53 protein-coding genes, 1 tRNA gene and 1 pseudogene (1 of these 55 cut by a window edge) are annotated in these 56,032 nt (G+C 60.1%); 31 read left to right on the forward strand and 24 right to left on the reverse strand.

What is annotated here, in order from left to right:
* Positions 1-73 precede the first annotated feature (73 nt).
* Positions 74-592: a hypothetical protein gene (locus tag QRN46_RS12940; protein WP_011335526.1), complete on the reverse strand. Its 519-nt coding sequence runs from the start codon at positions 590-592 to the stop codon at positions 74-76.
* Positions 593-912: 320 nt separating this feature from the next.
* On the opposite strand from QRN46_RS12940, the gene mgtE reads away from it, so the two are divergent.
* Positions 913-2,355, forward strand: a complete 1,443-nt coding sequence (gene mgtE / locus QRN46_RS12945) for a magnesium transporter (protein WP_011335525.1) — start codon at positions 913-915, stop codon at positions 2,353-2,355.
* 114 nt (positions 2,356-2,469) lie between these two features.
* Here the strand turns inward: mgtE and QRN46_RS12950 are convergent, their stop codons facing one another.
* Complete coding sequence (locus tag QRN46_RS12950) at positions 2,470-2,796, reverse strand: Arc family DNA-binding protein (RefSeq protein ID WP_003178899.1); 327 nt, start codon at positions 2,794-2,796, stop codon at positions 2,470-2,472.
* A gap of 389 nt (positions 2,797-3,185) precedes the next feature.
* Between QRN46_RS12950 and phnN the strand changes: the two genes are divergently transcribed.
* A complete protein-coding gene (gene phnN / locus QRN46_RS12955; RefSeq protein ID WP_011335524.1) occupies positions 3,186-3,755 on the forward strand; it encodes a phosphonate metabolism protein/1,5-bisphosphokinase (PRPP-forming) PhnN in 570 nt (189 codons plus the stop codon).
* Here phnN and QRN46_RS12960 read toward each other — a convergent pair.
* Both QRN46_RS12960 and QRN46_RS12965 read right to left on the reverse strand, forming a co-directional pair.
* On the reverse strand, positions 3,730-3,909 hold the full coding sequence (locus QRN46_RS12960) for a PA3371 family protein (RefSeq protein ID WP_221615372.1): 180 nt from the start codon (positions 3,907-3,909) through the stop codon (positions 3,730-3,732). The two genes, phnN and QRN46_RS12960, sit on opposite strands and share 26 nt — an antisense overlap.
* A gap of 20 nt (positions 3,910-3,929) precedes the next feature.
* Positions 3,930-4,157 (reverse strand): hypothetical protein, encoded by a 228-nt coding sequence (locus QRN46_RS12965; RefSeq protein ID WP_221615373.1) that lies wholly within the window; start codon positions 4,155-4,157, stop codon positions 3,930-3,932.
* Positions 4,158-4,442: 285 nt separating this feature from the next.
* On the opposite strand from QRN46_RS12965, the gene QRN46_RS12970 reads away from it, so the two are divergent.
* Positions 4,443-4,519: transfer RNA gene (locus QRN46_RS12970), tRNA-Arg, on the forward strand.
* Positions 4,520-4,573: 54 nt separating this feature from the next.
* Here QRN46_RS12970 and QRN46_RS29120 read toward each other — a convergent pair.
* Together QRN46_RS29120 and QRN46_RS29125 are read right to left on the reverse strand one after the other, a co-directional pair.
* Positions 4,574-5,437: a methyl-accepting chemotaxis protein gene (locus QRN46_RS29120; protein ID WP_409438513.1), complete on the reverse strand. Its 864-nt coding sequence runs from the start codon at positions 5,435-5,437 to the stop codon at positions 4,574-4,576.
* Positions 5,432-6,400, reverse strand: a pseudogene (locus QRN46_RS29125) (MCP four helix bundle domain-containing protein); the annotation flags it as partial. The pseudogene QRN46_RS29125 and the gene QRN46_RS29120, both read right to left, overlap by 6 nt.
* A 176-nt stretch (positions 6,401-6,576) precedes the next feature.
* Here QRN46_RS29125 and QRN46_RS12980 point away from each other — a divergent pair.
* From QRN46_RS12980 to QRN46_RS12990, 3 genes are read left to right on the forward strand one after another with little or no spacing between them, the layout of a single operon-like run.
* Positions 6,577-7,977 (forward strand): cytochrome c, encoded by a 1,401-nt coding sequence (locus tag QRN46_RS12980; RefSeq protein WP_221615374.1) that lies wholly within the window; start codon positions 6,577-6,579, stop codon positions 7,975-7,977.
* Positions 7,978-7,980: 3 nt separating this feature from the next.
* Positions 7,981-8,535, forward strand: coding sequence for a sugar dehydrogenase complex small subunit (locus QRN46_RS12985; RefSeq protein WP_221615375.1), 555 nt, complete (start codon positions 7,981-7,983; stop codon positions 8,533-8,535).
* Positions 8,532-10,166 carry a GMC family oxidoreductase gene (locus tag QRN46_RS12990; protein WP_221615376.1) on the forward strand — a complete coding sequence of 545 codons (1,635 nt, stop codon included), beginning with the start codon at positions 8,532-8,534 and terminating at the stop codon, positions 10,164-10,166. The genes QRN46_RS12985 and QRN46_RS12990 overlap by 4 nt, the downstream gene beginning before the upstream one ends.
* Before the next feature lie 81 nt (positions 10,167-10,247).
* On the opposite strand, the gene QRN46_RS12995 is transcribed toward QRN46_RS12990, so the two are convergent.
* A complete protein-coding gene (locus QRN46_RS12995) occupies positions 10,248-11,630 on the reverse strand; it encodes a lysozyme inhibitor LprI family protein (protein ID WP_285355055.1) in 1,383 nt (460 codons plus the stop codon).
* Positions 11,631-11,845: 215 nt separating this feature from the next.
* Here QRN46_RS12995 and QRN46_RS13000 point away from each other — a divergent pair, with 215 nt between their 5' ends.
* From QRN46_RS13000 to QRN46_RS13015, 4 genes are all read left to right on the forward strand, one after another.
* The gene (locus QRN46_RS13000; RefSeq protein WP_011335516.1) at positions 11,846-13,450 is read left to right on the forward strand and encodes a tetratricopeptide repeat-containing response regulator; all 1,605 of its coding nucleotides are present in this window, start codon (positions 11,846-11,848) and stop codon (positions 13,448-13,450) included.
* A complete protein-coding gene (locus QRN46_RS13005) occupies positions 13,447-14,139 on the forward strand; it encodes a sensor histidine kinase (RefSeq protein ID WP_039772101.1) in 693 nt (230 codons plus the stop codon). The genes QRN46_RS13000 and QRN46_RS13005 overlap by 4 nt, the downstream gene beginning before the upstream one ends.
* 219 nt (positions 14,140-14,358) lie before the next feature.
* Entirely contained in the window at positions 14,359-15,600 is a 1,242-nt protein-coding gene (locus tag QRN46_RS13010; protein ID WP_221615439.1) for a glutamine synthetase family protein, read from the forward strand.
* A gap of 68 nt (positions 15,601-15,668) precedes the next feature.
* A complete protein-coding gene (locus QRN46_RS13015; protein ID WP_221615378.1) occupies positions 15,669-17,027 on the forward strand; it encodes an MFS transporter in 1,359 nt (452 codons plus the stop codon).
* 59 nt (positions 17,028-17,086) lie between these two features.
* On the opposite strand, the gene QRN46_RS13020 is transcribed toward QRN46_RS13015, so the two are convergent.
* The 4 genes from QRN46_RS13020 to flgA form a co-directional block, all read right to left on the reverse strand.
* Positions 17,087-17,821: a flagellar brake protein gene (locus QRN46_RS13020; protein WP_011335512.1), complete on the reverse strand. Its 735-nt coding sequence runs from the start codon at positions 17,819-17,821 to the stop codon at positions 17,087-17,089.
* A gap of 95 nt (positions 17,822-17,916) precedes the next feature.
* A complete protein-coding gene (locus tag QRN46_RS13025; RefSeq protein ID WP_221615379.1) occupies positions 17,917-18,384 on the reverse strand; it encodes a flagella synthesis protein FlgN in 468 nt (155 codons plus the stop codon).
* Between the two features lie 48 nt (positions 18,385-18,432).
* Positions 18,433-18,759: a flagellar biosynthesis anti-sigma factor FlgM gene (flgM, locus tag QRN46_RS13030; protein ID WP_007960324.1), complete on the reverse strand. Its 327-nt coding sequence runs from the start codon at positions 18,757-18,759 to the stop codon at positions 18,433-18,435.
* 206 nt (positions 18,760-18,965) lie between these two features.
* Positions 18,966-19,727 (reverse strand): flagellar basal body P-ring formation chaperone FlgA, encoded by a 762-nt coding sequence (gene flgA / locus QRN46_RS13035; RefSeq protein WP_080511025.1) that lies wholly within the window; start codon positions 19,725-19,727, stop codon positions 18,966-18,968.
* An 82-nt stretch (positions 19,728-19,809) separates the two neighbouring features.
* Between flgA and QRN46_RS13040 the strand changes: the two genes are divergently transcribed.
* The 7 genes from QRN46_RS13040 (at position 19,810) to QRN46_RS13070 (ending at position 27,529) form a co-directional block, all read left to right on the forward strand.
* On the forward strand, positions 19,810-20,742 hold the full coding sequence (locus tag QRN46_RS13040; protein ID WP_011335509.1) for a chemotaxis protein CheV: 933 nt from the start codon (positions 19,810-19,812) through the stop codon (positions 20,740-20,742).
* Between the two features lie 47 nt (positions 20,743-20,789).
* Entirely contained in the window at positions 20,790-21,617 is an 828-nt protein-coding gene (gene cheR, locus QRN46_RS13045; RefSeq protein WP_007960327.1) for a protein-glutamate O-methyltransferase CheR, read from the forward strand.
* 238 nt (positions 21,618-21,855) lie between these two features.
* Positions 21,856-22,263 carry a flagellar basal body rod protein FlgB gene (flgB, locus tag QRN46_RS13050; RefSeq protein ID WP_007960328.1) on the forward strand — a complete coding sequence of 136 codons (408 nt, stop codon included), beginning with the start codon at positions 21,856-21,858 and terminating at the stop codon, positions 22,261-22,263.
* A 3-nt stretch (positions 22,264-22,266) separates the two neighbouring features.
* The gene (gene flgC, locus QRN46_RS13055) at positions 22,267-22,710 is read left to right on the forward strand and encodes a flagellar basal body rod protein FlgC (RefSeq protein WP_007960329.1); all 444 of its coding nucleotides are present in this window, start codon (positions 22,267-22,269) and stop codon (positions 22,708-22,710) included.
* Between the two features lie 15 nt (positions 22,711-22,725).
* Positions 22,726-23,454, forward strand: a complete 729-nt coding sequence (flgD, locus tag QRN46_RS13060; protein WP_011335508.1) for a flagellar hook assembly protein FlgD — start codon at positions 22,726-22,728, stop codon at positions 23,452-23,454.
* A gap of 30 nt (positions 23,455-23,484) precedes the next feature.
* Complete coding sequence (gene flgE / locus QRN46_RS13065) at positions 23,485-24,816, forward strand: flagellar hook protein FlgE (protein ID WP_011335507.1); 1,332 nt, start codon at positions 23,485-23,487, stop codon at positions 24,814-24,816.
* A 295-nt stretch (positions 24,817-25,111) separates the two neighbouring features.
* The gene (locus tag QRN46_RS13070; RefSeq protein ID WP_285355072.1) at positions 25,112-27,529 is read left to right on the forward strand and encodes a beta strand repeat-containing protein; all 2,418 of its coding nucleotides are present in this window, start codon (positions 25,112-25,114) and stop codon (positions 27,527-27,529) included.
* 159 nt (positions 27,530-27,688) lie between these two features.
* Here the strand turns inward: QRN46_RS13070 and QRN46_RS13075 are convergent, their stop codons facing one another.
* Positions 27,689-30,583 (reverse strand): ribonucleoside-diphosphate reductase subunit alpha, encoded by a 2,895-nt coding sequence (locus QRN46_RS13075; protein ID WP_011335505.1) that lies wholly within the window; start codon positions 30,581-30,583, stop codon positions 27,689-27,691.
* 736 nt (positions 30,584-31,319) lie between these two features.
* On the opposite strand from QRN46_RS13075, the gene QRN46_RS13080 reads away from it, so the two are divergent.
* Both QRN46_RS13080 and QRN46_RS13085 read left to right on the forward strand, forming a co-directional pair.
* Positions 31,320-32,042: a response regulator gene (locus QRN46_RS13080; protein WP_201816000.1), complete on the forward strand. Its 723-nt coding sequence runs from the start codon at positions 31,320-31,322 to the stop codon at positions 32,040-32,042.
* Entirely contained in the window at positions 32,039-33,649 is a 1,611-nt protein-coding gene (locus tag QRN46_RS13085) for an ATP-binding protein (RefSeq protein WP_285355075.1), read from the forward strand. Before QRN46_RS13080 ends, QRN46_RS13085 begins: the two co-directional genes overlap by 4 nt.
* Before the next feature lie 6 nt (positions 33,650-33,655).
* Here QRN46_RS13085 and QRN46_RS13090 read toward each other — a convergent pair whose 3' ends face one another.
* Both QRN46_RS13090 and QRN46_RS13095 read right to left on the reverse strand, forming a co-directional pair.
* Positions 33,656-34,381, reverse strand: coding sequence for a 4'-phosphopantetheinyl transferase family protein (locus QRN46_RS13090; protein WP_285355077.1), 726 nt, complete (start codon positions 34,379-34,381; stop codon positions 33,656-33,658).
* A 92-nt stretch (positions 34,382-34,473) separates the two neighbouring features.
* Positions 34,474-35,265, reverse strand: coding sequence for a dienelactone hydrolase family protein (locus tag QRN46_RS13095; protein WP_285355079.1), 792 nt, complete (start codon positions 35,263-35,265; stop codon positions 34,474-34,476).
* Positions 35,266-35,405: 140 nt separating this feature from the next.
* Here QRN46_RS13095 and QRN46_RS13100 point away from each other — a divergent pair, with 140 nt between their 5' ends.
* From QRN46_RS13100 to QRN46_RS13115, 4 genes are all read left to right on the forward strand, one after another.
* Complete coding sequence (locus QRN46_RS13100; protein ID WP_285355081.1) at positions 35,406-36,011, forward strand: hypothetical protein; 606 nt, start codon at positions 35,406-35,408, stop codon at positions 36,009-36,011.
* Positions 36,012-36,115: 104 nt separating this feature from the next.
* Complete coding sequence (locus tag QRN46_RS13105) at positions 36,116-36,793, forward strand: response regulator transcription factor (protein ID WP_011335499.1); 678 nt, start codon at positions 36,116-36,118, stop codon at positions 36,791-36,793.
* Positions 36,790-38,136 carry an ATP-binding protein gene (locus QRN46_RS13110; RefSeq protein ID WP_221615381.1) on the forward strand — a complete coding sequence of 449 codons (1,347 nt, stop codon included), beginning with the start codon at positions 36,790-36,792 and terminating at the stop codon, positions 38,134-38,136. Before QRN46_RS13105 ends, QRN46_RS13110 begins: the two co-directional genes overlap by 4 nt.
* 148 nt (positions 38,137-38,284) lie before the next feature.
* Complete coding sequence (locus tag QRN46_RS13115) at positions 38,285-39,340, forward strand: hypothetical protein (RefSeq protein ID WP_201815973.1); 1,056 nt, start codon at positions 38,285-38,287, stop codon at positions 39,338-39,340.
* A 40-nt stretch (positions 39,341-39,380) separates the two neighbouring features.
* Here the strand turns inward: QRN46_RS13115 and QRN46_RS13120 are convergent, their stop codons facing one another.
* Positions 39,381-40,376, reverse strand: coding sequence for an AraC family transcriptional regulator (locus tag QRN46_RS13120; RefSeq protein WP_201815969.1), 996 nt, complete (start codon positions 40,374-40,376; stop codon positions 39,381-39,383).
* 353 nt (positions 40,377-40,729) lie between these two features.
* Between QRN46_RS13120 and QRN46_RS13125 the strand changes: the two genes are divergently transcribed.
* Positions 40,730-42,064: a dicarboxylate/amino acid:cation symporter gene (locus QRN46_RS13125; RefSeq protein WP_007957758.1), complete on the forward strand. Its 1,335-nt coding sequence runs from the start codon at positions 40,730-40,732 to the stop codon at positions 42,062-42,064.
* Positions 42,065-42,209: 145 nt separating this feature from the next.
* On the forward strand, positions 42,210-43,391 hold the full coding sequence (locus tag QRN46_RS13130) for a CaiB/BaiF CoA transferase family protein (protein WP_011335495.1): 1,182 nt from the start codon (positions 42,210-42,212) through the stop codon (positions 43,389-43,391).
* A gap of 1 nt (position 43,392) precedes the next feature.
* Here QRN46_RS13130 and QRN46_RS13135 read toward each other — a convergent pair whose 3' ends face one another.
* On the reverse strand, positions 43,393-43,887 hold the full coding sequence (locus QRN46_RS13135) for a SprT family zinc-dependent metalloprotease (protein WP_007957760.1): 495 nt from the start codon (positions 43,885-43,887) through the stop codon (positions 43,393-43,395).
* Positions 43,888-44,045: 158 nt separating this feature from the next.
* Positions 44,046-44,648: a Yip1 family protein gene (locus QRN46_RS13140; protein WP_007957761.1), complete on the reverse strand. Its 603-nt coding sequence runs from the start codon at positions 44,646-44,648 to the stop codon at positions 44,046-44,048.
* A gap of 289 nt (positions 44,649-44,937) precedes the next feature.
* Between QRN46_RS13140 and ttcA the strand changes: the two genes are divergently transcribed.
* Both ttcA and QRN46_RS13150 read left to right on the forward strand, forming a co-directional pair.
* Positions 44,938-45,762, forward strand: a complete 825-nt coding sequence (gene ttcA, locus QRN46_RS13145) for a tRNA 2-thiocytidine(32) synthetase TtcA (protein WP_011335493.1) — start codon at positions 44,938-44,940, stop codon at positions 45,760-45,762.
* 68 nt (positions 45,763-45,830) lie between these two features.
* On the forward strand, positions 45,831-46,505 hold the full coding sequence (locus tag QRN46_RS13150) for a DNA-3-methyladenine glycosylase I (protein WP_085683575.1): 675 nt from the start codon (positions 45,831-45,833) through the stop codon (positions 46,503-46,505).
* 129 nt (positions 46,506-46,634) lie between these two features.
* On the opposite strand, the gene QRN46_RS13155 is transcribed toward QRN46_RS13150, so the two are convergent.
* From QRN46_RS13155 to arsC, 3 genes are read right to left on the reverse strand one after another with little or no spacing between them, the layout of a single operon-like run.
* Positions 46,635-47,060 (reverse strand): DUF2069 domain-containing protein, encoded by a 426-nt coding sequence (locus tag QRN46_RS13155; protein WP_039772886.1) that lies wholly within the window; start codon positions 47,058-47,060, stop codon positions 46,635-46,637.
* 1 nt (position 47,061) lies between these two features.
* Positions 47,062-47,658 (reverse strand): NAD(P)H:quinone oxidoreductase, encoded by a 597-nt coding sequence (gene wrbA / locus QRN46_RS13160; protein WP_011335490.1) that lies wholly within the window; start codon positions 47,656-47,658, stop codon positions 47,062-47,064.
* On the reverse strand, positions 47,655-48,008 hold the full coding sequence (gene arsC / locus QRN46_RS13165) for an arsenate reductase (glutaredoxin) (RefSeq protein WP_011335489.1): 354 nt from the start codon (positions 48,006-48,008) through the stop codon (positions 47,655-47,657). Before arsC ends, wrbA begins: the two co-directional genes overlap by 4 nt.
* 114 nt (positions 48,009-48,122) lie before the next feature.
* On the opposite strand from arsC, the gene QRN46_RS13170 reads away from it, so the two are divergent.
* Positions 48,123-48,590 (forward strand): TlpA disulfide reductase family protein, encoded by a 468-nt coding sequence (locus QRN46_RS13170; protein WP_285355093.1) that lies wholly within the window; start codon positions 48,123-48,125, stop codon positions 48,588-48,590.
* A gap of 62 nt (positions 48,591-48,652) precedes the next feature.
* Here the strand turns inward: QRN46_RS13170 and QRN46_RS13175 are convergent, their stop codons facing one another.
* The gene (locus QRN46_RS13175; RefSeq protein ID WP_007957769.1) at positions 48,653-49,057 is read right to left on the reverse strand and encodes an META domain-containing protein; all 405 of its coding nucleotides are present in this window, start codon (positions 49,055-49,057) and stop codon (positions 48,653-48,655) included.
* Positions 49,057-49,491: a hypothetical protein gene (locus QRN46_RS13180; RefSeq protein ID WP_007957770.1), complete on the reverse strand. Its 435-nt coding sequence runs from the start codon at positions 49,489-49,491 to the stop codon at positions 49,057-49,059. Before QRN46_RS13180 ends, QRN46_RS13175 begins: the two co-directional genes overlap by 1 nt.
* A 133-nt stretch (positions 49,492-49,624) precedes the next feature.
* Between QRN46_RS13180 and QRN46_RS13185 the strand changes: the two genes are divergently transcribed.
* Positions 49,625-50,065 (forward strand): hypothetical protein, encoded by a 441-nt coding sequence (locus QRN46_RS13185; protein ID WP_285355096.1) that lies wholly within the window; start codon positions 49,625-49,627, stop codon positions 50,063-50,065.
* A 10-nt stretch (positions 50,066-50,075) separates the two neighbouring features.
* On the opposite strand, the gene QRN46_RS13190 is transcribed toward QRN46_RS13185, so the two are convergent.
* Positions 50,076-51,065 (reverse strand): 2-hydroxyacid dehydrogenase, encoded by a 990-nt coding sequence (locus tag QRN46_RS13190; RefSeq protein ID WP_285355098.1) that lies wholly within the window; start codon positions 51,063-51,065, stop codon positions 50,076-50,078.
* 83 nt (positions 51,066-51,148) lie between these two features.
* Entirely contained in the window at positions 51,149-53,902 is a 2,754-nt protein-coding gene (locus tag QRN46_RS13195) for a response regulator (protein WP_285355100.1), read from the reverse strand.
* Positions 53,903-54,118: 216 nt separating this feature from the next.
* Here QRN46_RS13195 and QRN46_RS13200 point away from each other — a divergent pair, with 216 nt between their 5' ends.
* Both QRN46_RS13200 and QRN46_RS13205 read left to right on the forward strand, forming a co-directional pair.
* A complete protein-coding gene (locus QRN46_RS13200; RefSeq protein WP_221615385.1) occupies positions 54,119-54,841 on the forward strand; it encodes a response regulator transcription factor in 723 nt (240 codons plus the stop codon).
* On the forward strand, positions 54,828-56,032 hold the 5' portion of the coding sequence (locus tag QRN46_RS13205) for a sensor histidine kinase (protein WP_201815946.1). Its footprint extends 220 nt past the window's final position; 1,205 of the gene's 1,425 nt are visible here — the first part of the coding sequence; its start codon is at positions 54,828-54,830; the stop codon falls past the right edge of the window. Before QRN46_RS13200 ends, QRN46_RS13205 begins: the two co-directional genes overlap by 14 nt.

Genomic DNA, 56,032 nt, shown 5'->3' on the forward strand with positions numbered 1-56,032 from the left:
AGTACTCGGCTACGAACCGAGCGGTCACAGGTTCGAATCCTGTCGAGTGCACCATATACCGAAAAGCCCGCGTTTAACGCGGGCTTTTTGCTGTCCGGGATTTGGCTTTTCCCGTCACACATCCTTTCTCATCAAAATCGATTTGAGCACTGCGGCCTCGCTTGAGGTCGTAACGATAACTCGTTGCCGAATTACGGATGCTCACTTTGTCGGGTTTGCCCAAGGCGCTTTCAACATCCTGTTGGCTCATGCCGGCGATGATTCGTTGATTGATGATCGCCTCGCGTTTCTGTCGCGCGTCGATCAAGTCTCCGCATTTGTCCTGGGTGCGCCCGACGACGGCCATTTCTCGCTTTCTGATATTCATGCCGGATATTTCTTCGTGCCGGGCTTCAGGTATCAGTGTCACGGTCGAGCCAGGCGAGTAGGGGCGAACTTCCTGCAATGAAAGGTGCTCATCGTTCGCGCAGCTCAATGTGGTGAACGTGACGCTACCATCAGAGGCTTCGCAGCGATGAAGTGTCGTTGCGCTGCCGATGGTGGGCAGGCAGAGCAGGGTGGTCAGCATGAATCGGGATGTTTTCGATGGCATTCGGCGTCCTCCATGACGATCCTGATCAAGCCTAGCTGGCAGTTTTTTTACCGTCGGTGTGTTTTCTTTTCAGGATGAGTCGTCGCAGTGTGAAGGATCAGGACAGCGCTCAGCTTTGTCTCGCAAGCGCTTGTTTCAGCCACGATTTTTTAACGTTTAAAACCGTCAGGCGGTGTATCATTGCGCCCGTCAGCCCCGCCGGGGCTTATGGAAAACCTCCATGGACTTACCCAGTAGTTATTCAGTAACCCGTTTCACCAATCATGAATTGACTGATTGATCCTTCCGGCGTGCCCCGCTGCTGGGAGTGGAGTTCGCCTATGTCCGAAATCGAAGTAAAGAAAACACAGGAAAGCCTGCAGGATCGCCTGGCTCAGGTCGTCGAGCTGCTGCAGCGCCAGCGGGTCGTCGAAGACCTGACTCATCGCCAGGAAGGCCCGCATCATGACCGGGTCGAGAACCTGGTCCACCGGCAAAACCTCGTCGAGCTGCAACGCAAGCTCGATGATCTGCACTCCGCCGACGTCGCCTACATTCTTGAAGCCCTGCCGCTGGACGATCGTCTGACGCTCTGGCAGCTGGTCAAGGCCGATCGCGACGGCGACATTCTTCTCGAAGTATCCGATTCCGTCCGTGAAACGCTGATCGCCGACATGGACGATCATGAGCTCCTGGCTGCGGCCAAGGACATGGATGCCGACGAACTTGCTGACCTGGCCTCCGAGCTGCCGCGAGACGTCGTCCATGAGCTGATGGAGACTCTGGATCAGCAGCAACGTGAGCGTGTGCGTTCGGCTCTCTCCTACGATGAGGAGCAGGTCGGTGCGCTGATGGACTTCGAGATGGTGACCATCCGTGAGGACGTCAGTCTTGAAGTGGTTCTGCGTTACCTGCGCCGCCTGAAAGAGCTGCCGGGTCATACCGACAAACTGTTCGTCGTCGACTACGACGGCGTGCTCAAGGGCGTGCTGCCAATCAAGCGTTTGCTGGTCAATGATCCGGAAAAACAGGTTTCCGAAGTCATGGCCAGTGATCCGGTGAGTTTTCATCCGGATGAAGATGCCTACGACGCCGCTCAGGCGTTCGAACGTTACGACTTGATCTCGGCCCCGGTGGTCGACAAGAACGGCAAGCTGATCGGCCGTCTGACCATCGACGAAATGGTCGATCTGATTCGTGAGGAGAGCGAAAGCGAAGTCCTCAACATGGCGGGTCTGCGCGAGGAGGAAGATATCTTCGCCTCGGTCTGGAAATCCCTGCGTAACCGTTGGGCGTGGCTGGCGATCAACCTGATCACGGCATTCGTCGCATCGCGGGTGATCGGTCTGTTCGAAGGTTCAATCGAGAAGCTGGTGGCGCTGGCGGCGCTGATGCCGATTGTGGCGGGCATTGGCGGCAACTCGGGCAACCAGACGATCACCATGATCGTTCGCGCCATGGCGCTCGACCAGGTCAGCACCGGCAACACCTCGCGCCTGATGCGCAAGGAACTGGCCGTGGCGTTGATCAACGGCCTGGTCTGGGGCGGTGTGATCGGTGTGGTGGCTTACATGCTCTACGGTAGTTGGTCGCTGGGCGTGGTGATGACGGCCGCCATGACGCTCAATCTGCTGCTGGCAGCGTTGATGGGGGTGTTGATCCCGATGACGCTGGCCAAGATGGGTCGCGATCCGGCGATGGGCGCCAGTGTGATGATCACGGCCATGACCGACAGTGGTGGCTTCTTCATCTTCCTGGGGCTGGCGACGATTTTCCTGCTCTGATTGCCTGTATCGAAACAGCCCGCCGATTGGCGGGCTTTTTTTCGCCCCTGAAAAACCCGAATTGCGGGCAAAAAAAAGCCAGCATTCATGCTGGCTTGAGATATTCGGTTTGACTCAGGATGCGTCTGCGGCCATTTCGGCGTCGTGGGCGATCAGAGAAACCAGCGCGTTCTGCTGGCGATGGGAAAGTTGACGGAAGCGTTGCAGCAGCTCGCGTTCGTGCAGCGAGAGCTCCGGGCTGTCCAGGCGCATGCTCAACTCTTCGCCCAGTGCACCTTCCTGAATAAGACTCTGCTCAAGGCGCGCAATGATCTCGGAGTTCATGCTGCGATGATGATTGCGAGCCACCTCGGCAATGCGTTCACGCATTCCGTCTGGCAGACGTACGACGAACTTGTCAGCCGTACGGCTGGAATAAATTGCCTGTTTCAATGGGCGCATATATTTAACCGGTTAGTTCAGGGGAGCGGTTCTCGGGATTGGCCGCAGGATGTGTGGTAGGACAAGCATCCGCGCCAAATGGTTCAACCTGAATTGTTAAGAGGCGCGCATCATGCCTCAAAATTGCCAGATCATTGGCGTCAATTCTGTGACAAATATTGATCCGGGTAAAGGCGTAATGCCAGCACCAATTATCAGAAATGCGGACTGGTTTGAAAAGAAAGCATCGGCCCGTATCACTGACCGCGTCCTGAAGCATATCGACTGATGCCCGAAGGCGTCAGAACGTGCATGCTATGCGGGTTGAATCCTTGTTCCTTACCTTGTACAGGATAGTGGCAAATGGCCGATTTACTAGGGGCAAATGCCCGCCGGAGGGCGTTTTCAGGATGGATGGCAGGCTGATTTACCTCATGGGCCCTTCCGGCTCCGGCAAGGACAGTCTGATCGAGGCTGCGCGCGAACCCTTACGAGCGTTGAACTGCGAAATCATTAGACGAGTGATCACCCGTTCAGCCGAATCCGTGGGCGAGGATGCGATCGGTGTGACGCCGCAGGCGTTCGAGCAGCGTCTGCGGGCTGGCGAGTTTTCGCTGGCGTGGGAGGCCAATGGTCTCGCCTACGGGATTCCGGTGGAAATGGACCAATGGTTGAAAACCGGTAAGCACGTCCTGGTCAACGGCTCTCGGGCGAACCTTCGGCAAGCGCTGGAAAGCTACCCGACACTGGTGCCTGTGTTGTTGACGGTTCGGGATGATGTCCTGCGTGAGCGCCTGCTCCGGCGTGGCCGGGAGACGCTTGAGCAGATCGATGCGCGGCTGGCCCGCAACACGCTGTTCAAGGACAGGCGTTCAACTGACAGCCCTGTGCACCTGATCGATAACTCAGGCGATCTGGCCGATGCCGTCAATCATCTGCTGGAGCTGGTCAGGTTCAGCGCAATACCGGATCAAACTTGATCTTGCGCCCGGCCACCAGCGCCAATACAAACAGCGCCGAAAAGATGCCGCACCCGATCAGGGGCAGGGATATTTCGGTTTCCTCGAACAGCGAAAAATGCCCGAGGCCACTCAATAAGGCGAGGATCAGAAATCCTGCAGCTGACTTGGACATGCTGTACTCCTGAAGAAATTTCAAAACACCAGACGTTCAGTCGAATGCGCCGGCAGCGCCTGTTCAGACTGGCTGACCGCTTGCGGGGCGAAGCTCTCATCGCTCAACACCGCCCATTGCGGCGCCTTCTGCACTTGCAGGTAATGCGGCATGCGCCCGGCCACTTTCTCATTGTCCTCGGGGACGAAGTGAAAGCCCATCAGGACGGCCAGTGCGATTGCATTTGCGAACACGAGGGCGCTGTTCATGAGACGAGTCTCCGATTGTTCTTGTATAAGAACCGGTAAAGCAGCCGTCGTGCCAATAGTCTAACCGCTGTTAAGTCCTTTAAAAACAAGCATTTAAGAGGGTTTTTCGAAGAGGAAGCATTGCATTCTGCAATGATGGCTTTTTGGGAGGGATGCAAAATGCACGGTAAAACGTCCGGCACCCTTGCAAGGCGCCTGCCTACACTTAAAAAGCCCTGCGGACGACATGACAAATCAGGGCCCGGCCGTTAACATGCACGCCGTCTGTCGCACCGACAGTCCTGTGTCCCAGTAGCTCAATTGGATAGAGCATCCCCCTCCTAAGGGGAAGGTTGGCAGTTCGAACCTGCCCTGGGACACCATCCATTGAAAAGCCCCGCGCAGGTAATCTGGCGGGGCTTTTTGTTGTCGCCATTTTATAAGCGGAAGCGACTGACCATGGTGTTGAAGGACGCCGCCAGGTTGGACAGTTCCTGGGTCGAGGCGCTGGTCTGATGCGCACCTGCCGCCGTTTGGGTGGACAGATCCTGGATGTTGACCAGATTACGATCCACTTCGCGAGCGACGTGTGCCTGTTCTTCCGAAGCAGTGGCGATGACGAGGTTGCGATCGTTGATCTGCGAGATGCCGTCGGCAATCAGCTCCAATGCCTGGCCGGTCGCTTGCGCCAGTGACTGGGTTTCGCTGACCAGCGCCTGGCTTTTCCCCATGGCGCCAACGGCTTCGTCTGCACTGTTGCGAACGTCGTTGATCATGCCTTCGATTTCCCCTGTCGAGGCTTGGGTTCTTGCCGCCAGGGCTCGTACCTCGTCGGCGACCACGGCAAAACCTCGACCTTGCTCACCCGCGCGTGCGGCCTCGATGGCGGCGTTAAGTGCCAGCAGATTGGTTTGCTCGGCAATCCCCCGGATCACATCCAGCACCTTGCCGATGTCTCGAACCTTCTCCGCCAGGTCTTTGACCATTGTGGTGGAGGTGGCGATTTCCGTGGTTGCATGGTTGATCGCAGCGACGGCGCTTCGCGCTTGATCGCGTCCATTGCCGGCTTCCCGGCTGGTGGCTTGGGAGGCCTCGGAGGTGGACACGGCGTTGCGCGCGACTTCCTCCACGGCGGAGGTCATTTCCGTGACAGCGGTCGCTGCCTGCTGGATCTCGTCGTTCTGACGGATCAGACCACGGCTTCCGTTGTCGGTGACGGCGGTGAGTTCTTCGGCAGCTGAAGCCAGTTGATCTGCCGCGTTGGCGATCTGCTGAATAGTGCCTTTCAGACTGCCCTGCATCTCGGCCAGGGCCGTGAGCAACTGACCGGCCTCGTCGCGGCCGGTGCTGACGATGTTTTGAGTCAGGTCTCCCCCAGCGATGCTTCGGGCGCTTTCAACGGCTTTGGAGATGGGGCGGCTGATCAGTCGGCTGATGAACAGGCCGAGCAAAATCGCAGCGACGAAGGCCAGCACGATGCCGATGTACAGCGACGTCTTGGCGGACGACTCCGTCAGAACCGAACGCTTTGCGGCTTCGCTGACTTGCATATCGTTGGAGTTGGTCATGATGGTCAATTCGTCCATGACGACGCGGTAGTTCTTTTGCAGGTCGCCGAGCAGCAGTTCGCGGCCGTTTTCCAGGTCGCCGGCCTTCATCAGGGCCAGATACTTTTGCACGATCGCCTGGTAAACGGGCCAGGCTTTTTCCATTCGGTCGCCTGCTGCACGTTCGTCGTCGGCAAGCTTGGTTTTTCGATATTCGGCAAAGGCTTTTTCACTCGCCAACTGGTTCGCGCTCATCGAGGCGAGGAATTCGTCTTTGGTGCTCTGTGGCAGGTTGGCGGCAGTGGCGACGTAAAGCCGATACATGTCACGGGTCTGTCCGACAGCCTTGATTTTGGTCTGCGCGATGTTGGCGACGGCGACGAGGTTGTTGCCGAACACCGATCTGAGGCTTGTCGAGAGCTCGGTCACTCCCCGGCTTCCCAGCAGGCCCACCCCCAGGGTGATGAAGGCGCACGCCGCGAAGGCGGTGATCAATTTCGTGGAAAGTCTTGCGTCATTCAACCAACTCATAAGGGGCATCCTGCTGAAATGTGGGGTTGGGACAATATCGAGTGCAGCTCGTAAGAAAATGGTGTGTCGTCGTACATCTTTCGGCTGCTGAGTCCACAACTGTAGGGTTACCAGTTGTTTCTCACGTAAATATATTCTGCATGAAATCCCTTGTAGCCATCGTTTTAGAGCGCTCAGCACATACATACAAAAGATGGCACTTGGCCTTTTCTATTTATTGCCAAGTGTTACATTGTGTGGAATATTCCAAAAATACGTACGACATCGTACCTCTTCGCCCTTGGCTTCCGAGATGGCGAGGATGCCGTGTTCGTGATTTCCAGAACCGTGAAAAAAGAACGAAGCAGCCTAGGGTAGGACTCATGTCGCGTCGCATTGATAAAGGGAAAAGCAGGGGGTACACCTTTGCCGGATGGGTCACGCTGTTGATCGCCACCGTCGGAACAGCGAATGGCGAGGCACTCGAAAGCACTGCATCGGTGGGCAAGCGTCTGGCGGTAGCGGCTGACTGTGTGGCTTGCCACACGGCGCCAGGCGGCAAGGCTTTTGCGGGCGGCTATCCGCTCAGTTCGCCGATGGGCACCATTTACTCGACCAACATCACACCTTCGAAAGCGGCGGGTATTGGCCATTACACCTCAGAGCAATTCGCCCGCGCGGTGCGTGACGGGGTGACGGCCGATGGCACTCGGCTGTACCCGGCGATGCCCTACACCTCCTATTCGAAGATGACCGACAGCGACATTGCTGCGCTCTACGACTACTTCATGCATGAAGTGGCGCCGGTCGATACGCCGAACCAGAAAACCGCTCTGGATTTCCCGTTCAATATCCGTGCATCGATGATTGGCTGGAACGCGCTGTTCCACAGCAAAACACGCTTCACGCCGGATCCGGCCAAGTCCGCCGAGGTCAATCGCGGCGACTATCTGGTCAACGGCCTGGCTCACTGCGACACCTGCCACACACCGCGCAATGTCCTGATGGCGGCCGACAGCGCAAAACCGCTGGCCGGCGGATTACTGGGCAGTTGGTATGCCCCCAATATCACCTCCGACAAAGTCAGCGGAATCGGGGCCTGGTCAAGCGACGAGATCGTGGCCTATCTGCGTACCGGTCACGTCGAGGGCAAGGCCCAGGCGGCGGGGCCGATGGCCGAGGCGGTGGAGAACAGTCTGCAGCATCTGAGCGATGTGGATCTCAAAGCCATCGCGGCCTTTCTGTTGCAGACCACGCCGATCAAGACCGGGGAGAGCACGGCCCGGCACGAGTTTGGTCAGGCTTCGGCTGATGAGCTGACGCTGCGCGGAGGCAAGCCGGGCGACAACCCGGGCTGGCACATATTCAGTGGCACTTGCGCCAACTGCCATCAGCCGAACGGTCAGGGCACCCGGGAATACCCATCACTGTTTCATAACACTGCCACCAGTCGCAGCGACAACCTGATCGCGGCCATCGTGTACGGCGTGCATCGTGAAGTCGACGGTGTGGCCATCGACATGCCGGGTTTCGGCCCCGACGCGCTATTCACCGACCGCCTGAACGACCAGCAGATTGCCGACGTCAGCAACTACGTGCTGTCGCGCTACGGCAATGCCGACACGGTTGTCACCGCCGCCGATGTGGCACAGGTACGCAACGGTGGGCCCCAGGCGCCACTGGCAGTGATGGCGAAGTTTACGATCCCGGTCATCATTCTCGTGTGCTTGTTGATCGGCCTGGGCGCATGGGCCTTGATGGCACGTCGGCGCAAGGAGGCCTGAGCAATGGACACTTCAATGACGCACAAACAAGTAACGGTTCAACCCGAAGCCTCGGCGGGGCTCACTCGCCGCAATCTGTTGCGCGGTTCCGTGACGCTGGGCCTGGCGGCGATGATCGGCAGTGCGCTGCCCTGGCAGTCGGTGCTGGCAGCCCAGGTATCGAGCGACGATTTCATTGCGCTGTCGCAGTTTCTGGTCAGCCGTGCGGTCAATCCGGTCCTGGCCGGTCGTTACTACGCTGCGCTGGACAAGCGCGCGCCGAATTTCTCGACCAACGTGATTGCCCTGAAGCAATTGATCGGCGCACAGGGGTACCGGCATGTCGATGAATACCTGGCGCAGCCGAACCCGGATCCGTCGCTGCGGGCCACGGCCACCAGCATCATTTCCGCCTGGTATCTGGGCATTGTCGGTGAGCCGGCGGATGCGGAGCTGATCAGCTATTCCCTCGCCATGATGTATCAGCCCACTCACGGCATTCTCATCATTCCAACCTACGGTGGCGGCCCGGATTCATGGGGTCCCAAACCATCAGTCATTCAGGACTCGACAGTATGAGCAGCGATCAATTCGATGCCGATGTGGTGATCATCGGTTCCGGTGTCATGGGCGGTCTGATCGCCACGGGGCTGGCCAAAGCGAACAAGTCGGTGATCGTGCTCGAGGCCGGGCCTCGGGTGAATCGTCGTGATGTGGTGGAAACGTTCCGCAATGCGCCGGTGAAACTCTCGCTGGCCAATGCCAAGCTGCAGGGCGCCGGGTCGCCTTATCCGAGCCTGCCCCACGCGCCGTCGACCTACGGCGACTATTTGCAGCAGGTAGGGCCGGTGAAATACAACACCTCGTATCTGCGTGTAGTGGGTGGGACCACCTGGCATTTCGGTTCCTCGCTGTGGCGCATGCTGCCCAATGATTTTCGTCTCAAGTCGCTGTATGGCCGTGGTCGCGACTGGCCGATCAGTTATGACGAACTCGAACCGTACTACGCTCGGGCTGAAATCGAACTGGGCGTTTCCGGCGTCGACGGCCAGGACGAAAGCGGGCAGGGCGGGGACGCCTATCCGCCGCGCTCGATTCCCTATCCGATGGAGGGCCTGAAACCGAGCTACATGTTCAAGCGCCTTTCCGAATTGCTCAGCAAGGGTGGGTATAACCCGATCCTCGAGCCGAATGGCCGGGCGACCCGCCCCTATGGCAAGCGGCCTCCCTGCGCTGGCAACAACAACTGCAACCCGGTGTGTCCGATTGCCGCCAAGTACGACGGTTCGATGCACATCGATGAGGCCGAGCGCCATGGCGCCAAGGTGCTGGACAACTCTGTCGTCTACAAGATCGAGGCGGGCGACGACGGCAAGATCACCGCGATCTGGTACATGCGCCCCGACAAGACCAAACACAAACTGACCGCCCGGGCCTTTGTACTGGCGGCGTACGGTATCGAGTCGCCGAAGCTGCTGTTGATGTCGACCTCGGAAAAGTACCCGAACGGGATTGCCAACTCCTCGGATCAGGTCGGGCGCAACCTGATGGACCACACCGGCATCAGCATGAACGTCATGACCAAGGAAGACATGTGGCCGGGCGAAGGGCCGACGCAATTGCTGGTTTATCTGAACAGCCGCGATGGCGCGTTTCGCAACGATTATCCGAGCTACAAGATCAAGGTGCGCAACACCGTGCCGACGTCGCAAATCACCTCGAACCTGATCGCCAAAGGTGTCCTGGGCTCGAAGCTCGATGAGCAGATCCGCCTGCAATCGGCGCGCTCCCTGAACTGGGCTGTCGACTTCGAAACCCTGCCACTGCCGGAAAACCGGGTCACCCCGAGCAAGACCAAGTTCGACGCCATCGGTCTGCCGGTTCCCGAGATCTACTACAGCGTTCCCGACTACTGGCACGCCGGTAAAGAGAAGGCGCTGGAAGACTTCAAACAGTTTGCGAAATTGCTCGACGCCGACATCGTCAGTACGGACACGGGCTTCCAGAACCGTCAGCACATCATGGGCACCACCATCATGGGCGATGACCCGAAAGACTCGGTGGTGGACCGCGATTGCCGCAGTCACGACCATTCCAACCTGTTCATCGCTGGCACGAGCGTCATGCCATCGTCCTCCTGCGTGAACCCGACGCTGACGGGTGCGGCGTTAAGTATTCGGATTGCCGATGTGTTGGTGGCGGAGGTCTGAGAAGCGCCCTGAAGTACAAAGCCCCACGCAGAGGTGTCTGGTGGGGCTTTTTTGTGTCTTTCAATCTTGCAGGAGGAAGGGCTAGAAAATTTCAGCTCCACCCTCTGCCTTTCCAATCGAGGTTGTGACGTTCGTGAAATGTCGGCGGCCGTTGACTGAGAAGCCCCGTTCGGGATCCTGAGACCCAGGCTTGCGCAAAGTCAGCAAGGCGGGCAATCCGTCTTTCTCGCTGTAACTACCAAACCAATTGTTCAGCCTTGCGATGAAGCACTCGTTGTCGATGAAAACTGGCAAGTCCATGACGGTTTCTACTGCGTAGTAACCTGCGCCGTAACTGTAATAATCATCGTCACCCGAGCCCGATGCAGGAATGGGGCAGAGGGGGCCTTTGTGTTGGCTGGGTTGTTGAGGTTTACCCGCACCCGATTGGGTCAGGGCTTTTATGAGAGTCTTTCGCAAGACTGGGTCCAGTACGTAGCTGGTACTGCTTTCCTCGGAGTATTGATTGCTCGGCACGATCAACTTGTAGTCATACCGAACCGTCACTGTTGGTATTTGGCTGTTGATCTTCAGGGGATTGAGCAGGTAGATCTGATCGACACCGTATGACCCGTTGCGATAGGCGAGATACATCCTTCCATGAGATTTGATCCAGGCTGCCGATTGGTTGGCGCCTCGATCACTGGTGGAGAACAACGAGCTGCCGGCGCTGGCGTCCGGATCATAGGGAGCCAGCCTTCTGGTGAACCGTTCTCCATCGCGACGGAAGGTTTCATAGAAGCTGAAGAGGCCTGTACCACCGGTGTAGGTTGAAACGATCAGATCCCGTTGACCGTCGCCGTTCAGGTCTATCAATGAGTAATTCGCCTGGCCCTGCTCGGCATCAGCGTCAAGACCGGAAGCTTTAAGCGCCTTCCATTCATTCGGGGTTACACCCTTGGGAATGCTTTTGGGAAACAAGGTCTGATCGTAAGTGTTGTCGTCGCTGGGATCACCGGAGAACGAAGTTTCGCCGTCGTCGGTTGAGAGAGAATCCAGCGCTCGCTCCAGCGCAAACTCCGGGTTCTCCTTGCTCATCTCCCGAATCCGTTGCTGCAGATCCTCCATGACCTGTTTATCAATGTCGTCCGGCTTGTAGGCCACCGCGTCGATCCACTGAGCGTGCAAGACCTGCAAACGATCCTGATAACGCTGGTTCAGGCAACTGACCTCCTCGCCACATCGATCACGCTCCTTCAGCCACTGGCGCTGGGCGTTTTTCACTTCGGCCTGCGCCGGGGCAGCTTTCATAAGCTTCCGATAAGCCGCCCCCATCTGCGCATCCAGCTCATACAAAGGCTTGTCCGCGCAAATCGCCTTCTCCACAGCACTCGCCGCCTTTGTGCAGTCCATTCCGCTCGCCACTGCCTGCTGAAAAAACAGCAGCGCACAGACCGACACGATGTAGCGTCCCTTGATGTACACGATGAATCCTTTGCCGTTGGAAGGTGTGAACCGCCGCGCAGGGTAATCCTTGCGCAACGAATCTTGAACCCCCGCTTCAAGAGAATCGCTGATCCGGCCGATAACCCGTTCGGTGACTACAGAGTCGCGCGAAATCGCTTGATAGCATTTGGCCGGCAGCTATCATCTGCGCGCCTGGAAATGGTCCATCCTCTTCAATTGCCTGGAAATCCTCGATGCTGTCGTATCACCAAAAGAGTTTTCTGATCGTCGATGATTTCTCGGATTTCCGCAGTTCCGTGCGTTCGATGTTGCGCGAGTTGGGCGTCAAGGATGTGGACACCGCCGACACCGGTGAGCAGGCGCTGAAAATGTGCGCGCAGAAGTCCTACGATTTTATTCTGCAGGACTTCCACCTCGGTGACGGCAAGAAGAACGGTCAGCAGGTGCTGGAAGACCTGATGATGGAGAAGCTGATCAGCCACGAAGCGGTGTTCGTGATGGTCACGGCCGAGACCAGTCAGGCGATGGTGCTCAGTGCCCTGGAGCACGAGCCGGACGCGTACCTGACCAAACCTTTCAATCGCTCCGGCCTGGCTCAGCGCCTGGAGCGGCTGGAGCAGCGCAAGACCCTGCTCAAGCCGATCCTGCAAGCCCTCGACCGGGGCAAGCCGATGGAGGTGCTCAACGCCTGCATCGCCCTGTGCAAACAGGACATCCGTTATTCGCCGCTGTGCTTGCGCTATCGCGCCGATGCGTTGCGCGACATGAACCAGAACGAAGCGCTCGAGCGCCTTTACGACAGCATCATCGCTGACCGGCCGTTGCCGTGGGCGTTTGCCGGGTTGGGCAAGTTGCTGTTCAAGCGCGGGCAAGTCAGTCAGGCCAAGGGCGTTTACGAAAAAGCCCTGAAGGTCTTCCCGATGATGCCGGCGCTGTACGACGGCATGGCCGACGTGCTGGTCGCCGAAGGCGATACCAAAGGCGCGCAGCAAGTGCTGGAAGAGGCGATTCGACTGTCGCCGCTGGCCGTGCGCCGTCAGGCGTTGCTGGGCAAGCTGGCGATGGCCAACGAAGATTTCGACACCGCCTCCCGGGCTTATCGCCAGGCGGTGAATCAGGGCGCGCAATCGCGCTTCAAGGATCCGGAAAGCAATCTCGGCCTGGCTCACGCGCTGATCAGCAAGGGCAGCGAGCGCGGGCTCGACACCCGCACGCGGCTGGAGATCAATACCACCCTCAGCGCCGTGGCCAAGGAAAACCCGACCGATCCGGGCCTGCAGATTCGCGCGCGTCTGATGAAGGCCACGAGCCTGTTGCTCAACGATGCCGAAACCGCCGAAAAACTCACCGAGCAAGCGCTGATGCGCCTCGACGGCATGGAGCAGTTCATGAGCCCCGAGGCGGCGTTGCTGGTGGCCAAGCAATTGCAGATGCTCGGCCAGGCCGAGGCGGGCACCTCGATGCTCAAGAGTTGTGCGGAAATCTACGGCGATGACCCGACGGTGATGAAAGACATCGCCAAGCTCACCGACGACCCGACTATCCTCAGCTCCAGCAACGCTGCCGCCGACCTCAACCGTCAGGGCGTGCGCGTGTACAAGACCGGCAATCTGGTCGAGGCCCGCGAGGTGTTCCGCAAGGCGCTGAAGATGCAACCGAAGAACATCAGTATCGCGCTGAACATGGCCCAGTCGCTGCTGCACGGCACCGACACCAATGTGCCGTCGGCGGAGCTGGAAGAATGTCGGGCCTGCCTGAAACTGGTGGGTCTGATGCCCGACACCGACGCGCGTTATCCGCGTTATCAGAAGCTGAAAAGCAAGGCGTTTGGCGAATGAACCAAGACGAGCAGGCACTGGATTTTTCCACGGTGATCGCCTCCACCGTGCACGACATGAAAAACTCTCTGGCGATGCTGATGCAGGCCCACAGCCAATGGCTGGCGCGTCTGCCCGAGGCGCAGCGCCAGGGGCCGGAGCAGGGCGTGATCGACTTCGAGTTCGCCCACCTCAACGGCATGCTGGTGCAGCTGCTCGGGCTGTACAAGCTCGGGGTCAATCAGATGCCGTTGCAGCCGGCTTATCACGAGCTGGACGACTTCATCGAGGCGCAACTGGCGGCGCATCAGGAAGTGTTCGCCAGTCGTGGAATCCTCGCCACATACGAAGTCGATCCGCTCAGTCCCCTGGGCTTCTTCGATCGTGAGCTGATCGCCTCGGTGCTGGGCAACTGCATCAATAACGCCATCCGCTACGCCCGCGAATCGCTGCTGATCACCGTCAGCGACGAAGCCGGGCAACTGGTGCTGAGCATCAATGACGACGGCGACGGTTACCCGGCCGAAATGCTCGAGCGTCAGGCCGATTATGTGCAGGGCATCAACCACAGCAGTGGCAGTACCGGCCTTGGTCTGTACTTCGCCGGACGCATCGCCGCGCTGCATCAGCGCAACGGTGTAGGCGGGCGTACCGAGATCCGCAATGGCGGCCCGTTGGGCGGCGGCGTGTTCAGTATTTACCTGCCCTGAATCACCGATTCATCGACCGGAATTCTTTTTGTTGGCTGCTGCTTGATATTCCGAACAGCCGAAGCCTATTTTGTCCGGGTCGCCGTTCGCGGCTCGCACAATAACAAGGATTGCGTCATGACAACCGATGGCCAGCGTTCACTCGCGCAGCGATTGACGGGCATTGATGAGATTGAATGTGTCACGCCGGATTTGAACGGCGTGCCACGGGGCAAGGTAATGACCGCCGAGGGCTTCCTCGAAGGGCGGCGTTTGCAGTTGGCCCGGGGGGTATTGCTGCAATGCATCATGGGTGGTTATCCCGCCGCAAAATTCTATGGCAGCGATGACGGTGATCTGGCGCTGGTGGCCGATCCTGCGCAGATCCATCCGTTGCCATGGAGTGATGAACCGCGGGCCTTCGCAATCTGTGATGCCGACGAACTGACCGGCGAAAGCTCCAACCTGTCGACCCGTGGTCAGCTCAAGAAAGTCATTGCCCGCTACGCAGCTCTCGGTCTGGCGCCGGTGGTGGCGACCGAACTTGAATTCTTTGTGTTCGCGCCGAACACCGACCCGACCCAGCCGTTCCAGCCGCCCGTCGGTCTCGACGGTCGTCGCGAGGACGGTCATTCGGCGTTCAGCGTCAGCTCCAACAACGGTCTGCGGCCGTTCTTCAGTGAAGTCTATAAATGCATGGCGGCCCTCGGTCTGCCGCGCGATACCTTCATGCACGAAATGGGCGTCAGCCAGTTCGAGATCAACTTGCTGCACGGTGATCCGCTGTTGCTGGCCGACCAGACCTTCCTGTTCAAGCACCTGCTCAAGGAAGTCGCGCTCAAGCACGGCCTGACCGTGGTGTGCATGGCCAAGCCGCTGGCGCACACACCGGGCAGTTCGATGCACATTCACCAGAGCATCGTCGAAATCGGCAGCGGCAAAAATGTGTTCAGCGACGCGGATGGCCAGCCGACCGCGATGTTCCGCCACTTCATCGGCGGGCAGCAGGCAGGCATGGCTGATTTCACCGCGCTGTTTGCACCAAACGTCAATTCGTACCAGCGCCTGTGCCATCCGTTCGCGTCACCGAACAATGCCTGCTGGTCCCACGACAACCGCGCCGCCGGCCTGCGCATTCCGGCCAGTTCGCCGGTCGCACGCCGTGTCGAGAACCGTTTGCCGGGGGCCGATGCCAACCCGTATCTGGCCATCGCTGCGAGCCTGGCTGCCGGCTTGTACGGCATCGAGCATGAGCTGGAACCAAGCGAAGCGATTCAGGGCGAGTTCGACGTGCCGGACCATCTTTCGCTGCCGTGTACCTTGCACGCGGCGCTCGAACGTCTGAAGCGCAGCCAGCTTGCAAAGGAACTGTTCGGCACGGAGTTCATCGAAGGTTACATCGCTTCGAAGACCATGGAGTTGACCAGCTTCTTTGATGAAATCACTCCCTGGGAACGCCGTGTTCTAGCAGCCCAGGCCTGACGAAATGTCGCCGTCGGGCTATCGTTTGATAGCCCGATACTTACTGCAAGGAGCCGCTCGGAACGCCGATGCGCCAAATCTGGAAATCCTTTCGAGCGCTGTATTTCGCCTCGCTGATGATGTTGATCGGCTCGGGCCTTCTTTCTACTTATCTGGCTTTGCGTCTGGCTGCCGACCATGTCGACGGGTTGTGGGTCGGTGCGTTGATGGCCGCCAACTATTTCGGTCTGGTGCTGGGCGGCAAGATTGGTCACCGCTTGATTGCCCGGGTCGGGCATATCCGCGCCTACTCGGCGTGTGCCGGGATCGTCGGTGCGGCGGTGCTCGGTCACGGGCTGGTGGACTGGTTGCCGGCGTGGCTGGTGCTGCGGACCATCGTCGGTCTCGGCATGATGTGCCAATACATGGTGATCGAGAGCTGGCTGAACGAGCAGGCCGACGCCAATCAGCGCGGTCTGGTGTTCAGTGGCTACATGATCGCGTCGTACCTGGGGCTGGTGCTCGGTCAGCTGATTCTGGTCATGCACCCGGGCCTTGGCCTGGAACTGCTGATGCTGGTCGCGCTGTGTTTTGCCCTGTGTCTGGTGCCGGTGGCGCTGACCCGTCGGATTCACCCGGCACCGCTGCATCCGGCGCCGATGGAGCCGCGCTTCTTTATCAAGCGTGTGCCGCAGTCGCTGAGCACGGTGCTCGGGGCCGGGCTGATCATCGGTTCGTTCTATGGTCTGGCGCCGCTGTATGCCTCCCAGCAGGGGCTGTCCACCGAGCAGGTCGGTCTGTTCATGGGTAGCTGCATTTTTGCCGGGCTGGTGGTGCAGTGGCCGCTGGGCTGGTTGTCCGACCGCTATGACCGGGCGCTGTTGATCCGCTGTTTCGCGCTGTTCCTCGCGGTTGCTTCGTTGCCACTGGCGATCCTGCCGCAAGTGCCGCTGGAGGTGCTGTTCGTGGTCGGCTTCCTCTGTTCGCTGGTGCAGTTCTGCCTGTACCCGTTGGCGGTGGCGTTCTCCAACGACCACGTCGAAGGCGAACGTCGGGTGTCGCTGACGGCGATGCTGCTGGTGACCTACGGCGTGGGCGCCAGTATCGGGCCGCTGGTGGCCGGGGTGCTGATGAAGCTGTTCGGGGCGCAGAGCCTGTACGCGTTCTTCACCTTTTTCGCGCTGGTGCTGGTGTGGCGGATCCGGCCGAAAGCCGTGACCAATCTGCACCAGGTCGACGATGCACCGCTGCATCACGTGGCGATGCCGGACAGCATGTCCAGCTCGCCGCTGGTGGCTGCGCTTGATCCGCGGGTGGATGAACAAGTGGTGCAGGAGCAGATGCAGAATACGGTCGCTCCGGAGCCTGAACCCGAGCCAGAACCTGTCGCGCCAACCGACTCGACAATCGAAGGCGAAGGGCCGGACATCAGCCCCGCCAGACCGTGATTCAGGCATAAAAAAACGGGCAGTCACCGCAGTGACTGCCCGTTTTTTATGCTTGCCGATCAGAGGTCGTCTTTATCGAACCGACGCGCTTCGCGTTGCAGTTGATAAACGAAACGCTCGACGTTGCGGGCCGCCGGGCCGCTGATGTTGTGAAAACGCAGGCCGGCGAAAGTGATGTTGAGTTTTTCTTCGAAGTGCAGGTAACGCAACTCGACCGAGGTCGGCTGGTTGCCGAACAACGGCGCGGCGATCAGACGATCATAAACCTGGCCCAATTGCAGACGGTCGGTGATGTCGCCTTCGAAACGCAGTTTGCAGCCAGTGGCGGAGATATCCAGCAGTTTGCCGTCGATCGGTGCCTTGAGCTTTTCGCCACCGAGCACAACGCTGACCAGATCGGTCAGCTTGAGGGCTGCGCGGAAGGCGTTGCGGCGCTGGTGATAAACCACTTCGGTGGGCAGGTCGCCGGTGTAGAAGCGGTCGCCACTGGATTCTTCGATGTTCAGTGTGCCGTTGCATTCCCAGGCAATGCGCACACCGTCATGAAAACCTTCGACCTTGAACGGCTCGCCGGCGAGCAGGAAGCGTTCGCCATCGCGCGGGATCATCTCGTCCAGGGCAATCGTGGCGGTTTCCCGGTCAACCTTGATCAGATAGCTCTGGAAGCGCTGGCTGCGCTCGTGGAAGGTGATGATCAGCGGATCATGGCTTTCAAGCAGCTGGCGCAGATTGCTGGAGATCTCCAGGGGCGTGGTAAGCACCTTTGGGGGCTGCGGAGCGTCATCATTGGACACGTTAAATCAATCTCCAGACAAAATTTGACTACGGCTGGCCAGTATTTTGCCAGCATGTTTCGCACGTTGATAGGGCGCAAGCATGGAAGAAAGCATCACGCCTGGCTGAGCGCGCGTGGTTTCTGCAGTTTGGAGAAGGTGCCACTGGCATCGTAGAGCGCGGGAGGCTCGCCGCCGGTGAGGATTTTCAGCTGATTGGCCGTGGCGGCCTGCTGCATGACGATCGATTGGCCATTTCTGGCATTGGCTGCCTGGCACTGGGCGATCAGATCGGTCAGGACATCGCTCTGGCTCAGCAACTGGTCGCCGATGCTCGACTGGCTGGCCAGTTGTTCCAGGCCGGCGCGGTCGATCGACAGATTGAGGCTGGCGAGGATTTCGCTGCGTTTGCGGCCATGCTGTTCGAGCAGAATGATCAATGCCTGCTTGTTCGCCAGAATTTCTTCCAGCAGAGGCATGTCGCGACCGTGCAAGGCGAGGGACTCGGTTTGCAGTAACTCCAGCAATTGTTGAGCTGGAGCAAAGTCGTCGGTGATCAGTTGCAATAGATTAGTGTCGTGCATGGCTGGCCTTGGGTTTTAAGCGTCCAAAAGCCTGGCGCAGACCGAGGCCTAGCGCTGGGCTTCGAAGTTGAGCAGTTTGCTGGCTACACGGTTGCTGTCGACTTTATAGCTGCCATCGGCAATCGCTGCTTTCAATTCGGCCACGCGGGCTTTGTCGACGGCAGGCTGATCGCGCAGCTTGTCAGTGACCTTCTGCAACTGTTGAGCCTCATTGCTGAGGTGTACCGATTCCCCGCTTTTTGCGGTACTGGCCTGTTCGGCCGGGGTATTCAGCGGCGCGGAAGTGCCGGTTTCGGCGGTTTCCTTGGCGTTGCTGGTACGTGTACTGCCCGTAAGTGACGAGGAGCTGTTCAAACGGCTGAAATCGATGACCATGTTAAAAACCTCTGGGAATTTGGACGCTTGCCATGTTCTCGGCCATCCCCTGGAAAACTTTAGGCTCATTTAGCAATGAGCTTGCATGCGCCGTTGCAGATCCTGCTGCGGCACAGTTTAGGGAACAGCTCTGGTCAGCGCCAGTTTTCTGCTTGAGTACTCAGGGGCTTTTCAAATATCCGTTCATTCTGCCGCTCACTCGCCGCTTACATCGCTACTTCCACCTGGCCGGGCGCCACAACCTGCGCCTTGATGACCCGTTGGGAGTTGAGGTTTTTCACCCGAATCTGTTCTTTCAGGCCGCCGTTGGCCAGCGCTTCGCCCGGCATCCGCACGGCGAGGGTACCGCTGCGGGCGGTGATCACCACCTGATCGCCCTTGCGAACCACTTCCGCCTGTTCCAGATGCACCAGGGTGATGACTTGATCGGCGACCGTTGGTCGGGTCAATTTCTGTCCGATGGCTTCATCCACCGACGTCAGGAAACCCTGGTTGATCGTGCTGACGTCGCGCTCGCGCAAGGTCACGTCCTGCGGCTCGATGATGCCGGCGCGTTTGAGTGGCCGCGTGGTCGTGACAATCTCGCGAAACAGGCGGACTTGAGCGGGCACGAACACCGTCCAGGGGGAGGCGCCTTCGCAGCGGACCTTCACCGTGACACGGCCCAAAGGACGTGCCGGACTCTCCAGTGTCGCTGTCAATTCCTTGTCGCACATAGGCATGCGCATGCGTGGATCGAGCTGGTTGACCTCGATTTCATAACGGCCTTCCGTTTGACTGGTAGCCAGATAGTCTTCTACGGTGAATTCAAGAAAGCCCTGAGTGACGCCGATAAGCATGTCAGGCAAGGTAACCGCATCAGCACCGGCAGGGCTGCCAGCGAAAAAAAGGCAAACGGCGGACATCGCGCAAAGCCCTCTGCGGAGGGGAGATGTCAGGCGTCGGAAAAATGTCGTTTGAGCGTTCATACGAGTTAAAAAGCAAGCGCCGTGCCGTTTAGCAATGAATGTGCGTCGCAACAACACTTGGCGTTGGTGTAGGAGTCTGGGCATGGCTGGTGTAATGGATTCGGTGAACCAGCGCACGCAACTGGTGGGGCAGAATCGCCTGGAGCTGTTGTTGTTCCGTCTTGACGGCCAGCAGCTCTACGGGATCAACGTGTTCAAGGTTCGGGAAGTGCTGCAGTGCCCGCAACTGACGCTGATGCCCAAGTCCAGTCCTGTCGTGTGCGGGGTGGCGAATATCCGGGGGGCGACCATTCCGATCCTTGATCTGGCGATGGCGACCGGCTCCGGTGCTTTGAAAGACAAGAACAGTCCGTTCGTGATCATCACGGAATACAACACCAAGACCCAGGGTTTTCTGGTGCGCTCGGTCGAACGTATCGTGAACATGAACTGGGAAGAGATTCATCCGCCGCCCAAGGGCACCGGACGCGATCATTACCTGACCGCTGTGACTCGGGTCGACAATCAGTTAGTCGAAATCATCGACGTCGAGAAGGTGCTGGCGGAAGTTGCGCCGACACCGGAAGCGATTTCGGTCGGCGTGGTGGATGTCGAGACCCAGAGCAAGGCGTTGTCGCTGCGGGTGCTGACGGTCGACGACTCGTCGGTGGCGCGCAAGCAGGTGACGCGTTGCCTGCAGACGGTCGGCGTCGAAGTGGTGGCGTTGAACGACGGCAGGCAGGCGCTCGATTACCTGCGCAAGCTGGTCGACGAGGGCAAGAAGCCGGAAGAAGAGTTCCTGATGATGATCTCCGACATCGAAATGCCGGAGATGGACGGGTACACCCTGACGGCCGAGATCCGCAGCGACCCTCGCATGCAAAAGCTTCATATCATCCTGCATACTTCGTTGTCGGGTGTGTTCAATCAGGCGATGGTCAAGAAAGTCGGTGCCGATGACTTCCTGGCCAAGTTCCGTCCTGATGACCTGGCATCCCGGGTAGTCGACCGGATCAAAGCAGCAGATATCAGCTAAGGGCCTTCTGCCCTCGGCGTTCAACACGATTTAAGAGGCGGCATCATTTGTCTACGGGTAATTTGGATTTCGAACAGTTCCGGGTCTTCCTGGAAAAAGCCTGTGGCATTTTGCTCGGTGAAAACAAGCAGTACCTGGTGTCGAGCCGTCTCAACAAACTGATGGAGCAGCAAGGCATCAAGTCCCTGGGTGAGCTGGTACAGCGCATCCAGACCCAGCCGCGCAGCGGTTTGCGTGAGCAGGTGGTCGATGCCATGACGACCAACGAAACCCTGTGGTTTCGCGACACCTATCCGTTTGAAGTCTTGAAGAACAAGGTGCTGCCCGAAGCGATCAAGGCCGCTCCCAACCAGCGTCTGCGGATCTGGTCGGCGGCCTGTTCGTCGGGTCAGGAACCGTATTCGCTGTCGATGTCGATCGATGAGTTCGAGCGGACCAACATCGGCCAGTTGAAGATGGGCGTGCAGATCGTCGCTACTGATCTGTCCGGCAGCATGCTGACCAACTGCAAGACCGGCGAGTACGACAGCCTGGCGATCGGTCGCGGTCTGTCCGCCGATCGCCTGCAGCGCTACTTCGACCCGAAAGGGCCGGGGCGCTGGGTGATCAAGGCGCCGATCAAGAACCGTGTGGAATTCCGCTCGTTCAACCTGCTCGACAGCTACGCAAGCCTGGGCAAGTTCGACATCGTGTTCTGCCGCAACGTGCTGATCTACTTCTCCGCCGAGGTGAAGAAAGACATCCTGTTGCGCATTCATAGCACGCTGAAGCCGGGCGGTTATCTGTTCCTTGGCGCTTCCGAAGCGCTGAACGGTCTGCCGGATCATTACCAGATGGTTCAGTGCAGCCCGGGGATCATCTACCAGGCGAAGTGATCAAGACCGGCAACACAGGAAACGGGAGTCCTCAGGGCTCCCGTTTTTTTATGCCCAAAGGTTTTGCCGGTGGGCAGGCGGCAGAAAAGCGGCATCCGGCGGAAACCGGTTGCCGCTTTTCTGGCATTGCCGCGTTGCCGTTTCCGCGCAAGGCCCCGTAATCCGGGGCTTTCTCAAACTGGCACGACGCTTGCTATAACCCTGTTACGAAAAATCCGGTCACCTGAAGGTTCCCGACATGAGCATCAGCTTCGATAAAGCGCTCGGCATTCACGAAAAGGCTCTGGGCTTCCGCGCCCAGCGTGCCGAAGTGCTGGCCAACAACATCGCCAACGCCGACACCCCGAATTACAAGGCGCGGGATCTGGAGTTCTCCAAAGTGCTCGAAGCACAGAGCCAGAAGAACGCCAACGGCACCATCGCCCTGAACATGACCAACAGCCGTCACATCGAAGCTGAAGGCCTGGGCAATGGCGACGAGTCGCTGATGTATCGCACGCCGATGCAGCCGTCGATCGACCAGAACACCGTGGACGCCCAGCTGGAACAGTCGAACTACGCGGAAAACGCCGTCGGCTTCCAGGCCAGCTTCACCCTGCTCAACAGCAAATTCAAAGGGCTGGTGTCAGCCCTGCGCGGAGAGTAATCCATGTCCCTGTCCAGCGTTTTCAACATTGCCGGCAGCGGCATGAGCGCCCAGACCACCCGTCTCAACACCGTGGCCTCGAACATCGCCAACGCCGAGACCGTTTCGTCGAGCATCGACCAGACTTATCGCGCCCGTCACCCGGTGTTCGCCACCATGTTCCAGGGCGGCCAGAGCGGCGGCAGCAATTCGCTGTTCCAGAACCAGGACGCAGCCGGTCAGGGCGTGCAGGTCATGGGTGTGGTCGAAGACCAGAGCAACCTCGAAGCGCGCTACGAGCCGAATCATCCGGCGGCCGACGCCAAGGGCTACGTCTACTACCCGAACGTCAATGTGGTGGAAGAAATGGCTGACATGATTTCCGCGAGCCGGTCGTTCCAGACCAACGCCGAAATGATGAACACCGCCAAAACCATGATGCAGAAAGTGCTGACCCTCGGTCAGTGATAAGGGGCGACTGCCATGAGTGTTTCCGATACCACCAGCAGCCTGACGATGAAGGACATACTGGCCAACTCTTCGAAGAAGACCAGTAGCACTACCACCGGCGGCATTGCTTCGGCCACCAATAGCGCGACCGGCGGTCAGGCGCTTGGAAAGGACGCGTTCCTGCAACTGCTGGTGACCCAGCTGAAGAACCAGAACCCGCTGGACCCGCAGGACAACAGCGCATTCGTTGCCCAGTTGGCGCAGTTCAGCAGCCTCGAGGGGATCACCACCCTCAACAGCACCGTCAGTTCGCTGGCCGGCAACTACAACTCGTCGCAAGCCCTGCAGGCTTCGTCGCTGGTGGGCCGCAACGTGATCGTGCAGACCAACACCGCGCAACTCGATGATCCGAGCAAAGGCCTGACCGGTACGGCGACTGTTCCGTCGTCCATCGCCGGCGGTACCGTGACCATTACCGACAGCAGCGGCAAAACCGTCCGTACCATCGATCTGGGCAGTCGCGCTGCCGGTCCTGCCAGCTTTACTTGGGACGGCAAGGATTCGTCCGGCACCCTGGTGCCAGTCGGTACTTACACCTTCAAGGCCAACGCGTCGATCAACGGCACCGCGACGGACCTGGCAACTTATCTGCCGGCCACCGTCAACAGCGTGACGATCAGCCAGACCGGCGGCGAGCTGATGCTCAACCTGTCCGGCAAGGGCACGGTCGCCCTGTCCAAAGTACAAACCATTGGTATATAGAGCCGATTAACCGGCACAAAGGAGTGGAATATGTCTTTCAATATCGGCCTTAGCGGTCTCTATGCAGCCAACAAACAACTGGACGTGACTGGCAACAACATCGCCAACGTCGCGACCGCCGGTTTCAAATCCTCCCGCGCGGAATTCGAAGACGTGTACTCGTCGACTCGACTGGGCAGCGGCAGCAAGGTCATCGGCAACGGTGTGCGCCTGGCCAACGTTTCCCAGCAGTTCACCCAGGGTGACATCAACAACACCGGCAACGTGCTGGACATGGGCATCAACGGTTCCGGTTTCTTCACCATGAGCAACAACGGCTCGATTTCCTACACCCGTGCCGGTACGTTCAAGGTCGACAACAACGGCTTTATCACCAACACCGACTACACTTCGCGCCTGCAAGGTTACGGTGTGGACTCCAACGGCAAGATCATCAACGGCGTGTTGACCGACCTCAAGATCGACACCTCGAACCTGGCGCCGAAGTCGACTTCGTCGGTGACGTCGACGATCAACTTGAACTCGTCGGAGAAGCCGATCGACCAGACTGCTTTCCCGTTCGATCCGTCCAAGCTCGAGTCCTACACCAAGCAGTTCAGCACCCCGATCTATGACACCCAGGGCAACTCCCACGTCATGGATCAGTACATGGTGAAAACTTCCGACAACACCTGGAAGGTTTACACCCTGGTAGACGGGCGCAACCCGGACGCAACCGGCAGCAACCCGGTCACTACGCCACCAGTCGCGTCGACCCTGACCTTCGACAGTTCTGGCAAGTTGCTGCAGGTCAGCACGCCAAGCACGTTGCCGGCTCCTGCACCGAACCCGATCATCAGCAGCGACCTGAAGCTGACTGGCTGGGTACCGGGAACCGTGACCAACGGCGTCTTCACCCCTAACGGTGCGGCAGCCAACCCGGCAGGTGTGACCATTTCCCTGGCCAAGACCACTCAGTACAACGCTGACACCGCGCGTTCGATCCCGACTCAGGATGGTTACGCCACCGGCCAGATCACCAACCTGACCATCGACGGCACCGGCACGCTGTTCGCCAACTTCAGTAACAACCAGAGCAAGGCCATCGGCCAGGTTGCACTGGCCAGCTTCACCAACGAGCAAGGCCTTCAGCCGATCGGTGGCACCGGCTGGAAAGAGACTTTCGCATCGGGTGTCCCGGGTTACGACGCGCCGAAAACCGGTACGTTGGGTGAGGTTGTGTCGAACTCGCTGGAAGAGTCGAACGTCAACCTGACCAATGAACTGGTAGACCTGATCAAGGGCCAGAGCAACTATCAGGCGAACGCCAAGACCATTTCCACCCAGAGCACCATCATGCAGACCATCATTCAGATGACTTGATTGGGGTTTAGTACGCTTCACTGAAAACCGACGCCCTTGGGCGTCGGTTTTTTTTGCCCGTTATCAGGCTTCCTTCAAATCACCTACCGTTCGTCGGCCACAGTGGTGCAGTAATTGCACACTCGCCGAATAGAGAGAGCGTGCGCGTCAAACTTTCATAGGTCATGAAGACCTCTGGTTAGCGGACGGTTAAACGTCACATAAATGATCATGCTCAAAGCGCATAGGTTCTAAAGAGGCGATTCTGCAGCGTTGCGTTGACTATCGATTCATCCCACAAGGCAAGGAAGAAACAATGGCGGTTATAAACGGAACATCGGGTACGGACACATTGGTAGGCACGTCAAGTGCGGATGAGTTATTTGGGTTTGCAGGGAACGACTCGTTGAGTGGTGGCGAGGGTAACGACCTGCTGGATGGCGGGGCTGGTGCGGACATCTTGAATGGCGGGAACGGTATCGATACCGCGTCCTATGCCAACTCGACAGCTGGGGTTACGGTCAATCTGGCTACCGGAACAGGTGTTGGCGCAGACGCCCAGGGGGATACGCTGACCTCCATTGAGGCAGTGATCGGCTCGTCCTTCAATGACGTTCTGACCGCGCAAACTTCAGGCAATACCCTGAACGGTGGTGCTGGCGATGACATCTACTACATCAACGGCACCGGGGTGAATGTCATCGAAGCCGCGGGTGGCGGTGATGACGAAGTGCGCACGATCATGCTCAACCAGACACTGGCGGCCAACGTCGAGCGCCTGACCTACGTCGGCACCGGTAGCTTCACCGGTTACGGCAACGCCTTGGACAACGTCATTACCGGTGGTGTCGGTAACGACTACTTGTTTGGCGGAGCGGGTGCTGACCAGTTCATTGGTGGTGCCGGCAACGACATCGTGAGCTATGGCGACAGCGGAGTCGGGGTGACGATCAACACCAAGACCGGTGTGAACACCGGTATCGCCGCAGGCGATACGTATGTGGGGATCGAAGCACTTCAGGGCTCAGGTAGCAACGACACCTTTATCAGTGGTGAAGCGGCGGATCAGTTCTACGGTTCGGGCGGTACCGACACCATTGATTATTCCGGCTCGTCCAGCGGCGTGACGGTGAGCCTGGTCGGCGGCGTTGCGGGTGTGGGTGGTGATGCTCAGGGCGACAAGCTGTGGGAGTTCGAAACTGTCATCGGCTCGTCTTTCAATGACGTCCTGACTGCGCAAACCTCAGGCAACATCCTGAACGGTGGCGCTGGCGATGACATCTACTACATCAACGGCACCGGGGTGAATGTCATCGAAGCCGCGGGTGGCGGTGATGACGAAGTGCGCACGATCATGCTCAACCAGACACTGGCGGCCAACGTCGAGCGCCTGACCTACGTCGGCACCGGTAGCTTCACCGGTTACGGCAACGCCTTGGACAACGTCATTACCGGTGGTGTCGGTAACGACTACTTGTTTGGCGGAGCGGGTGCTGACCAATTCTTCGGTGGCGATGGTTTTGACACGGTCAGTTACGGCGACAGTGCGGCGGGTGTGACCATCAACACCAAAACCGGCGTGAATACCGGTATCGCCGCTGGCGATACATATAACGGTATCGAACAGATCCGGGGTTCCAGTTACGGCGATATCTTTGTCGGGAGTGCCGGCGTGGATCGTTTTGATGGTGGCGATGGCAACGACATTCTCAGCTTTGCGGGCGAAAACTCTGGCGTCACGCTGGATCTCAGCGCTGCGCTGCTTACCGGTATTGCGGCGGGGGATTTCTACACGTCGATCGAGGCATTCCAAGGCTCTGCTTATGCCGATACTTTCACCGGCTCTAACGCATTAAGGGAAAGCTTTATCGGTGGCGGAGGCGCGGATACATTGATTGGGGTGGGGCGAGGAGACTCGGCCTGGTACGTCAACAGTTCCAGTGCTGTGCAGGTCAATCTTCTGACCGGCACTGGTGTCGGCGGCGATGCTCAGGGTGATGTACTCACCAATATCGATAACCTGGTGGGCTCAGCCTTCAATGACACCCTGACCGGTAATGGCTACGCCAACATGCTGGAAGGGGGTGACGGTAACGACATCCTGTATGGCGGTGATGGCAGCGACACGCTGTACGGTCATAGCTTCACCAATACGGGGGCCCTGGCTGTACCGTTCGCGACGGATAACCAGGCTGACATCATTTATGGCGGTAATGGCGATGATTACATCATTGGCTATGTGCGCGATGTCGGTTCTGTCTTCTATGGTGAGGCTGGCAATGACAACATTACGGTCATTTCAGGTGTCGCCGACGGCGGCGATGGTAACGATACGTTGATGGGCCTGGGGCACGGTTATGAACTGCGTGGCGGTGCGGGCGCGGATAAGTTGTACCTGAGTGCGTCGGGTGATGCTTACGGCGGCGAGGGCAGCGATTCGTACTTCGTGTCCTCCAAAACCATGGTCGCGATTTTCGATGAGGGCACTACGGGTATCGATATTGTGACTCTGAAAAATATCCAGAGCTTCAATGATGTCCGCATCATGTCAAACGATCAGGGCGTCTACATCTTCAATGCTGTTGACGTACAGAATGGCAACCTGGACTCGGGGCTGTTCCTGAAGGACTGGAACAAGGGGGGCAACACCATTGAAACCTTCTACACCAACAACGGCGATTCCTTCACCATTCCGGTGGTAGGACAGGCATCGGCCGAGCTGTCGATGGTCTGACGGCAAGTCGCTACTCGCAAAAACGGCGAACCTGTGATTCAGGGTTCGCCGTTTTTTTGCCTGGAGTTTTTCACCGGTCAAAAGAAAACCCCCGACAAACCAGAAGTCTGTCGGGGGTTTCTCGGATCAGGCGTTTCGCAACGCCCGATTCAGCTCAGCTTATTGGCAAGCTTCGCAATCCGGCTCGTCGATGGCGCAAGCCTTCGGTACTGGAGCAGGGCCGGCAGGGGCTGCCAGGACCGAGTCGTCGCCGTGGTTGCCGCCGCTGGATACAGCGTTCAGCTTGCCGGTGTTGATGGTCGACTTCTCGGTGCTGGTCGCGGCCAGGGCACGGAGGTAGTAGGTGGTTTTCAGACCACGGTACCAGGCCATGCGGTAGGTCACGTCCAGCTTCTTGCCCGATGCACCAGCGATGTACAGGTTCAGCGACTGGGCCTGGTCGATCCACTTCTGACGACGGCTGGCGGCGTCAACGATCCACTTGGTGTCCACTTCGAACGCGGTCGCGTAGAGCTCTTTGAGTTCTTGCGGGATGCGCTCGATCTGCTGAACCGAACCGTCGTAGTACTTCAGGTCGTTGATCATGACCGAATCCCACAGACCGCGAGCCTTCAGGTCGCGAACCAGGTACGGGTTGATCACGGTGAATTCGCCCGACAGGTTCGATTTCACATACAGGTTCTGGTAAGTCGGTTCGATCGACTGCGATACGCCGGTGATGTTGGCGATGGTCGCGGTCGGTGCGATGGCCATGATGTTCGAGTTACGGATGCCTTTCTGTACACGGGCGCGAACCGGTGCCCAGTCCAGGGACTCGGTCAGGTCGACGTCGATGTACTTCTGGCCACGTGCTTCGATCAGGATCTGTTGCGAATCCAGCGGCAGTACGCCTTTGGACCACAGCGAACCCTGGAACGTCTCGTACGAGCCGCGCTCGTCGGCCAGGTCGCAGGACGCCTGGATCGCGTAGTAGCTGACCGCTTCCATCGACTTGTCGGCGAACTCGACGGCAGCGTCGGAACCGTAAGGGATGTGCTGCAGGTACAGCGCGTCCTGGAAGCCCATGATGCCCAGACCGACCGGACGGTGACGGAAGTTGGAGTTCTTCGCCTGCGGTACCGAGTAGTAGTTGATGTCGATCACGTTGTCGAGCATGCGCACCGCAACGTCGATGGTGCGCTTGAGCTTGGCGGTGTCCAGCTTGCCGTCGACGATGTGGTTCGGCAGGTTGATCGAGCCCAGGTTGCAGACCGCGATCTCGTCCTTGTTGGTGTTCAGGGTGATCTCGGTGCACAGGTTCGAGCTGTGGACCACGCCGACGTGCTGCTGCGGGCTACGCAGGTTGCACGGGTCCTTGAAAGTCAGCCATGGGTGGCCGGTTTCGAACAGCATCGACAGCATCTTGCGCCACAGGTCTTTGGCCTGGATGGTCTTGAACAGCTTGATCTTGCCCGGGTATTCGGTCAGGGCTTCGTAGTACTCGTAGCGCTCTTCGAAGGCCTTGCCGGTCAGGTCGTGCAGGTCCGGAACTTCGGATGGCGAGAACAGGGTCCACTTGCCGTCATCGAAGACGCGCTTCATGAACAGGTCAGGAATCCAGTTGGCGGTGTTCATGTCGTGGGTACGACGACGGTCATCACCGGTGTTCTTGCGCAGCTCGATGAACTCTTCGATGTCCATGTGCCAGGTTTCCAGGTAGGCACACACAGCGCCTTTGCGCTTGCCACCCTGGTTAACGGCGACGGCGGTGTCGTTCACTACTTTCAGGAACGGAACCACGCCTTGCGACTTGCCGTTGGTGCCCTTGATGTACGAACCCAGCGCACGAACCGGGGTCCAGTCGTTGCCCAGGCCACCGGCGAATTTCGACAGCATGGCGTTGTCGTGGATCGCGTGGTAGATGCCCGACAGGTCATCCGGCACGGTGGTCAGGTAGCAGCTCGACAGTTGAGGACGCAGGGTACCGGCGTTGAACAGGGTCGGGGTCGAAGCCATGTAGTCGAACGAGGACAGCAGGTTGTAGAACTCGATCGCACGGTCTTCTTTCTGCTTCTCTTCGATCGCCAGGCCCATGGCCACGCGCATGAAGAAGATCTGCGGCAGTTCGAAACGCACGCCATCCTTGTGGATGAAGTAACGGTCGTACAGGGTCTGCAGGCCGAGGTAGGTGAATTGCTGGTCGCGCTCGTGGTTGATCGCCTTGCCCAGTTTTTCCAGGTCGAAGGAGGCCAGCACAGGGTTCAGCAGTTCGAACTCGATACCTTTGGCCACGTAGGCCGGCAGGGCCTTGGCGTACAGGTCGGCCATTTCGTGGTGAGTGGCGCTCTCGGCCACGCCCAGGAAGCCCAGGCCTTCGGCGCGCAGGGTGTCCATCAGCAGGCGGGCGGTCACGAACGAGTAGTTGGGCTCGCGCTCGACCAGGGTACGGGCGGTCATTACCAGAGCGGTGTTGACGTCGTTCAGGGCCACGCCGTCGTACAGGTTCTTCAGGGTTTCGCGCTGGATCAGGTCGCCGTCGACTTCGGCCAGGCCTTCGCAGGCTTCGGTGACGATGGTGTTCAAGCGGCCCATGTCCAGCGGCGCGAGGCTGCCGTCGGCGCGGGTGATGCGGATCGACGGGTGCGCCTGTACCGGAGCTTCGGCGGTGGTGCGGGTGGCGCGTTCCTTGGAGCGGGCATCGCGGTAGATCACGTAGTCGCGAGCCACTTTCTGCTCGCCGGCACGCATCAGGGCCAGTTCGACCTGGTCCTGGATTTCTTCGATGTGGATGGTGCCGCCCGATGGCATGCGACGCTTGAAGGTCGCGGTGACCTGTTCGGTCAGGCGGGCAACGGTGTCGTGGATTCGCGACGAAGCGGCAGCGGTGCCGCCCTCAACTGCGAGAAACGCTTTGGTGATAGCGACGGTGATCTTGTCATCGGTGTAAGGAACGACAGTGCCATTACGCTTGATCACGCGCAGTTGACCAGGCGCGGTGGCGGCCAGATCCGAATTCGAATCGGCGGCCTGCGGCAAGGTGCCCTGCGGGTTCTCGCGAGTTGTGTCGGTTTGCATGGGGGGTGATCTCCACATTCTCTATGTTTGTTTGGGCACCATCATGGTGCTCACCGTTCTGGTCCGAAGCACTACAACCGACGGGCGTCGGGCATAACAACTTCGGATCAGTAGGAAAAAGGCTAATGACGCCGCATCCTTGCCGAAGTTTTCGGCCGCGAGCCAAGGCTCGAGCCGGGTTACTTCCAGGGTGACAGTAACGACTGCAACACCCGTACCGTTCCGGTCGTTGCCAACCTGAAAAACGGTGCCATCCGCAAGTGCGGTTTGGGCTTTGAAAAACTTGCTTGGTTCAACCGGAAACCGGCAATAAAGCACTTGAGTTTCAGGTCTGAAATGTGGTTGGGCTCTAGAACGAAAAACCCTATATGTAGGGGGTCTCTTTGCGCCGTGCTACAAGATAATGCGTTTCGAGGGGGCTTGCAACGTACGAGCTGTGGATAAACCTGTGCGTAAATTGTGTAAGAAACCAGGAATTCCCGTGTAGGCCGCTAACCTGCTGAGCTAGACCGTTTGTCACTGTTTTTTCGCCGGGAAAAACGCTTCAGCGGATTTTTAAGGGCGCGAACCCTATCACAAAAATCCGCCTTGTCCGAACGCATTTACCGACTTGTGTTCTGGCTGTACGCCGTTTATACAATCGGCCCATGCGCACGCATTCTTATCCTCCTTAAAGATGACAAAAAGACGGGAGGATCCTTCCTTTATAAGCAGCATCGGCAAGCAGAGGTCACCCGTGGAGCAAGAAGCCTGGCAGGTATTGATAGTCGAGGACGACCAGCGTCTGGCCGAACTGACCCGTGAATACCTGCAAGCCAACGGATTGCGCGTGGAGATCGAAGGCAACGGCGCGCTGGCGGCGGCGCGGATCATCAAGGAGCAGCCGGACCTGGTGATCCTCGACCTGATGCTCCCCGGCGAAGACGGCCTGAGCATCTGCCGCAAGGTTCGCGATCGCTACGACGGGCCGATCCTGATGCTCACCGCGCGCACCGACGACGCCGACCAGATCCTCGGCCTCGACCTCGGTGCCGACGACTACGTCTGCAAACCGGTACGCCCGCGACTCTTGCTGGCGCGAATCCAGGCGCTGCTGCGACGCAGTGACACACCGGAGCCGGCAGCGGGCAATCCGCGTCGGCTGCAATTCGGCCCGCTGGTGGTGGACAACGCCTTGCGCGAAGCGTGGCTCAGCGACAGCGGCATCGAGCTGACCAGTGCCGAATTCGATCTGCTCTGGCTGCTGGTGTCCAACGCTGGACGGATCCTGTCCCGGGAAGAAATATTCACCGCGTTGCGCGGTATCGGCTACGACGGCCAGGACCGTTCGATCGATGTGCGCATCTCGCGCATCCGCCCGAAGATCGGCGACGACCCCGATCACCCGCGCCTGATCAAGACCATTCGCAGCAAAGGCTACCTGTTCGTACCGGAAGCCTGTGTAGAACTGCCGCTGTGAATTCGATCTTCCTGCGCATCTATGGCGGCATGTGCGCGGCGCTGATTCTGGTGGCGGTGCTCGGCGTGCTGGCGCTGCACCTGCTCAACCAGGTGCGCAGCGAGCAATACCGCGAGCGTCTGGCCCACGGCACGTTTTCGCTGATGGCCGACAACCTGCAGCCGATGAACGAAACCGAGCGCCATCGCGCCTTGCTGGTGTGGGAGCGGCTGCTCGGAATTCCGCTGGCATTGAAAACCTTTGCTCAGACCGATCTCGACCTCACCCAGCGCACTCGCGTGCAGCGCGGCCAGGCCCTGGTGGAGCAGACCGGGCCGCATGCGGCCAAGGTCTATCGGCTGGTCAGCGACAAGGAGCAGCTTGTGCTGGTGGGCGAGGTCCAGCAAATCAGCGAGCAACTGGCCCGGGCGACCATTTACCTGTTGGCCGATGAGCTGGTGCGGGTGCCGGTGGGCGAGCAACCCAAACGCCTGGCGCAATTGAAGGAAGAAAAAGGCTTTGGCTTTGATTTGCGGCTGGTCACCGTCAGCGACGCGGACATGGACGAAGACCAGAGCCGTCGGGTATCCGAAGGCGATACGGTGATGGCGCTGGGCAAGGGCGGCGATTCGATCCGGGTGTTCGCCGGGATGGTCGGCACGCCGTGGGTGCTGGAAATCGGGCCGCTGTATCAGATGAACCCGTACCCGCCGGAATGGCTGGTTTTGATCGCCGCCCTCGGCCTGACCCTGATCGGCCTGATCGTCTATTTATTGGTGCGCCAGCTCGAGCGGCGTTTGCGTGGACTCGAAGCTGCGGCCACGCGCATCGCCAAAGGCAGTCTGGAAACCCGGGTGCCGGCCCGGGGTGCCGACTCGGTGGGCAAACTGGCGGCGGCGTTCAACGGCATGGCCGAGCACTTGCAGCAGTTGCTCGCCATTCAGCGTGAACTGGTGCGCGCGGTGTCCCACGAACTGCGCACGCCGGTGGCGCGCCTGCGTTTCGGGCTGGAGATGATCGGCTCGGCCACCACCCCGCAGGCGCTGGAAAAATACCGCGAGGGCATGGACCACGACATCGAGGACCTCGATAAGCTGGTCGACGAAATGCTCACGTACGCCCGGCTTGAGCAGGGCTCACCGGCGCTGACCTTCCAGCGCATCGATCTGGATGCGCTGGTCAATCAGGTGATCGAAGAGCTGGCGCCTCTGCGTGCCGAAGTCACGGTGCAACGCGGTCTGTGCCTGTCGGCGGCGGATTGCGATGACGCCTGGGTCGAGGCCGAGCCGCGTTACCTGCACCGCGCCTTGCAGAATCTGGTGAGCAACGCCATGCGCCATGCGCGTTCGAAGGTCACGGTCAGTTATCAGGTCGGGCAGATGCGTTGCCGGGTGGATGTCGAGGACGACGGCCCCGGCGTGCCGGAAACCGCCTGGGAGAAAATCTTCACGCCGTTCCTGCGTCTGGACGACAGCCGCACCCGGGCGTCCGGCGGACACGGGCTGGGCCTGTCGATCGTGCGGCGGATCATCCACTGGCACGACGGCCGGGCGCTGATTGGCAAGAGCAAGAGCCTGGGCGGGGCGTGTTTCAGTCTGAGCTGGCCGAGGAATCAGGAGCGGCGCTGAAACTGCTTACGGCTGGATGCTGACCAGGCTCAGCAACTGCCCGTCCTGCACCCCGAACTGTGCGTCCAGTTCGCTGCCGCTGCGCCATTCGCCGGACAGATCCGTCAGCAGCCGCAGCCGTACCTGACCCTGTTCATTCCATTCCAGTACCTCGGCGTGTTCGAAGTAGAAGCGCTGCTGCACGATCGGGTACAGCGCCTTGAACAGGCTTTCTTTCACCGAAAAGGTCAGGGTCACCCAGAGCGCGATCTGATCCCGGGAGCCGGCGGCCATGCGCTGCAATTCCGGCGGGGTCAGGATCTCTCCGGCCAGTCGCTCGGCGCGTTCGGCGTTGAGCAGGTTTTCCAGGTCCATGCCCAGCCCGCGCCAGTGCTGTTTGTTGGCGACAATCGCCGCCGCGCGGCCGGTGCTGTGGGTGATCGAGCCGCAGATGTGCGCCGGCCAAATGGGCGCGCGATCCTCGCCGATCGCCGGAACGCAGCTTGTGCCCTCCAGCTCCTGCAACGCGGCCCGGGCGCAAATCCGCCCGGCGAGGAATTCCGCCTGCCGCTTGGCCACCGAACGCTGAATGCTCGGTGGTGGCTCGATGGCGCTACGACGAAAGTCATCGGCGAGCAGTTGCGACGGGTCGAAATGGGTGCTCAGCAGCACGGTATGAGGCAAGACCGTCGGCAGCGGCCAATGGGCATCGAGCGGGGTGCAGCAGGCGGGGAGGAAAGGGCTGGCAGTCATGTCGGGCATTTTGCCGGGTTGTCTTCGGGCTGGATAGTGCAGAGGAAGTGATCGTTCCCACGCAGAGCGCAGGAACGATCGGTTAACCGGAATCAGCCAAAGATTTTCTTGAAGAACGCCTGCATGTCCGACCAGGATTTTTCATCGGCGGCCTTGTTGTAGCCGATATCCGGGCCACCGTGATCGCCGTGGCTCAGGCGATCCGCGTCAGGATTGCTGAAGCCGTGCTTGGCACCGTCGAGGCTGACGAATTGATAGTCGGCGCCGGCCTTGTCCATTTCCGACTTGAACGCCGTGACGTTGTCCGGGGTGACCATGCTGTCCAGCGCGCCGTGTTCGACGAGGACTTTCGCCTTCACGCTGCCCGGCGTAGCCGGAGTCTTGGTGGCCAGCGCACCGTGGAAGCTCACCACGCCGGCCAGCGGCACACCCTGACGCGCCGCATTCAGCACCACGCCACCGCCGAAGCAGTAACCGATGGCGGCGATTTTATCCCTGTCGGTCTGCGGCTGTTTCTTCAACAGATCCAGCCCGGCCTGAAAGCGCTTGCTCGCTGCATCGGCGTTCTGCGTGGCGGCTTGCATGAAGGCCATCGCGTCTTTCGGGTGCTCGGTGTTCTTGCCTTCACCGTACATGTCGATGGCCAGCGCGCTGTAGCCGAGCCCGGCAAGGTCCCGGGCGCGGCGCTTGGCGTAGTCGTTCAGGCCCCACCATTCATGCACCACCACCACGCCGGGGCGCGGGCCCTTGATCGCGTCGTCGTAGGCGTAGTAACCGATCAGCTTGGTGCCGTCGGCGCTCTGGTAGGGGATTTCCTCGGTCTTGATCGCAGCCTGGCTGAGGCTGCTGAAGACGAGCAGGGCGAGGGTCAATAGCAGGCGCATGATCGTGTCTCCGGACAATAAAGGGTCAAAACAGCCTAGTTCATTTCATTCAGGCCAGGTTCAGAGAGCGTTCAGGGGCGGTACAGGGGAGGGTCAGTAACCTTGCGCCATACCCGAAGAGCACAACTGAGGAACACTCAATGACTCGTTTGAACAAACTGCTGCTGGCTTTCACCGTCATGAGCGCGAGCATCGCCGCTCATGCCGACACCACCACCAACTTCGCCGGCCTGACCTTTGGCCAGACCAGCGACAAGATCAAAAAATCCAACGCCCTGAACGACAACCTCGGCCACCCGGACGCCACTGCGGCCATTGACGGCAACAACACCTACGGCCTGCGCCTGGGTCAGCAAAACAACCAGGGTCGCTACTACGCCACCTACGACAACGTGTCGGGCTCGCACAATGGCATTAAACTGCGCCAGGAAAACCTGCTGGGCAGCTACGATCTGTTCTACCCGGTGGGCGGCAGCACCAAGCTGTTCGGCGGTGCCACGGCCGGTCTGACCAAGTTGACCCAGGATTCGCCGGGCTACAGCCGCGACAGCGACATCGGTTACGCGGTCGGCGGTCAGTTCGGTGTGCTGCAACAAGTCTCGCAGAACACCTCGGTCGAACTCGGTTACCGTTACCTGCGCAGCAACGCCAGCACCGAGATGAAAGAGAGCGGCGGCAGCAAGCAAGGCTCGCTGGACTTGACCAGCAGCGCCCAGACTTACCTGTCGGCCAACTACGCTTTCTAAGCGATTGGCGTCAGGCCCGCGCCGGGTCGTCCTTCGAGGGGCGACCCGGCGCAGCCATGTGAGGCGAAAGCCTTTGGAGTTGTCGATTTACCCGGGAGAGCGTCATGAAACTGTTGGTTGTCGAAGATGAAGCGCTGTTGCGCCATCACCTGCAAACCCGCCTGACGGAGAGTGGTCACGTGGTTGAGTCCGTGGCCAATGCCGAAGAGGCGTTGTACCAGACCGGGCAATTCAACTTTGACCTGGCGGTGATCGACCTTGGACTGCCGGGCATGAGTGGCCTCGACCTGATCCGCCAGCTGCGCTCGGGCGGCAAGACGTTTCCGATCCTGATCCTCACCGCGCGCGGCAACTGGCAAGACAAGGTCGAAGGTCTGGCAGCCGGGGCTGACGATTATCTGGTCAAGCCGTTCCAGTTCGAAGAACTTGAAGCGCGACTCAATGCCTTGCTGCGCCGCTCCAGCGGTTTCACCCAGTCGACCATTGTCGCCGGCCCGCTGTTGCTCGACCTCAATCGCAAGCAGGCGACCCTCGACGAGCAACCGCTGGCGCTGACCGCCTACGAATACCGGATTCTCGAATACCTCATGCGTCATCACCAGCAAGTGGTGCCCAAGGATCGGCTGATGGAGCAGCTGTACCCGGATGACGACGAGCGCGATCCGAACGTGATCGAAGTGCTGGTCGGCCGTCTGCGTCGCAAGCTCGAAGGCCCGGCCGGGTTCAAGCCGATCGACACCGTGCGCGGCCTCGGTTACCTGTTCAATGAGCGTTGCACTTGATCCGTTCCCTTCGCGTCCGGCTGATGCTCGCCGCCACCACCCTGGCGGTGTTGTTCATGCTCGCCTTGCTCCCGGCGATGCAGGGCGCTTTCAGCCTGGCGCTGCAGGACTCGATCGAGCAACGGCTGGCGTCCGATGTCACCACGCTGATCTCCGCCGCACGGGTTGAAAACAACCGCTTGATGATGCCGGCACAGTTGCCCGACGAGCGCTTCAACCTCACGGACAATCGCCTGCTCGGCTACATCTATGACCGCGAAGGGCACCTGGTCTGGCGCTCGAAGGGCACCCAGGAAGAGAAGATCAACTACACGCCGCGCTACGACGGCCTCGGCAACGAGTTCGCGCGGATCCGTGAAACCAACGGCCAGGAATTCTTCGTCTACGACGTTGAAGTCAAACTGCTCGGCGGCAAGAGCGCGGCCTTCAGCATCGTGGCCCTGCAACCGGTGCGCGAATACGAAACCACCCTCGAAGGGCTGCGGGAAAATCTCTACCTCGGTTTTGGCGCAGCGTTGCTGGTGCTGCTCGCACTGCTGTGGATCGGCCTGACCTGGGGCCTGAAAGCCTTGCGCCGGCTCAGTCAGGAGCTCGACGAAATCGAAGGCGGAACCCTAGAAAGCCTCAGCGAACAACACCCGCGCGAACTGCTGCGCCTGACCGGTTCGCTCAACCGCCTGCTGCACAGCGAACGCCAGCAACGCAGCCGTTACCGCGACTCCCTCGACGATCTGGCCCACAGCCTGAAAACCCCGCTGGCGGTGTTGCAAGGCGTCAGCGAAGACATGGCACAGCGCCCCGAAGACCGCGATCAGGCCTGGGTGCTGCAAACCCAGATCGAACGCATGAGCCAGCAGATCGGCTACCAGTTGCAACGCGCCAGCCTGCGCAAAAGCGGTCTGGTGCGCCATCAGGTGCGCCTGCGCCCGGTGCTGCAAAGCCTGTGCGACACGCTGGACAAGGTCTACCGCGACAAACACGTACGCGTCGCCTTCGATCTGCCGGAGCATTGCTATGTGCCGATCGAGCAGGGCGCCTTGCTGGAAATGATGGGCAACTTGCTGGAAAACGCCTACCGCCTGTGTCTGGGCGAAGTGCGCATCAGCGTGCGTGAAAGCCATTCCGGAATGGAGCTGTGCATCGAAGACGACGGCCCCGGCGTACCACCGGATCAGCGCGCACGGATTCTCGAACGCGGCGAACGCCTGGACCGCCAGCACCCGGGGCAGGGCATCGGGCTGGCGGTGGTCAAGGACATCATCGAGAGCTACAGCGCGAAATTGACGCTGGGGGATTCACCGATGGGTGGGGCGGCGTTCAGGATTCATTTCCCGGCTGTGTGAAGCCGAGTCTCTTTCAGGTGGCGCCGGGGTTATGGCCATTCATCGCCACTGTCAGATCTGACAGTGGTTCATTCCGCGTATTTCCAACACTCTGTTTTTGTCCATCATGGGATCGAGCCGTGATGCTTTCGGAACAGGGAGACTGGAAATGGTTGCGTTCATCACTGCTCAAGAACAGAAAAAAATTGTTCAGGCGAAGCGCCGACGCAGAATTGATCTTCCTGCATCTTCGATTGATGGAGCGAAGAACGGAGTGATTCCCCTTACTGTGTCGAGTAAGGACATGACATTTCGAATTCCTTATTTTTCAGGACAAAAGGTCGGGGCACCTTTGGTTGCTCATGTTCGTACGAGATATTCGTCGTCGGATTGGGCGAACGTCACAACCATCACGACGGCTGATAAGGATACGACTCTCGTCATACCCGCCAATCGTGCGATTGACCTCAGAGGCCAACCTCTGGAACTCTCCTACGACTATTTATTCATTGATCCTCCCTTTTCACCCAAGACCTTGTATCTGGCTGAGGGCGTGATTTATTGGCCTGAGTTGGATGAGGTCGAAGGCACTCGCATCTCTTCGGAATTGGCTGACAAGGGGGTGAGTCTAAGGATCAGGGCGTCAGATGCGCTCTCACCTGGTGCACTGGTTGCCCTTTTCTGTCATGGGTCTGATTGCGAGTCCAGTTGGGTCAAGTACTTTCGGATCGAGGCGAGTGATGCAGGCAAGGACGTCATAATTCCTGTTGAACCCCGTCACCTGAAGGCGAACAAGTATGGCCATGTTGCGTTTGTATACACCGTGAACAATGGTGGGCAGCAATGGACCAGTCCCGTTTCGGAGTTTCAAGTTGAAGGTGACTTGCGGAGCCCGGTTCCTGACCATGGCTCGTTGGGAGCCTTCGAGAGTGGCCGTCTTGAGATAATCGATGAAAGTGGAAAGACTCCAATCACGCTCCGCACTCACGGAATGAGTATCGGAGATGTACTTACCTTTGTTTTTTGGGGGAGTGCCGTCGGAACCGTGTATGCCTTGCAACAGACATTGGGAGCGCACCAGATCGGTAAGGATCTGAAAATCAGGGCTCCATACAGGCCTGATCAGTTAGGCGGTGCCGCCAAGGCTTTCAGCATTGTCGAACGGGCGTCGGGAGGTGCCGTTGGCTCTCCATTGATGTGGCTTTCTGTATCGACAAACAGATAATCAACGCTTGGAGCTTCGGCCCATCGGCTTGTATTGATACTCACGCCTGCGCCCGATAAGCCCCCGGCGTCAGCCCCGTCCACTTCTTGAACGCCCGATGAAACGCCGACGGCTCGGAGAAACCGAGTTGTTCGGCGATCTGTTGCAACGACAGATCCGCGCGCCCCAGGTGATAAATCGCGATGTCCCGGCGCAACTGATCCTTCAATTCCTGAAAACTGGTGCCTTCCTCGCGCAAATGCCGGCGCAGGGTTTGCGGGCTGATGTGCAGGTGCGCCGCCACCGCTTCGAGGTCCGGCCAGCGTGCGCTGTCATGGCTGAGCAAGCGACGCAGCCGGCTGCTCAGGCTGTTGCCGTCGTCCGGGCGGGACAGCAGGTCGGCGGGGGAGCGTTCGAGGAAATGCTTGAGGGTGCGTTCGTCCTGCAACAGCGGCATGTGCAGATAGCGACTGTGAAACACCAGGCTGCTTTGCGCTGCCGAAAATTCCAGCGGGCAGGAAAACAGCAGGTCGTATTCCGCCCCGTGCGCCGGTTTCGGGTAGCTGAAGCTCGCCTGTTCCAGACGAATCCGCTGGCCGATCAGCCAGCTGCCGAGGCGATGCCAGATCACCAGCAGGCTCTCGCTGAGAAAGTGATCCGGGTCCCACAATTGCGCATCGTCGAGACTCAGGCGCACCCATTCGTCTTCATGGGTCAGGGTCAGACGCGGAGCTTCGGGGAATAGGCTATAAAACAATAAGCCGCGTTGCAGAGCCTTTTCCAGGCTGCGGCAATGAATGATCGCGTGGCACATCATGGCGAAGCTGCCGGGTTTGCTCGGTGCGTTGCCAAAACCCAGGTATTCGTCGTCCAGGGCCAGCCACAAGTTCTGGATCAGTTGGGTGAATTGTTCCGGGGCGATCCGCGCGCGCGGCTCGTCGAGCAGTTCGGGGCTGATACCCAGTTGCTGCAGCAGGTCCGAATAGTCGTAACCCGAGCGCCCCGCGCCACCGAGGGCGGCGCGGGCAAAGTGACTGGCGATGGTGCGTTCGCGCATGGGCGGCAGATCCTTCCTCGGGCGACCGATGGTAGCTGCTGCCTTTGATCGGTAACAAGGCGGATTTCCGCCAAATTGTAGGACGAGGTCGGGCGAGTTGGCGGAAATCCGCCACACTTGAGTCACCGAATGGTGACACAGAAAAAGCCGTATCCCCTGATATCAAAAGGCTTGCAGCGATTTGCACCAAAGTGGCACGACGTTTGCGATAAGAGCGACAGAAGCGTGCGCCGAGCCGGTCCGGAACAGCGCCGTTCGACACAACAAATCCCTCCAGTGCAGGAGGGTTCGCAATTCAGGTGTCGCGTTCAACAGATGGATGTTGCCGCGCGGGACTCTTGAGGAACTTTGCAATGACGACTCGTCAGCCACTGTACAAATCCCTGTATTTCCAGGTGATCGTCGCAATCTGTATCGGTATTGCGCTCGGCCACTACTACCCGCAGTTCGGCGTGGCCGTAAAGCCGCTGGGTGACGGGTTCATCAAACTGATCAAAATGATCATCGCCCCGATCATCTTCTGCACCGTGGTCAGCGGCATCGCCGGCATGCAGAACATGAAATCGGTCGGCAAGACCGGCGGCTACGCACTCCTGTACTTCGAAATCGTTTCGACCATCGCACTGCTGGTGGGCCTGATCGTGGTCAACATCGTGCAACCGGGCAACGGCATGCACATCGACGTCAGCACCCTCGACGCCTCGAAAGTCGCGACCTATGTTGCTCAAGGCGCAGACCAGAGCGTTGTCGGCTTCCTGCTCAACGTGATCCCGACCACCATCGTCGGCGCGTTCGCCACCGGTGACATCCTGCAAGTGCTGATGTTCTCGGTGATCTTCGGTTTCGCCCTGCACCGCCTGGGTGCCTACGGCAAGCCGATCCTGGACTTCATCGATCGCTTCGCTCACGTGATGTTCAACATCATCAACATGATCATGAAGCTCGCGCCCATCGGTGCCTTCGGTGCGATGGCGTTCACCATCGGTGCCTACGGTGTCGGCTCGCTGGTACAGCTGGGTCAACTGATGATCTGCTTCTACATCACTTGCCTGGCGTTCATCCTGATCGTGCTCGGCGGTATCGCCCGCATGCACGGTTTCAGCGTGCTGAAAATGATCCGCTACATCCGTGAAGAACTGCTGATCGTGCTGGGTACTTCCTCTTCGGAATCGGTACTGCCACGCATGCTGATCAAGATGGAGCGTCTGGGCGCGAAGAAATCGGTGGTAGGTCTGGTGATCCCGACCGGCTACTCGTTCAACCTCGACGGCACCGCAATCTACCTGACCATGGCGGCCGTGTTCATCGCTCAGGCGACCGACACCCACATGGACATCACTCACCAGATCACCCTGCTGGTGGTGTTGCTGCTGTCCTCCAAAGGCGCCGCCGGTGTGACCGGTTCGGGCTTCATCGTGCTGGCGGCCACCCTGTCGGCGGTAGGTCACCTGCCGGTGGCCGGTCTGGCGCTGATCCTGGGTATCGACCGCTTCATGTCCGAAGCCCGTGCCCTGACCAACCTGGTCGGCAACGCCGTTGCCACCATCGTTGTGGCCAAGTGGGTCAAGGAGCTGGACACCGACGTGCTGGACGCCGAGCTGGCCTCGGGCGGTCGCGGTATCGCCGATACCCGTCCTGAAGATGACCTGGGCGTGGCCGAAGGCCCGACCCCGAGCAATGTGAAGTAAGCATCGCTTGAATGGAAAAACCCGCTTCGGCGGGTTTTTTCTTGCCTGCTGTTTGAGCGCAACGGTCAGCACAACTGATGCATCCGGTAATTGCCCCATCGCCGAGGGCTGCCTAGGCTGCATGCATCGTTGATGGAGATTGCCCATGTCTGCACCGTTGGCCTCACTGAAGATTCTGGATTTCTCGACCCTGCTGCCGGGGCCGTTCGCCTCGCTGCTGCTGGCGGACATGGGCGCCGAAGTGCTGCGCATCGAGTCGCCGACCCGTCTCGACCTGGTGCGGGTGTTGCCGCCCCACGATCACGGTGGCTCGGCCAGTCACGCTTATCTCAATCGCAACAAGCGCAGCCTGGCCCTGGACCTCAAGCAGCCCGAGGCGCTGGAGCTGGTGAAGCAGTTGCTGGTGGATTACGACATCGTGCTGGAGCAATTCCGACCCGGAGTGATGGAGCGCCTGGGGCTGGGTTACGAGACGCTGAAGGCGATCAATCCGAAGCTGATTTATGTGTCGATTACCGGTTACGGCCAGACCGGGCCGTACAAGGATCGCGCCGGCCACGACATCAACTATCTGGCGCTGGCCGGGCTCTCCAGTTACACCGGCCGCGCCGACAGCGGGCCGTTGCCGCTGGGCATGCAGGTGGCGGATGTCGCCGGCGGCTCGCTGCACGGGGTGATCGGCCTGTTGGCAGCGGTGATTTCCCGTCAGCAAACCGGGCAGGGCACCCATCTGGACGTGAGCATGACCGACTGTGCATTCAGCCTGAATGCCATGGCCGGTGCCGGGTATCTGGCCTGCGGCGAGGAGCCGGGCTGGGAAGATCAGATGCTCAATGGCGGCAGCTTCTACGATTACTACCGCTCCCGCGACGGGCGCTGGATGTCGGTGGGCAGTCTGGAACCGGCCTTCATGCAGCAACTGTGTGCGGCGCTGGGCCGGCCGGAACTGGCGGCGCAGGGTTTGTCGCCCAAACCCGAGCAGCAGCGGGCGCTCAAGGACGCCTTGAAGGTCGAGTTCGAGAAGCATGACTTTGCTGAACTGTGCGAGCTGTTCGCCGCGATCGACGCCTGTGTCGAACCGGTGTTGAACCTGGGCGAGGCGGTGCAGCATCCGCAATTGCAGGCGCGGGAACTGGTGACTCAGGTGCCGCGTGGAGATGGTTCGGCGCAGGCGCAGATCGCTTGCCCGCTGAAGTTTTCCAAGGCGTTGCCGGCGCCGCGGCATGTGGGGGCAGCGCTGGGGCAGCATACGGATCAGGTGTTGGGGGAGTTGGGCTTGAGTGTTGAGCGTATTGCCGAATTGCGGCGAGCCAAAGTGATCGCCTGACTTACTCGACCCGCATCTCGCCACTGAACACCAGCGTGTTCCGGCATCGGCGGCACAGATAGCGCCGCCCCTGCCGGACCAGACTATGGCGCTGCGCCGAAAACGGAAAATCGCTATCCGCACACGGGCATTTATAGATGTAGCGCGTCACGCTGCGCCGTTTGACTTCATAGGTATGGCAACGGTCCGGCGGCAATTCGTAAACGCCGCGCATGATCAGTTGCCACTCCTCGCCGTGGGGCTGTATGCGGTCGCCGAACAGTTGATGGGCGATCAGGTGCGCAACTTCGTGGGCCACGGTCTGCTTGAGGAAATGTTCGGTGTTCTCCCGGTACAGCTGCGGATTGAAGCGCAGCAGGTTCTCGTGCAGATGCGCGACTCCGGCTTTTTGCCCGCGCAGCTTGAGGCTCACCACGGGGCGTTTGAAGGGACGTTTGAAAAAGGATTCAGCGAGTTGGAAACAGTCTTCGACGCGGGTATTGAGTTGCTCGGGCATGCTTGATGGATCTCCAGAGATTTGGAGTATGCCGCAACCTTTCGGCGTTGCGTATCGCCAAACTGCCGAATGGTCGCGACGTTTATTCAAGGCATGAGAAGGCCGCCTTGCGGCGGCCTGTGTTGGCGGATCTTGTTCTTCTCGAGACGAACCGGTCGCTAGTTGGTGTAGACGGGCCCCACGCCCAGTCCCCAGACAATCACAGTAAACGCCATGATGGCGACCAGCACCACCAGCCCCACCGCCAGCACCGAGCTGGAAAACAGGAAGCCCTCGTCGGACGGAATGTTCATGAAGGTCGGCAGCCCCACATACAACAGGTACACCGTGTAGCAGATGGCCGCCGTGCCGACGATCATCCCCAGCCACATGTGCGGATAGAGCGCCGCCAGCCCGCCGACGAACAACGGTGTCGCGGTGTAGGTGGCAAATGCCACGCAACGGGCCAGGCTCGGGTTGGCGTCATACGTGCGGGCCATCCAGTGCACGAATGCACCCATGACCGCGACCCCGCCGAGCATTGCCAGATAAGACATGATCGTCATCCACAACGCGCTTTCGACGGTGAGCATCACCGGTGCGCGGTTGCCGATCACCCAGCCGACCTGAGTCGTGCCGATAAATGCCGAAACAGCGGGGATCGCCGCCAGAATCAGTGTGTGCGTCAGGTACATGTGGCTGATGCTTTCTTCCTGGTCGCCACGGATTTCCTTCCATTCCTGATCGGGGTGGGTAAAAAGTCCCACTACGTGATGGATCATGCCAGTCACTCCTCTCGTTATTGCCATCGCCCCCCAGCGGAGCGCCTACGGGCCAATGCGGCCGAGCAAATACAGGTCTTCAGATTGTGTGCGACCTTATGTCGCAGTATAGAAAGGTCTTAACCGCACAGGTGGTAGGGGCTTAGAGCAAATCGCGCTGTAAAACTTCGGGGTAATCGCGTCGGGGTCTGTGCAAACGGGCATTCGAGGGGGCGACAACCTGTGGCCACAAGCCAAGTGTTTTTGCGTAAAATGCCCGCCTTTCGTCACACCTCACGGATTTCGCGTCATGGGCACTCTTACGGTCAACCAGAACAAACTGCAAAAGCGCCTGCGCCGCCTGGCCGGCGAAGCCGTCACCGACTTCAACATGATCGAAGACGGCGACAAGGTCATGGTCTGCCTGTCCGGGGGCAAGGACAGCTACACCATGCTCGACGTGCTGATGCACCTGCAGAAGGTTGCACCGATCAAGTTCGAGATCGTCGCCGTGAACATGGACCAGAAGCAGCCGGGTTTCCCCGAGCACGTGCTGCCGGCCTACCTGAAAGAGCTGGGCATCGAGTACCACATCGTCGAGAAGGACACCTACTCGGTGGTCAAGGAGCTGATCCCGGAAGGCAAGACCACCTGCTCGCTGTGCTCGCGCCTGCGTCGCGGCACGCTGTACACCTTCGCCGACGAAATCGGCGCGACCAAAATGGCCCTCGGTCATCATCGCGACGACATCGTCGAGACGTTCTTCCTCAACATGTTCTTCAACGGCAGCCTCAAGGCCATGCCGCCGAAGCTGCGCGCCGATGACGGGCGCAACGTGGTGATCCGTCCGCTGGCCTACTGCAACGAGAAAGACATCCAGGCCTACTCGGACTTCAAGCAATTCCCGATCATCCCGTGCAACCTCTGCGGTTCCCAGGAAAACCTGCAACGCCAGGTGGTCAAGGAAATGCTCCAGGACTGGGAACGCAAGACCCCGGGCCGCACCGAAAGCATCTTCCGCAGCCTGCAGAACGTGATCCCGTCGCAACTGGCTGACCGTAACCTGTTTGACTTCACCAGCCTGAAGATCGACGAGACGGCGGCTTCGCGTTTCGTCAATGTGGTGAACCTGTAAGTGATCTGATCGCTCGAAAGAAACGGCGCTCGCGGGCGCCGTTTTCAATTCATTTTTTAGGAGAGGGCATGCGCGACTACAAGTGGCTGCACGAATACTGTCTGAACCGCTTCGGTTCGGCGGCTGAACTGGAAGCCCATCTGCCCGTTCCCAAGACCCCGGCGCAACTGCGCAAGATCAGCGACGACCGTTATCTCTCGACCATGGCCCTGCGGGTGTTCCGTGCCGGGCTCAAGCACAGCTTGGTGGACGCCAAGTGGCCGGCCTTCGAGGAAGTGTTCTTCAAATTCGACCCGGAAAAGGTCGTGCTGATGAGCGCTGAACACCTTGAGCGATTGATGCAGGATGCGCGGATCATCCGTCACCTGGGCAAGCTCAAAAGCGTGCCGCGCAATGCGCAGTTCATTCTGGACGTCGAGAAAGAGAAGGGCAGTTTCGGCGCGTTGCTGGCCGACTGGCCGGTGACCGACATCGTCGGCCTGTGGACCTACCTGAAAAAGCACGGCCATCAATTGGGCGGGCTGTCGGCGCCACGGTTTTTGCGGATGGTCGGCAAGGATACGTTTGTGCCGAGCTACGACGTGGTCGCGGCGTTGAATGCACAGAAGATCGTCGACAAGGTGCCGAGCAGTCTGCGGGATCTGGCGACGGTGCAGAACGCGTTTAACCAGTGGCATGAAGAGAGCGGTGGACGGCCGATGAGCCAGATCTCGATGATGCTGGCGTACACCGTCAATCATTGACTCTAGGGTGATCGTTCTCACGCTCTGCGTGGGAATGCCGCCCGGGACGCTCTGCGTCCCTGAGACGCGGAGCGTCTCTTGATGCATTCCCACGCGGAGCGTGGGAACGATCTTGGAGTTGGAGCGCAGTCAGGCGACGGAGATTTCGCCTTCGCCCGCCAGTTTGCGGTTCAGCTGATACCGCCACCGCACATACAACAGCGCCGAGCAGAACACCGCCAGACTGGCAATCATCTCCAGCACGCCAAACAGCTGTCGGCTCGGGTCATATGCGGCCAGTGCGCCCTTGATGAAATACAGATTCACCACAAAGCACATCCACGAATGCCCGCGTGCGCTACCCATGATCATGCCTGGTGCGAGCACGATCCACGGGATCAGCTCGATCAGCAGAATCACCCACGGCCGCGCGCCGTGCAGGTCGGCGAACACCAGGTAATACGCGGCGAGCAGTCCGGCAAGGCCGAAAAAGCACAGCAGACTGATCACCCGCATCGCCCGCACTCGTGGTTCCAGCCACTCGACGGCGGGCAGGACTTTCGGCTTTCTGGCCATCTCAGTTCCCCAGTTTCCGGGCCGTATTGGCCAGGCGTGCACCGAGGGCTCGGCACAGCGCCACTTCGTGCTGATCGAGGCCGCTTTTGCCGTCGGCCCCGGCGTGATGGCTGGCGCCGTACGGCGTGCCGCCGCCCTGCGTTTCCAGCAGCGCCGACTCGCTGTAAGGCAGGCCGGTGATCAGCATGCCGTGGTGCAGCAGCGGCAGCATCATCGACAGCAGGGTGGTTTCCTGACCGCCGTGCAGGCTGGCGGTGGAGGTGAACACCCCGGCCGGCTTGCCGACCAGCGCGCCGGTCAGCCACAGGTTGCTGGTGCCGTCGAGGAAGTATTTGAGCGGCGCGGCCATGTTGCCGAAACGGGTCGGGCTGCCGAGGGCCAGGCCGGCGCAGTTCTTCAGGTCATCCAATGTGGCGTACAGCGCGCCTTCATCCGGAATGTCCGGCGCCACGGCTTCGCACTCGGTGGAGATCGCCGGCACGGTGCGCAGGCGCGCTTCGAGGCCGGCCTGCTCGACGCCACGGGCAATCTGCCGGGCCATCTCGTTGGTCGAGCCGCTGCGGCTGTAATACAGAACCAGAATGTACGGCGCACTCACGGCAGCAGCTCCAGGATCTGCTCCGGTGGACGGCCGATGACGGCTTTGTCGCCGGCTTCGAGAATCGGTCGCTCCATCAGCTTTGGATGGGCCGCGATCGCTTCAATCAATTGTTTCTCGGTGAGACTGGCATCGGCCAGATTCAAGGTCTTGTACTCGTCTTCGCCGGTGCGCAGCAGTTGCCGTGCGCTGATGCCCAGCTTGCCGAGCAGGGCCTTGATCTGCGCAGCATCCAGCGGGGTTTCGAGGTAGCGCACCACGTTCGGCGTCAGGCCACGGGCTTCGAGCAGTTCGAGCGCACCGCGGGATTTCGAGCAGCGCGGGTTGTGATAAAGCGTCAGATCGGTCATGGGCGGGTCGCTTATTGCGTAGAGTGGCGGCTATTCTAACTGTGCAGCGCGCAATCCAGAACCTTGGGAGGCGATGGGTCGCAGGCGCATTCAATTTTTCACAAGGAACACGACATGACACGGGCACTGGCAGCGGCATTGACGATCATCGGGGCGTTGATGCTGTGGGGCTGCGGTAACGACTATGGCATCGACCAGAACGGGCAGAAAGTGGCGTCCGAGCGCCTCGACAAACAATGGGTCGTGCTCAATTACTGGGCCGAATGGTGCGGCCCGTGCCGCACGGAAATCCCGGAACTCAATCACCTGGCGGACGAACTCAAGGGCAAGAAGATCGGCGTGTTCGGGGTCAACTTCGACAACGTGCAAGGTGAAGAGCTGAAGAGCGCCAGCGAGAAGCTGGGCATCAAGTTCACTGTGCTGGCGCAGGATCCGGCGGAACTGTTCGAGCTGCCGCGCAGTGAAGCCTTGCCGGTGACTTACATCATCGACAACAAGGGCAAGGTGCGGGAACAGTTGATGGGCGAGCAGACGGCGGCGGGGGTGATGGCGAAGCTCGAGGCATTGCAGGCGACCAATTGATTCGTCTTGGCTGATCATTCCCACGCCGGAGCGCGGGAATGATCGAGGGGCGATCTAAAGGATCAACCCTCTTCCAGCCACCAGCGCAACGGCTTGCCTTCAGCCGGCCAGAAGCGCATCTGCTCGATCGGCGAGATGTCCCAGCGCTCCACGTGCTCCAGGGCCTGGAGGAAGCGTTGCTCCTGCTCCATCAGCGCCGGTGCGCAGAGTTTGCGGGTCTTGCCGATTTTGCCGAAGCTCAGCTTGTCGCCTTCCAGGGTGTACGGCGCGAACCAGTGGTTGCAGCCGCCATTGCCATAGGCCCGGCCATCATCGCCGAGGGTCACGGTCAGGTGGCTGTAGTCCATCAGCGGACGCTCGCCGATCCATTCCAGAATGTAGCTGCGGTTTTGTTGCAGTTGCACAGGCTCCGCGGCGCAACCCATCAAGCCGGCGCCGACAGCGGCGGTCAGGGCCAGGTGTTTCATCACGCCGGCTCCTGGCATTTCGGGCACAGATGTTTGTCGCCGACGGCTTTCCAGCCCAGCTCCGCAATACGTGCCGTGGCGGCCGGTTTTTCCGCAGGCTTGCCCAGCTTGGCGTCCACCGCGAATTCGAAGCTCAGCTCCTTGGCGCAGCTGTCGCAGTTGACCTGCCAGGTGTGGATCGCCAGTTCACCGAACACCGGACCGGTGGTCATTGCGGTCCATTGACCCGGTGGGTTGATCAGGTGGCGGACGGTGTCGACGGTCAGACGCATGGACAAGTCCTTGCTGCCTTTGAGGGTCACGACCAGCACGTCGCCGATGCGGATCGAGCCCCCGTTGCCGGTGACCTGATAGCGGCCCGGAACGAGGGCGCGGCATTCGGTGAGGGTGTGTTGCGGGTTCATCAGGGTGTAGCGAAAATCGTGTTCGACCATGGGTCCTCCAAATATGCGCGACATGCTAGCACGGGCTTGATTGCAGAATGATGCGCGCGTGCGACCTTCGATCCGGTTCAAATCGACACCGCAGTCGTGGCAAACTGCCGCCTTCATTTTCAAGGAACGGAACATGGCGCTGATCGAATGTTATGAATGCAAGCGGAGCATCAGCTCCGAAGCCACGGCGTGCATTCATTGCGGAGCCCCGCTGGCAGAGGCGCAGGCGCCTCAAGCCGAAAAGGGCACGTCGACAATTTCCTTCGGTAGCCTGCCGCGCAACAAGGCCGTGCCCGAGGCCTACGTTCCGCCGCCGGCCCCCGAGCGGCCGAAGATCATGCCGGCCGCTGCGGGGCGACGCCGTCGTTCGCAGCCGGTCGAGCCGGTGCTGAACCCGGATGGCTCGCGTCCGGTGGAAGGCTGGCTGAAGATCATGGCGTTTCTGATGCCGCTGGTGTTTGTCTGGTTCCTGCTGCGCAGCGGGCACTCCTTCAAGCAACGTTTGCTGGGATTCGGCTGGCTGGCGCTGTTGATCCTGTGCGTGGCGATTACCCCGACGCCGCCTCCGGTCTGAGTCCGTTCGTTCAGCCTTCGACCTGGTTCTGCGGCGTGCCCGTCGCCCAGGTCGCGATGTTGTGCAAGGTGGTCGCGGCAATCGCGCCCAGCGCCTCATGGGTCAGGAACGCCTGATGCGCGGTGACGATCACATTCGGGAACGTCAGCAGCCGCGCCAGCACGTCGTCCTGTAGCGGCAGGTCGGAGCGGTCCTCGAAAAACAGCTGCGCTTCCTCTTCATACACATCCAGTCCCAGATAACCGAGCTGACCGTCTTTCAGGGCGTCGATCAGCGCCGGCGTGTCCACCAGACCGCCGCGCCCGGTGTTGATCAGCATCGCCCCCGGTTGCATGTGCGCCAGCGAATCGCGGTTGATCAGGTGTCTGCTCTGTTCGTTGAGCGGGCAGTGCAGGCTGATGATCCGCGACTGCGCCAGCAGATCCGGCAGGCTCAGGTAGCGCGCGCCTAACGCTTCGACGGCAGGGTTAGGATAAGGGTCGTAGGCCAGCAGTTCGCAGCCGAAACCGTGCATGATCTTCGCGAAGGTCGCGCCGATCTGCCCGGTGCCTACGACGCCGACCGTCTTGCCCACCAGATCGAAGCCGGTAAGACCGTGCAGGCTGAAGTCGCCTTCGCGGGTGCGGTTGTAGGCACGGTGCAGGCGTCGGTTGAGGGCGAGGATCAACGCCACCGCGTGCTCGGCCACCGCGTGGGGCGAGTAGGCCGGTACGCGCACGACGGCCAGCTCCAGGCGTTTGGCGACGGCCAGGTCCACATGGTTGTAGCCGGCCGAACGCAAGGCGATCAGGCGTGTCCCGCCCGCAGCCAGGCGTTCGAGCACCGGGGCGCTGAGGTCATCATTGATGAACGCGCAGACCACCTCGTGATGTTCGGCCAGCGCAGCCGTGTCGAGGCTGAGCCGGGCCGGCTGGAAATGCAGTTCGATCCCGGCCGGGCAGTCGGCGGCGAGGAAACTGTCGCGGTCGTAGGACTGGCTGCTGAAAACGATCGTGCGCATGAAATCCTCCTGGAGCATCGACGCGGGCGCAAATCACCCGCAACAACTGTAGCTGCGTCGACGTTGACCGGCATTGCGCTGGATCAGGCGCTGATCTTCGCCTGGGCCGCCAGACGATTGATCGCCCGTTCCAGCTCGTCCAGCGCGGCCGAGGCCTTGGGATCGTCCTGCTTGAGCAGGGTTTCGCTGCGTTGGCAGGCGGCGCGCAATTGCGGTACACCGCAGTAACGAGTGGCGCCATGCAGGCGGTGCACCCGTTCAAGCAGAGCGTTCTGATCCTGATGGTCGCGGGCGGTGCGGATGGCTTCCCGGTCGGCTTCGAGCGAGGCCAGCAGCATCGCCAGCATGTCCGCCGCCAGATCCGCCTTGCCGGCAGCCAGGCGCAAACCTTCTTCGTGATCGAGAATCGGCAGTTCCTGATTGCCCAGCAGGCTTTCGCCGCCACGGTCCGGCGCCTGATTGCGCAGCGCCAGGCCGGTCCACTTCAGCACCACCTGCGCCAGTTGCCGCTCGCTGATCGGCTTGGTCAGGTAGTCGTCCATGCCGCTTTGCAGCAGCGCGCGTTTTTCATTGGCCATGGCGTGGGCGGTGAGGGCGACGATCGGCAGCGGCGTGCAATGGCGCTCGCTTTCCCACTGGCGAATGGTTTCGGTGCTCTGGCGTCCGTCCATGCCGGGCATCTGCACATCCATCAGCACCAGATCGAAGCTTTCGCTCTGTACCGCCTTGACCGCGGCGTAACCGCTTTCCACGGCCAGCACCTTGGCGCCCATGTCTTCGAGCAGGGTCTGCACCAGCAACAGGTTGGCCGGGTTGTCATCGACACACAGCACTTTCGGCGCGCGGCTCGACAGCGGTTCGCCCGGTTCGCTGCGCGACTGGCGCGGGTTGACCATGTCCGACAGCGCACGACGGAGTTTGCGGGTGCAGGCCGGTTTCGATTGCAGCTGGCTGTGAGGATTGGGCACCGAAAGGTGATAGAGCGTCAGCTCGGTGGTCGGGCACAACACCAGCACCCGGCAACCGAGGTGCTCAAGATCCCAGATATGCTGGTTCAGGCGTTCGGGCGGCATGTCGTTGCTGGTGATGCCGAGCACGGCCAGATCGATGGCCTGATCGGTCTGATGGGCGCCGGTGACGCCGTTGGTCAGGCTTTCCAGGGTATTGAACGGCGTGACGTCGAGGCCGCAGTCTTCCAGTTGATGCTGCAGGGCCTGACGCGCCAGTTCATGGTTTTCCAGTACCGCCACCCGACGCCCGAGCAATGGCGCGGCGGGCAGGTCTTCGGCGTCGTCGCGGGTCTTGGGCAGGTTCAGGCTGATCCAGAACTCCGAACCTTCGCCCGGCGTGCTGTCGACCCCGATTTCGCCGCCCATCTGTTCGATCAGACGCTTGGAAATCACCAGCCCCAGACCGGTACCGCCGGGTTGGCGCGACAGCGAGTTGTCGGCCTGGCTGAAGGCCTGGAACAACGCGCGTACATCCTGGTTCGACAGCCCGATACCGGTGTCCTGAATGCTGATGCGCAACTGCACGCTGTCGTCGTTTTCTTCTTCGAGCATGGCGCGGGCGACGATGGTGCCTTCGCGGGTGAACTTGATCGCGTTGCTCACCAGATTCGTCAGGATCTGCTTGAGGCGCAGCGGATCACCGACCAGCGACAGCGGCGTGTCGCGGTACACCAGACTCACCAGTTCCAGCTGCTTGGCGTGGGCAGCGGGGGCGAGGATGGTGAGGGTGTCCTGCAACAGGTCGCGCAGGTTGAACGGGATATGGTCGAGCACCAGCTTGCCGGCCTCGATCTTCGAGAAGTCGAGGATCTCGTTGATGATCCCCAACAGGCTGTCGGCGGATTTTTCGATGGTGCCCAGGTAGTCGAGCTGGCGCGGGGTCAGCTCGCTTTTCTGCAACAGGTGGGTGAAACCGAGAATGCCGTTCAGCGGTGTGCGGATCTCGTGGCTCATGTTGGCGAGAAATTCGGATTTGATCCGGCTCGCTTCCAGCGCTTCCTTGCGGGCCAGGTCCAGTTCGATGTTCTGGATCTCGATGGTTTCCAGGTTCTGGCGCACGTCTTCGGTGGCCTGATCGACGCTGTGCTGCAATTCTTCGCGGGCGTTTTGCAGGGTGCCGGCCATGCGGTTGATGCCGGACGCCAGTTCATCCAGCTCCTGACTGCCCAATGGCGGCAGACGGGTTTCCAGGTGACCGTCCTTGAGCTGCGCGACGGCCTGTTTGATCTGGCCCAGCGGGCGGTTGATCGTGCGGCCCATGCGCAGGGCCAGCAACGCGGCGCCGGCCAGACCTGCGCCGATCAGCAGCAGGCTGGCGAACAGGCTTCGATAGCCGCGCAACAGCATGCCGTTGTGCGACAGCTCCAGTTCCACCCAACCGAGTAAACGGTCGGACTCTTGCGGGATCAGCTCGCCGGCGAGGTTGCGGTGTTTGCCGAAGACCGGGAGCAGATAGCGGGTGGCATCGTTGCCGCTGCGTCGCAGCAGGTGCGCGCTGTCGCCGCTGGGCGCCTGATTGAGCATGGTCGGGCCGGCGTGGGCGAGAGGAGAGCGGTCGGGCGCGAGGAAGGTCACGGCGCGCACGTCCGGTTGTTCGAGGGACTGGGTGGCGATGCGCTCGAGCAGTTCGGCATCGCCGTGGCCCATGGCCGGTGCTACCAGCGGGGCCAGTTGCTCGGCGATCATTTCGCCGCGCTGCATCAATTGGGCTTGCAGGTCGGACTGCTGCGTCCAGGTGAAATACCCGCCCAGCACCAGTGCCATCAGGCTGGTCGGCAACAGGGTCAGCAGCAACACGCGACCTTTGATTCCCAGTTTCTTGAGCACGCCTTTCTCCTGCATCCCGCTGATTGTTGACTCACACGTGCGTCCGGCACGCGGTATCGGCGCAGTGTAGCGATTTGCTCAGGGACGTTGTCGGGAAAAATGATGTCGTTGTTCTTCGCTTGGGCACCTGTCATCTGTCCGACAGGTCAAGCTTGGGTTGCCGGGCGCGGGGCAATCTTGAATAATCGCCCAACTGAGAATTATTTGCAGATAGTCATGACTCTTGTCTCCATTGGCCAACCCCGCATTCTTTCCATCGAAGACGACCCCGTCCTCGGTGCCTATGTCCATGAACATCTGGGCCGCAGCGGCTTTCAGGTCACCTGGTGCCAGAACGGCAGCGAAGGCCTGAGTATCGCCCGGCGCCAGCCGTTCGATGTGGTGTTGATGGACATTCTGTTGCCGGGGCTCGATGGACTGAATGTCCTGACCCAACTGCGTCAGAGCCATTCCACCCCGGTGTTGCTGATGTCAGCCCTCGGTGCCGAGGCCGACCGCATCAGCGGGTTCCGCCTTGGCGCCGACGACTATCTGCCCAAACCCTTCAGCATGGCCGAGCTGCATGTGCGCATTGAAGCGATCCTGCGCCGGGTTGCCCTTGATCGTCGCCCGACGGCCGTCGCTGCGGTGGTGCCGGTCGGCGGGCTGCGCTTCGACGACGAGCAGTGCGAGGTGTTCTACCTCGACCAGCCCGCCGGCCTGACCCGCAGCGAATACCGCCTGCTGGAAACCCTCAATCGCAACGACGAGGAAGTGCTGAGCAAGGCCTTCCTTTATCAGCACGTTCTTCAGCGCGGTTATGCGGCCCACGATCGCAGCCTTGATATGCACATCAGCCAGATTCGCCGCAAACTCAAGTCGGTCGGCTACACCGAGCGCGAAGTGCGCACGGTGTGGGGCAAGGGTTACGTTCTGAGTGCCGTCGATGAAAGTGTCTGACCTGCCGGGCCGGCACTCGCTGTTCTGGAAGCTCGCCTGTCTGCTGGTGGCGTTCTGTCTGCTGATGATCTGGCTGAGCTGGTCCTGGGGCTGGTACATGGAGCAGCGCAATCAGTTCCTCTCCGACGACGCCCGTCGCACCCTGAGCCGTTATGCCGCCGAGGCGGAGCGCGCCTGGCAGCAGGGCGAGCGCGATGGCATCGATAGCTGGTTGCAAAGCATGGAGCTGCGCGAGGCCGGCTGGGTCGGCGTGATCGGCGGCAACCTGCAGTCGCTGGGCAGCCAACCGTTCAACGCTCAAGAGCTTCAGCACCTGACCTTCCTGCGAGGTCTGGACTGGCCGATTCATAAAAGGGGCCGACCGTGGCTGCGGGTTCCGTTCCCCACTGACCCGACTGCCGGCAGTCTGGTCATCGAGTTGCCCGAGCGATTCCTGCCGGGGAAATACCGGGTGTTCTGGCGGGTCATAACCAACGGTGTGATTCCCGGCCTGTTCACCCTGCTGCTGTGCGTCGGCCTGTATCGCCTGCTGGTGGTGCCGCTTAACAATCTGCGCGAGCAGGCCAACGCCTGGCGCGCCGATGAACTGAATGTGCGGTTGTCGAGCGGCATCACCCAGCGCCCCGATGAACTCGGCGAACTGGCCCGCGCCTTCGATTCGATGTCCGAACGCCTGCAGTCCACCGTGGCCTTGCAACAGCAACTGCTGCGCGACCTGTCCCACGAACTGCGCACGCCCCTGAGCCGGTTGCGGGTCGCCAGTGAAAGCGAGCAACAGCTGCAACCGTTGCGCGAGCGCATCGGTCGCGAAGTCGACGTGATGCAGCGACTAGTGGAGGACACCCTGCAACTGGCCTGGCTCGACACCGAACGCGCACCGTTGCCGGACGAAGCGATCCAGATTCAGGCGCTGTGGGAAATGCTCACGGAAAACGCCTGCTACGAAAGCTGCTGTCCGGTGGGGCAGTTGCAGTGCGGTGTTGAAGCTTCCTGCTGGGTACGCGGCAATCTCAACACCCTGGCCCAGGCTCTGGAAAACATCCTGCGCAATGCGATTCGTCATTCGCCACCGGGCGGCATCGTGCGGCTCGACGGTCGACGGGAGGGCGATTACTGGCACCTGTGGCTGGAGGACGAGGGCGGTGGTGTGGCCGACGCGGATCTTGAGCGGATCTTTTCGCCCTTCATCCG

The sequence above is a fragment of the Pseudomonas sp. lyk4-R2A-10 genome (assembly GCF_030209075.1).
GTDB lineage: Bacteria > Pseudomonadota > Gammaproteobacteria > Pseudomonadales > Pseudomonadaceae > Aquipseudomonas > Aquipseudomonas glycinae.

Excerpts from the sequence above, each read along its gene's own strand:
- QRN46_RS12940 (WP_011335526.1), bottom strand. The coding sequence starts at position 592 with ATGCCATCGAAAACATCCCGATTCATGCTGACCACCCTGCTCTGCCTG.
- mgtE (WP_011335525.1), top strand. The coding sequence starts at position 913 with ATGTCCGAAATCGAAGTAAAGAAAACACAGGAAAGCCTGCAGGATCGC.
- QRN46_RS12950 (WP_003178899.1), bottom strand. The coding sequence starts at position 2,796 with ATGCGCCCATTGAAACAGGCAATTTATTCCAGCCGTACGGCTGACAAG.
- phnN (WP_011335524.1), top strand. The coding sequence starts at position 3,186 with ATGGATGGCAGGCTGATTTACCTCATGGGCCCTTCCGGCTCCGGCAAG.
- QRN46_RS12960 (WP_221615372.1), bottom strand. The coding sequence starts at position 3,909 with ATGTCCAAGTCAGCTGCAGGATTTCTGATCCTCGCCTTATTGAGTGGC.
- QRN46_RS12965 (WP_221615373.1), bottom strand. The coding sequence starts at position 4,157 with ATGAACAGCGCCCTCGTGTTCGCAAATGCAATCGCACTGGCCGTCCTG.
- QRN46_RS29120 (WP_409438513.1), bottom strand. The coding sequence starts at position 5,437 with ATGCAGGGCAGTCTGAAAGGCACTATTCAGCAGATCGCCAACGCGGCA.
- QRN46_RS12980 (WP_221615374.1), top strand. The coding sequence starts at position 6,577 with ATGTCGCGTCGCATTGATAAAGGGAAAAGCAGGGGGTACACCTTTGCC.
- QRN46_RS12985 (WP_221615375.1), top strand. The coding sequence starts at position 7,981 with ATGGACACTTCAATGACGCACAAACAAGTAACGGTTCAACCCGAAGCC.
- QRN46_RS12990 (WP_221615376.1), top strand. The coding sequence starts at position 8,532 with ATGAGCAGCGATCAATTCGATGCCGATGTGGTGATCATCGGTTCCGGT.
- QRN46_RS13000 (WP_011335516.1), top strand. The coding sequence starts at position 11,846 with ATGCTGTCGTATCACCAAAAGAGTTTTCTGATCGTCGATGATTTCTCG.
- QRN46_RS13005 (WP_039772101.1), top strand. The coding sequence starts at position 13,447 with ATGAACCAAGACGAGCAGGCACTGGATTTTTCCACGGTGATCGCCTCC.
- QRN46_RS13010 (WP_221615439.1), top strand. The coding sequence starts at position 14,359 with ATGACCGCCGAGGGCTTCCTCGAAGGGCGGCGTTTGCAGTTGGCCCGG.
- QRN46_RS13015 (WP_221615378.1), top strand. The coding sequence starts at position 15,669 with ATGCGCCAAATCTGGAAATCCTTTCGAGCGCTGTATTTCGCCTCGCTG.
- QRN46_RS13025 (WP_221615379.1), bottom strand. The coding sequence starts at position 18,384 with ATGCACGACACTAATCTATTGCAACTGATCACCGACGACTTTGCTCCA.
- flgM (WP_007960324.1), bottom strand. The coding sequence starts at position 18,759 with ATGGTCATCGATTTCAGCCGTTTGAACAGCTCCTCGTCACTTACGGGC.
- flgA (WP_080511025.1), bottom strand. The coding sequence starts at position 19,727 with ATGAACGCTCAAACGACATTTTTCCGACGCCTGACATCTCCCCTCCGC.
- QRN46_RS13040 (WP_011335509.1), top strand. The coding sequence starts at position 19,810 with ATGGCTGGTGTAATGGATTCGGTGAACCAGCGCACGCAACTGGTGGGG.
- flgB (WP_007960328.1), top strand. The coding sequence starts at position 21,856 with ATGAGCATCAGCTTCGATAAAGCGCTCGGCATTCACGAAAAGGCTCTG.
- flgC (WP_007960329.1), top strand. The coding sequence starts at position 22,267 with ATGTCCCTGTCCAGCGTTTTCAACATTGCCGGCAGCGGCATGAGCGCC.
- flgD (WP_011335508.1), top strand. The coding sequence starts at position 22,726 with ATGAGTGTTTCCGATACCACCAGCAGCCTGACGATGAAGGACATACTG.
- flgE (WP_011335507.1), top strand. The coding sequence starts at position 23,485 with ATGTCTTTCAATATCGGCCTTAGCGGTCTCTATGCAGCCAACAAACAA.
- QRN46_RS13070 (WP_285355072.1), top strand. The coding sequence starts at position 25,112 with ATGGCGGTTATAAACGGAACATCGGGTACGGACACATTGGTAGGCACG.
- QRN46_RS13075 (WP_011335505.1), bottom strand. The coding sequence starts at position 30,583 with ATGCAAACCGACACAACTCGCGAGAACCCGCAGGGCACCTTGCCGCAG.
- QRN46_RS13090 (WP_285355077.1), bottom strand. The coding sequence starts at position 34,381 with ATGACTGCCAGCCCTTTCCTCCCCGCCTGCTGCACCCCGCTCGATGCC.
- QRN46_RS13095 (WP_285355079.1), bottom strand. The coding sequence starts at position 35,265 with ATGCGCCTGCTATTGACCCTCGCCCTGCTCGTCTTCAGCAGCCTCAGC.
- QRN46_RS13100 (WP_285355081.1), top strand. The coding sequence starts at position 35,406 with ATGACTCGTTTGAACAAACTGCTGCTGGCTTTCACCGTCATGAGCGCG.
- QRN46_RS13105 (WP_011335499.1), top strand. The coding sequence starts at position 36,116 with ATGAAACTGTTGGTTGTCGAAGATGAAGCGCTGTTGCGCCATCACCTG.
- QRN46_RS13115 (WP_201815973.1), top strand. The coding sequence starts at position 38,285 with ATGGTTGCGTTCATCACTGCTCAAGAACAGAAAAAAATTGTTCAGGCG.
- QRN46_RS13120 (WP_201815969.1), bottom strand. The coding sequence starts at position 40,376 with ATGCGCGAACGCACCATCGCCAGTCACTTTGCCCGCGCCGCCCTCGGT.
- QRN46_RS13125 (WP_007957758.1), top strand. The coding sequence starts at position 40,730 with ATGACGACTCGTCAGCCACTGTACAAATCCCTGTATTTCCAGGTGATC.
- QRN46_RS13130 (WP_011335495.1), top strand. The coding sequence starts at position 42,210 with ATGTCTGCACCGTTGGCCTCACTGAAGATTCTGGATTTCTCGACCCTG.
- QRN46_RS13135 (WP_007957760.1), bottom strand. The coding sequence starts at position 43,887 with ATGCCCGAGCAACTCAATACCCGCGTCGAAGACTGTTTCCAACTCGCT.
- QRN46_RS13140 (WP_007957761.1), bottom strand. The coding sequence starts at position 44,648 with ATGATCCATCACGTAGTGGGACTTTTTACCCACCCCGATCAGGAATGG.
- ttcA (WP_011335493.1), top strand. The coding sequence starts at position 44,938 with ATGGGCACTCTTACGGTCAACCAGAACAAACTGCAAAAGCGCCTGCGC.
- QRN46_RS13150 (WP_085683575.1), top strand. The coding sequence starts at position 45,831 with ATGCGCGACTACAAGTGGCTGCACGAATACTGTCTGAACCGCTTCGGT.
- QRN46_RS13155 (WP_039772886.1), bottom strand. The coding sequence starts at position 47,060 with ATGGCCAGAAAGCCGAAAGTCCTGCCCGCCGTCGAGTGGCTGGAACCA.
- arsC (WP_011335489.1), bottom strand. The coding sequence starts at position 48,008 with ATGACCGATCTGACGCTTTATCACAACCCGCGCTGCTCGAAATCCCGC.
- QRN46_RS13170 (WP_285355093.1), top strand. The coding sequence starts at position 48,123 with ATGACACGGGCACTGGCAGCGGCATTGACGATCATCGGGGCGTTGATG.
- QRN46_RS13175 (WP_007957769.1), bottom strand. The coding sequence starts at position 49,057 with ATGAAACACCTGGCCCTGACCGCCGCTGTCGGCGCCGGCTTGATGGGT.
- QRN46_RS13180 (WP_007957770.1), bottom strand. The coding sequence starts at position 49,491 with ATGGTCGAACACGATTTTCGCTACACCCTGATGAACCCGCAACACACC.
- QRN46_RS13185 (WP_285355096.1), top strand. The coding sequence starts at position 49,625 with ATGGCGCTGATCGAATGTTATGAATGCAAGCGGAGCATCAGCTCCGAA.
- QRN46_RS13190 (WP_285355098.1), bottom strand. The coding sequence starts at position 51,065 with ATGCGCACGATCGTTTTCAGCAGCCAGTCCTACGACCGCGACAGTTTC.
- QRN46_RS13200 (WP_221615385.1), top strand. The coding sequence starts at position 54,119 with ATGACTCTTGTCTCCATTGGCCAACCCCGCATTCTTTCCATCGAAGAC.